Source organism: Muricoccus roseus (assembly GCF_900141905.1).
Classification (GTDB): Bacteria; Pseudomonadota; Alphaproteobacteria; order Acetobacterales; family Acetobacteraceae; genus Roseomonas; species Roseomonas rosea.
Genome location: NZ_FQZF01000002.1, coordinates 1 through 55037 on the forward strand (window position 1 = coordinate 1; position 55037 = coordinate 55037).

Here is a 55037-nt window from a genome sequence, read left to right on the forward strand (position 1 = left end):
GCGACCGAGGACGTGGTCTGGCTGTTCCACCGCATGGGGGTGGAAACCGGGATCGACTGGAAGGGGCTGCTCGAGGCCGCGGACCTCGCGGCGGCCGTGCCGGGTGGCACGCCGGGCGGGCGGCTGCGCGGCGTGCCGGCGGTGCGGCAGGCGGCCTGATCCGGGGCTGATGGTCTGTCCCGGGGAGAGGAAGAAGGAATTCTTCCTCTCCCCGGACCCCTCACCTTCTTCTTTTTCTTCGAGTTGGAGTCATTCGGCTGACGGTGCGCCTCGGGTCATGGACCCGAGGCGACTGCAACGGCAGGAAACGCACCCTGCAACCCGAGACCCCTTCGATCCGGGGCATCCACGGCAGTCAAACGGGGTTCCAAGGGCCTCAGGCCCTTGGCGGGTTGAGGGCAGAGCCCTCACCGGCACCACCCAAGGCCCGGCACTCGCATATTTCTACACCGGAACGGCGTTACCGGGCTGCATCACCCACCCATCCGAATGTCCTTGCTGCTGCCGAACGGCTTGGGGGGATGGCCGAGCTGGGACAGCATGCCTCCCCTGATTCCGCGAGGATGCCCCGGCATGTCTTTCTTCCCCAGTTGGCCGCTCGCGCGCGGCCCTGTTGTGCCTCCGGACGAGCGCCTGCCCTGGGGCACCACGGGGGTGCTGGGCATCCAGCACCTCGTCGCCATGTCCGGCTCCACCATCCTCGGCCCGCTGCTGATGGGGTTCGATCCGAACCTGGCCATCCTGTTCTCCGGCATCGGCACGCTCATCTTCTTCCTGCTCGTGGGCGGGCGGGTGCCGAGCTATCTTGGTTCGTCCTTCTCCTTCATCGCCGTGGTCATCGCCGTCACCGGCTATGCCGGTACGGGGCCGAACCCGAATATCGGCCCGGCGCTGGGCGGCATCATCGCCTGCGGCGCGCTCTATGCGGCCATTGGCGTGCTGGTGATGTTCACTGGCTCCAACTGGATCGAGCGGCTGATGCCCCCGGCCGTGACTGGCGCGGTGGGCGCCGCCATCGGGCTCAACCTCGCCCCCGTGGCGGTGAAGGGGATCGAGGGCACGGGTCCGCATGTGATCGTCGCGCTGGCGACGCTGATCGCCACGGCCTGCATTGCCGTCTATGCGCCGCTCGCCATCCGCCGCATCTCGATCCTGGCCGGAATCGCCTGCGGCTACGTGCTCTACCTCGTCATGGGCAACATCCTCGGCCTGCTGCCGCCCATCTCCTTCGCGGAGCTCTCCACGGCCCCCTGGATCGGCATGCCCAGCTTCCGCAGCCCGACCTTCGAGGCCGGCGCGATGCTCCTGATCGCGCCGGTCGCCTTCATCCTGGTCGCGGAGAATCTCGGGCACATCAAGGCGATCGGCGCGATGACCGGCCGTAACCTTGACCCCTATATCGGCCGCGGCTTCCTCGGCGACGGCATCGCCACCATGGTCTCCGGCGCCGGCGGCGGCACGGGCGTGACCACCTATGTCGAGAACATGGGCGTGATGGCCGTCACGCGCGTCTATTCCACCCTCATCTTCGTGGTGGCGGCCCTGGCCGCGATCGCGCTCGGCTTCTCGCCCAAGTTCGGCGCCTTGCTCCGCACCATTCCCGGCCCGGTGCTGGGCGGGCTGGCGGTGGTGGTCTTCGGGCTGATCGCCGCGGCGATGATCCGGCTTTGGGTGGATAACCGGGTGGACTTTTCCGACCCCCGCAACCTGCTGACGGTAGGGGCCTCCCTCGTCCTCGGCGCGGGCAACTTCACCGTGGCGATCGGCGGCTTCTCCATCGCTGGCATCGGCACGGCCACCATCGCGGCCATCGGCCTCTACCAGCTCCTCGGCATCGGCCGGCGGGATCCGGTGGAGGTGGTGCATGGCCTCGGCGAGGGCGGCGGGGAACGTCCGCTGCACTGAGCGGGGTCTTCCGCCGGCCGGTCCCATCCCGGGGCCGGCCGGTTCCGCATGCAGCCCTCAGGATTCAGCCATCAGGCGGCGGTCGGGCCGGAGACCTTGTCGCGGTAGTTGCACCATTCCCGCGCGACGCAGCGCCAGCATTCCGGCCGGCGCGCCTTGCAGACATAGCGCCCGTGCAGGATCAGCCAGTGATGCGCGTCCCTCAGCAGCTCCGGCGGGCAGCGCTTCACCAGCGCGTCCTCCACCTCTCGCGGCGTGTCGCCGGGTGCAAGGCCTGTCCGGTTGCCCAGGCGGAAGATATGCGTGTCCACCGCCATGGTGTTCTCGCCGAAGGCCACGTTGAGCACGACATTGGCCGTCTTCCGGCCGACGCCGGGCAGAGCCTCCAGCGCCTCGCGGTCTCGCGGAACCTGGCCGCCATGCCGCTCCAGCAGCATCTGCGCGAGGGCGGCGACATTCTTCGCCTTGGCCTGCCAGAGCCCGATCCGCCGGATGTGCGGGGCGATGCCCTCCGCTCCCAGCGCGGCCATGGCCGCCGCATCCGGCGCCGCGGGGAACAGGGTTTCCGTCGCCTTGTTCACCGCCGCGTCCGTCGTCTGGGCGGAGAGCACGACGGCCACCAGCAGGGTGAAGGGGTTGCTGTAGTTCAGTTCGGGCTTCGGCTCCGGATTCGCCTCCGCCAGGGCCTGAATGAAGGAGGCGGCCTGGGCTGCCGACATGCGCCGGGCCCGCCGCGGCTCGCGCGCGGTGCCATGAAGGGCGGGGGGGGCTTTGCGGGGCAGGCGGCTCACGGCATCGTCCATAGCGCGGCTCCGCTTTTTCCGCGAAATCTCACCGCCCCGCCCTATCTTCCCCAGTGATGAGCACGGCGCCCGACACTCCCCTTTTCGAGGCCCTGACCACGCCGCACCAGTCCGGCAGCCAGGCCGGGCTGCGCATCATCGCCGGCCTGGTCACGGCGGGCTCGGCGGGGCTCACCGCGCTGTTCTGGTCGCTGGGGGCCTGGCCGGTGGCGGGGTTCATGGGCGGGGAGGTGGTGCTGGTGATCGGGCTGCTGCGGGCCCACCGTCGCTGGTCCGCCCGGATCGCGGAGCGCATCACCCTGGCTGGTGGCCGGGTTCACGTGGCCCGCACGGACCGCCGCGGCCGCCGGGAGAGCATCGACCTGGACGCCTATTGGGCCCGCATCGCCCTCACGCCCCGTCCGGGGCGGGTGAGTGAGCTCCGGCTGGCCGCGCGGGGCCGCTCGGTGGAGATCGGCCGGTTCCTGGCGGAAGAGGAGAAGGCGGACCTCGCCGAAGCCCTGGGCGAGGCGCTGCGTCGTTATCGGAACCCGATTTTCGATAATCCCCAGACCAGGGAGGCCTGACCTCTACTCCGCCGGGGCCAGGCTCTTGATCAGGTCGAAGACCCGCTTGCGCACCGCCGGCTCCGTGATGCGGTAATAGGCCCGCACCAGCTCCAGCGTCTCGCGCTTGTGAAGCGTGTCGTCCTCAAAGCCTTCCTGCGACTCGGCGAAGCCGGCGAGGCGCGAGCGGAAGCCGGAGGCGATCCCGCCCATGCTGTCCGGCATGTCGTCGAAGAAGAAGCCGATCGGCACGTCGAGCACGCGGGCGAGATCAAAAAGCCGGCTCGCACCGATTCGATTCACCCCGCGCTCGTATTTCTGGACCTGCTGGAAGGTGAGGCCGAGGGCCTCTCCCAGCTTCTCCTGGCTCATGCCCAGGAGAGTGCGACGCAGGCGCACGCGGCTACCCACATGCACATCGATGGGGCTGGGCCGGTGCTCGCCGGGGCTGGGCCGGGGCTCGCCGCGTTCGGTCCGCTCAAGCGCCTCCTCGCTCGACATTTGGCGCCACTCCTTCGTCTCGATAAGGCAGGGGAGCGGCGCACGTCCTGCACACCATGAGCACGTGGCAAACCACATGCATCACAGATCCCTGCAACGGTGTTGCTAACTTGGTGGTACGCTAACGTATTGTCAACTCTTTCGAAGATTCTAATTAAATGGACATAACAACTTCGTTAGGTTGTGACCGGGAAAGATTTACCCGCCCCTCATACCGCGCCGCGATGTGCCCGCCCATCCCCCAAGCAAGGCGAGTGCCGCGAGAACGGCGGGTATGACGGGCCCCAGCCGCGCGAAAGGCGTCGGCGACCCCGCGGCGGGGAGAGGGGACAGGGCGATTCCGGTCTCGCCCAGCGGCAGGCGGGCGATCTCCCGGCCCCGCGAATCGAAGCTGGCGGAAATGCCGGTCTGCGCGGCCCGCGCCAGTGGGAGGCCCTCCTCCACAGCCCGCAGCCGCGCCGCCGCCAGGTGCTGGTGCGGCCCGGCCGAGATGCCGAACCAGGCGTCGTTGGTGATGTTGAGCAGCCAGCCCGGCCGCTCCGCCCCCACCACCGCGCCGGGGAAGATCACCTCGTAGCAGATCAGCGGCCCTGCCGGAGGCAGGCCGGGCAGGGGCAGGGCCACCGGGCCGGGGCCTGCGCCGAAATCCACCCCACCCCGGATCACCCGGATCGGCAGCAGGCCGGAGAGCGGCATGTACTCGCCGAAGGGCACGAGATGCGCCTTGTCATAGACCGCCGCCACCTGCGCATCCGGCCCCATGGCGACCAGGCTGTTGAACAGCTTCGTCGGCCGGCGGTCCGGGCCCCATTCGGCGCGCACCGTCCCGGCCAGCAGCAGCCCGTCCAGCGGGAGGGCAGAGGCGGCGATCCGCCGCGCCTCCGGGTCATCAGCGAGCAGGAAGGGGCTGGCCGTCTCCGGCCAGATGACCACGGGGCGGGTCCCCGGCGCCTCCTGCGCCGCGGCCTCCACCCCCTGGCGGCTCAGCTCGAGGTAGCGGCGGAAGATCGGCCAGCGCTGTTCCTCCCGCCACTTGGCCTCCTGCGCGACATTGCCCTGGACGAGGATGAGGGTGACGGGCAGGGGGGCCGGCTCGGCCGGCCACAACCGCGCCACGCCGAGGCCTGCGAAGACGACGACCGCCGCGAGGCCGCCGGCCATGGCGCGCCGCCCGAGCAGCGGGGTGCAGGCCAGCAGCACCGTGACCAGGGAAAGCCCCTGCGCCCCGATCCAGGCCGCGCTCTGCACGGGAAGCGCCGCGAAGGCCCAGACGGAGCCCAGCAGGTTCCAGGGAAAGCCCGTGAAGGCCCAGCCGCGCACGAATTCGGCCAGCACCCAGCCGCCGGCCAGCACCAGCACCCGCGGCCAGCCCGGCCGCGCCTTCCAGGCCAGGACGGCGGGGATGACGTGATAGATGCCCATCCAGAGGGCAAGCAGCGGCACGGCCAGAGGCACCAGCCACCAGAGGCGCTCCGCCTCGGTCAGGATGGAATAGGTGATCCAGTAGAGGCCGACGACATGGTGGCCCCAGCCGAAGGCCCAGCCGAGCAGGGCCGCCCGTTTCCAACTGCCCGCACGGCCGAGCAGCACCAGCAGCCCGGGCAGGGCCACGAGCAGGAGCGGAATGGCGAAGAGGGGCGGCATGGCCAGGGCCGCCAGCCCCCCCAGGCCGAAGGCGGTGACGAGCGCGCGCCAGCCGGCGCGCGATTCCAGGTGCCGGATCAGGCGCTGCACGGGACCTCTTTCTACTCCGCGGCCTGGGAGGCGGCAGTCGCGCCGGCATGGCCGGGTCCGGGCAGCTCGACCGCCGGGGAGGCCGGCGCGGGGCGCCGCACTCGAACCCGCCGGATGCGCCGGGGATCGCTCTCCAGCACCCGGAACTCCAGCCCGGAGGAATGGGACACCAGCTCCCCCCGCGCCGGCACGCGGCCGGCCAGGGTGAAGACGAGGCCGCCCACCGTGTCGATGTCCTGGTGCCGTTCCTCGGTGGTCAGCACCTCGCCCATCCGCGCCTCGAAATCCTCGATCTTCATCCGGGCGTCCAGGTCCAGGCTGCCATCGGGGCGCTCGGTGAGCTGGGGCGCCGCCTCCTCGTCATGCTCGTCCGAGATGTCGCCGACGATCGTCTCCACCAAGTCCTCGATCGTCACCAGCCCGTCGATCCCGCCATACTCGTCCACGACCAGGGCCATGTGGGTGCGGCCCTCGCGCATCTGCAGCAGCAGGTCCAGCACCGGCACCTGGGGCACCACGAAGAGCAGGGGGCGCAGCACGGCTTCCAGCGAGAAGGGCTCCGCCTCCCGCCCCACCGCCGCGAAGACGTCCTTGATGTGCACCATGCCCCGGATGTCATCCAGGTTCTCCCGGTAGACGGGGAAGCGGCTGTGGCCCTCGCGCTGGATGAGCTGGATGGACTCCTGCAGGGTCAGGTCACAGGGCATGGCGATGATGTCGGCGCGGGGGATCATGACATCCACCGCGGTCTTGTTCCGGAGCTTCAGGACGTTGCCGAGGATGACGCGCTCATTGGCATCCAGCGCGTCCGCCTCCGGCTCCGCGCCCTCCTCGCCCTCGCCCTCGACCAGCGCCTCCACCTGGTCGCGGACGCTTTCGGCCTCGCGCCGGCGCAGCAGGCCCTGGAATTTCCAGAGAAGGCTGTTGCGGTCTTGTCCGTGGCGCTCGCTCACGCGACCCCCCTCCAGGGATTGGGCAGGGCGAGCCGGCGCATGATCCGGGCCTCCGCCCGCTCCATCCGCCGCGCCTCGCCGGCGCGCAGATGGTCATGGCCGAGCAGGTGCAGCACCCCATGGGCCACGAGATGCGAGAGATGCGCCATCACGCTTCGGCCAGCGGCCCGCGCCTCGCGCCGGACCACGCCCAGCGCCACCGCCACGTCGCCGGGCAGGCCGGGATGGAGCGGCGGGAAGGAGAGGACGTTGGTGGGCTTCACCTTGCCGCGGTGGTCGCCGTTCAGGCGCTTCACCTGGAGGTCCCCGGTCAGCAGCACCGTGACGGCCCCGCCGGTCTCGGCTTCGGCGAAGGCGGCGGCCGCGGCGCGGCGCACGACCTCCTCCACCCGTGGCACGGCGGACCGCCAGGCCGGGTCCTCCAGCACCACTTCGATGTCGCATTCCCACCCGTCGAAATCGCCGGGTGGTTCATGGTTCAGCCCGGCGGCCCCGCCGCCGGTGCTGCGATGTGAAGGCCCGGTGAGGTGATCACCGGGCGGGCGACTGCCCACCTCTTGCCTACTCCCTGATCTTCCCGCGCATGGGGCGCCCATCGGACTGGCCCCCGGCCGCGGCTTCCGCCCGGCCATAAGCCTGGACGATCCGCCCGACCAGGGGATGCCTTACCACATCCGCCTCGGCGAAGCGCGTGATCCCGATCCCGTCCACCCCATCGAGGATGGAGAGCGCCTCCACCAGGCCGGATTTCTGCCCGGGGGGCAGGTCCACCTGGGTGGGGTCGCCCGTGATCACCATCCGCGCGCCCTCGCCCATGCGGGTGAGGAACATCTTCATCTGGGCGGGCGTGGTGTTCTGCGCCTCGTCCAGGATGGCGTAGGAATGGGCCAGGGTGCGGCCGCGCATGAAGGCCAGCGGCGCGATCTCGATCTCGCCGGAGACGATGCGGCGGGCCACCTGGTCGGCCGGCATCATGTCGTGCAGCGCGTCGTAGAGCGGGCGGAGATAGGGATCGACCTTCTCCTTCATGTCGCCGGGCAGGAAGCCCAGGCGCTCGCCGGCCTCCACCGCGGGGCGGGAGAGGATGATCCGGTCCACCCGGCCCGCCATCAGCAGGGCCACGCCCTGGGCGACCGCGAGATAGGTCTTGCCCGTGCCCGCCGGGCCGACGCCGAAGACCATTTCCTGCTGCTGCAGCATGTCCATGTAGGACGCCTGCGTGCGGCTGCGGGGCGCGATCGCTCCCTTGCGGGTGCGGATGGCCGGCATGTCGGCCAGCGGCAGGCGCGGGTCCTCCGCCGGGCCGTCGGCCATGCGCAGCGCGGCTTCAACCTCCGCCATGCCTGTCGCGTCTCCTCTCTCCAGCCGTTGCCACAGCGCGCGCAGCACCGATTCGGCCAGGCCGGTTGCCTCGGCGCCGCCGCTGATCGTCGCGCGGTTCCCGCGCGAGCTGATCCGAACCCCCAATCGCTGCTCGATCCGCGACAGGTGCCGGTCGTGCTCCCCATAGAGCATCGGCAACAGGGCGTTGTCGTCGAAGCTCAGGGTCACACTTCGCTGGGCATCCGGCTGGAAGCCGGAACGCACCACCGAACGGGGATCGGGCCGGAGGGCGATACCTCCGGCGGGGGCGGCGATCTGGGTCAAGCGGCGGCGGACTCCTCATGCGCCATGGTTGCGGAGAGAGAATTGGGGAGCGCGGCCCGCAATTGCATCGAGACCACGGCGCCCACCGGGGCTGCGCCGGTCGCATGGACCGGCTGGAGCCACGGGCTGCGGCCCGCCACCTGCCCGGGATGCCGCCCCGTGCCGGTGACGAGCACATCCACCACGCGCCCCACGCAGGCGCGGTTGAAGTCGTCCTGCTGCCTCCGCAGCACGGCCTGGAGGGCCTGGAGGCGGACATCCTTCTCCGCCTCGGCCACCGGCCCGGGCTGGGAGGCGGCCGGCGTGCCGGGCCGGGCCGAATACTTGAAGGAATAGGCGCCGGCGAAGCCGATCCGCTCGACCAGCCGCATGGTCGCCTCGAAATCCGCCGAGGTCTCGCCCGGATGGCCCACGATGAAGTCGGAGGTGAGGGCGAGGTCGGGCCGGGCCTCCCGCAGCCGGTCGGCGAGGCGGATGTACAGCTCCGCCTTGTGCCCCCGGTTCATCGCCGCCAGCACCTTGTCCGAGCCGCTCTGCACCGGAAGGTGCAGGTAGGGCATGAGGGAGGGGATCTCCCCATGGGCCGAGATGAGGTCGTCATCCATGTCGCGCGGGTGGCTCGTCGTGTAGCGCAGACGGGCAACGCCGGGGATCTCGGCCAGTTCCCGCAGCAGCCGCGCCAGGCGCCATGTGTGGCCGTCCGGTGACGCGCCGGCCCAGGCATTCACGTTCTGGCCGAGCAGCGCGATTTCCCGCGCGCCGTTGGCGGCGAGCTGCCGCGCCTCCGCGAGGATGGCTGCGGCCGGGCGGGAGAACTCGGCACCGCGCGTATAGGGCACCACGCAGAAGGAGCAGAACTTGTCGCAGCCCTCCTGGATGGTCAGGAAGGCGACCGGCCCCTGCGGGGCGCGGGCCTCGGGCAGGTGGTCGAACTTGTCCTCCGCGGGGAAGTCCGTCTCGATCACGGCGCCGGCCGCGCGGCTGGCGCGGGCCACCATCTCCGGCAGGCGGTGATAGGTCTGCGGGCCGAGCACGATGTCCACCCAGGGCGCACGGGCCGTGATCTCGGCGCCCTCGGCCTGGGCGACGCAGCCGGCCACGGCGATCACGGTCTGCCGCCCCTCGGCGGCGCGGGCCTTCTTCGTCTCGCGCAGGCGGCCGAGGTCGGAGAAGACCTTCTCGCTCGCCTTTTCCCGGATGTGGCAGGTGTTGAGGATGACCATGTCGGCCTCCTCCGCGCTCTCGGTCGGCGCATAGCCCAGCGGAGCGAGGATGTCGGCCATCCGCCCGCTGTCATAGACATTCATCTGGCAGCCCCAGGTGCGGATCAGGAGCTTGCGCGCGGGCTTGGGTGCGACCCCTTCGGCGGGGGCCGGACCGGCCGGATAGGGGCCGGTGGAGCTGCTCATGCGGAGAAAGACCCTCTCGTTCCGGGGCCCCGCCGCCTTCTGCGGGGGGACACGGGCGGGGGGGATGTGCGGCGCGGGGCCTTCGAGGTCAAGAAAAGCCCGGCCGCGGGAGGGGCGGCGCATCCATGAGGGGAGCGTCGCGGAGGCAGGCGATTCCCGTCAAGCCGCGCGTCATGCCGGCAGCGCGGCCTGGCCCGGGATCAGCACAGGCAGGGGCTTGGGCTCCCGGTTCTGGCGCAGGGTCGCGGCGCCCTCGGCCACCGTCGCCTCCGCGGCCGCCGAGAGGGCCTTGCGGTTGGGAATGGCGGTGGGCGCCACCGGATCATGCAGGAGGATGGTGGCGCGCAGCCCGGCATGGCGGCACAGGCGCCAGGCATGGGGCCCGATCGACATGTCGCCGTACCAGGCGAAGATCGGCCGGTCCCGCCGGCAGGCCGGCAGGCCGCCCAGGCGGTCATAGGCGACCGAGACGGGCTGGATCACCTCCGCCGCATCGGCCACCGCCAGGAAGGAGGAGCGGAAGGGCAGGACCCGCGTGCCGTCGGAGCTGGTGCCCTCGGGGAAGAGGATGAGGCTGTCGCCCGTGGCCAGGCGGTCCCGCATCTCCTTGGCCTCGTTGCCCGTGCGCCCCCGCGAGCGGGAGACGAAGACGGTGCGGCCGAGCTTCGCGACCGTGCCGATCAGCGGCCACTGGCCGACCTCCGCCTTCGAGACGAAGGCCGCTTCCAGCGTCCCGCCCAGCACCATGATGTCGAGCCAGGAGGAGTGGTTGGCGAGGTAGAGGGTGCGGGGTGCCGGCCGGCGGTTGCCCACCACCCGGATCCGCATGCCGATGATGAAGCACATCACCCGCCAGTAGATCCGGGCGAAGGCGATCTTTCCCCGGCCGGGGAGCAGCAGCAGCACCGCCTGGACCGGAATGGCGAAGAGGGTCCAGAGGCTGGCGAAGAACAGGCGCCGCACCGCCCGGAAGCGGCCCCCGAAGGGGCGGTCCCCCATGACGTCGAACGCGCGCCCGCCGGGCACGACGCGGCGGAAGCGCAACGGCTTGCGCCGGCGCAGGCGGCTCGGAGGGGCCAGGGCCTCGGCGGGGTCGCGGATGGCGGCGTCCATGGGCCGGGGTTAGCCCGGCAACGAAGACTCGTCCATGGCGCGGTGGTGACACCGGCGTGACGCCCCCTCGACCCCCGGGGCCGGGCGGTCCTAGTCTCCCGCCATCCAAAGGGACCGGTGACATGACCCAGCGACGCGACCTCCTCGGCCTGGCCCTGGCTTCGGGGGCCGCCTGGGCGGCGCCCGGATGGCTGGCGGGCGCGCGGGCGCAGAGGCCGGGCGGGACGCTCCGCATCGGCATGGCCGCGCCGAACACCACGCTGGACCCGCATCTGCTGAGCAACACGCCCAACAACGCCGTGTCCGGCCATATCTTCGACAGCCTGATCGTCAATGACGAACGGTCCCGCTCCACCCCGGGGCTGGCGGAATCCTGGACGCGCCGCGACGACACGCATTGGGTGTTCCGCCTGCGGGATACACGCTTCCACGACGGCACGCCCTTCACGGCGGAGGACGCGATCGTCTCCCTCCAGCGCGCGACGGACCTGCCGAGCGCGGCCTCCTTCCGCACCTATACGCGCAGCATCAAGTCCATGTCCGCACCCGAGCCGCTGACCCTGGTGGTGGAGACGCGCGCGCCGGACCCGCTGCTGCTGAACTCGCTCAGCCGGGTGCGGATCATCAGCGCCAAGTTCAAGGACACGCCGAGCGCGGAGTACAATGCCGGCCGCGCCGCCATCGGCACAGGGCCCTACAAGCTGCAGGAATACATCCCCGGCAACCGCGTGGTGCTGGCCCGGAACGACGCCTGGTGGGGGCCGCGCACGCCTTGGGACACGGTGGTGCTGCGGGCCGTCACCGATGACGCGGCGCGGCTGGCCGGGCTGCTGGCGGGCGACCTCGACATCGTGGAGGCGGTGATCCAGGGCGGGGACCGGGTGAGGGCCGATGCGCGCTTCCACCTCATCCGCGGCGTCTCGTCCCGCTTCGTCTATCTGGGCACGGACCAGGTGAACGATGTCTCGCCCTTCATCACGGGGAATGACGGTCGCCCGCTGGACCGCAATCCGCTGAAGGACCTGCGCGTGCGCCAGGCGCTCTCCCTCGCGATCAACCGGCAGGCCATGGTCGAGCGGGTGATGGAGGGCGATGCGCTCATCGCCTCGCAGTTCCTGCCCAAGGGCAGCCCCGGCACCTCACCGAACCTCGAGCCGCCGCCCTTCGACCCGAACCGGGCCCGCGCCCTGCTGGCCGAGGCCGGCTACCCCCGCGGCTTTCGGCTGACCGTGCATGGGCCGAACGACCGCTACATCAACGACGCGAAGATCGTGCAGGCCGTGGCGCAGATGTTCACCCGGGTCGGCGTCGAGACGAAGGCGGAGGTGATGCCCTGGTCCACCTATGCCGGGAAGAACAGCCAGCGCACGGAGCATTCGGTGTTCCTGGGCGCCTGGGGCGTGAACACGGGCGAGACCTCGAACCCCATGTCGGCCCTCGTCGCCACCCGCGACGCGCAGGCGGGGCTGGGCGTCAGCAATGGCGGGCGCTACGCCAACCCCGAGGTGGACCGGCGCCTGAAGGAGGCGCTGCGGACCATGGAAGACGATGCGCGCAACACCCTGCTGGGCGAGGCGAGCGAGATCCTGTTCCGGGACGTGGCGCTGATTCCGCTGCATCACGAGGTCTCGGTCTGGGCGGCTCGCCGTGGCGTGAACTATGTGGCGCGGGCCGACCAGGCGACGCTGGCGGTCGGCGTGAAGCAGGAGGACTGAGACCTTGCCCGACACCCCCGTTCCCGCCCCGGGCGTGGAAGCGAAGCTGCGCGCCACCTATGATGTCGGCAAGACCGCGATCTATTCCGCCAAGGTCGATCCGCGTTTCCAGTACTGCCTCTACGTGCCGCCCCAGATTGGGCCGGAGACGGAGCTGGTGGTCTGCGTTCACGGCACGTCCCGCACCTCCTTTCTCGATTTCCGGGACGGCTTCGCCGAGTTCGGGCGCTGGAACGACTGCGTGATCCTCTGCCCGATCTTTCCCATCGGGCCGCTCGGGGATGGGGCGCGCAGCGGCTACAAGTACATGCAGGAAGGCGACATCCGGTACGACCGGGTGCTGCTGGGCATGGTGGAGGAGGTGGCGGCGAAATATGGCCGCGCCTGGGAGAGGTTCGCCCTGTTCGGCTTCTCCGGCGGCGGGCACTTCACGCACCGCTTCGCCATCCTCCATCCGCGCAGGCTCTGGGCGGCCTGCATCGGCGCCTCCGGCTCCGTCACCCTGCTCGACACGAAGCGCGACTGGTGGGTGGGCATCCGGAACCTGGAGGAGGTCTTCGGCATCGCCTTCGACCGCGAGGGGCTGGCCGAGGTACCGGTGCAGATGCTGGTGGGCGATGCCGATCTCGAGACCTGGGAGATCACCCACCGGCCCGGCGGTACCTACTGGATGGAGGGCGCGAACGATGCCGGTAGCACGCGGCCGGAGCGGCTGCGGGCCCTGCAGAAGTCCTTCGAGGAGGCGGGCGTGACGGTGCGCTTCGACCTGGTGCCGGGCGTGGCGCATAGCCGCATGCAGGTGATCGACCGGGTGCAGGACTTCCTGGCCTGCCTGCTGAAGAAGAAGCGCGCCTGACATGCCCGGAATGATCGTGGCCCCGCAGCCGGAGGCGGTGGAGGCCGGTGCGCGCGTGCTGGAGCGCGGCGGCAACGCGGTGGATGCCGCCATCGCCTGCGGGCTGGTGCAGGGGGTGGTGGACCCGCAGATGGTCGGCATCGGCGGCTTCGGCTCCATGCAGGTCTTCATGCCGAAGCGTGGCGTGCACAAGGTGCTGGAGTTCTTCTCCCGCGCGCCGCTCGCCGCGACGCCGGACATGTGGGCGGACAAGCTCCTGGGCCAGTCGCGCGACGGCTTCGCCTTCCTGCTGGAAGGCGGGATCAGCGAGGCGGGGCATCTGGCCGTCTGTACGCCCGGCAACGTGGCGGGCTATGCCGAGGCGCTGAGCCGCTGGGGCACGATGGAGTGGCGGGACGTGTTCCAGCCGGCCATCGCCCAGGCCCGCCAGGGCTGGATGGTGCGGCCGCATGTGCACTGGTTCTGGAGCCAGGACCAGTCCGCCAGCGGACAGGTGAACACCATCGACAAGCTGCGGATGACCGCGACCGGGCGCCGCGTCTATTTCCGCGAGGATGGCAGCCTCAAGCGGCTGGGCGATATCATCCACAACCCCGACATGGCGCGCGGCCTGGAGCGGCTGGCCGAAGCGGGGCCGGAGCTGTTTTACACCGGCGAGATGGCCGAGGAGATCGCGGCCGACTTCAAGGCCCATGGCGGGCTGATCGGGATGGAGGACCTGCGGAGCTACAAGCCCAGCCTCGCCGATCCGATCTGGGGCGAGTACCGGGGCCATCGCATCGCCACCAACCCGCCGCCGAGCAGCGGCTTCGCCATGCTCCAGGTGCTGCACATCCTCGAGCATTTCGACATGGGGTCGCTCCTCCATGGCGGGGTGGAGCATGTCCGCATCCTGGCCGAGGCCATGAAGCGCATGACCATCGACAAGGACCGCAACATGTCCGACCCGGCCTTCGTGCCGGTGCCGACGGAACAGCTCCTCTCCCGCGACTACACGGCGGGCGTGGCGGACGGCATTCGCCGCGGCGAGAGGCTGCGCGTGACGCGGCTGGAGCGGAAGACCGAGCGCGACACCACCCATGTCTCCGTGGTGGACGGGGAGGGGAACTGCGTGACGATGACGCATACCCTCGGCAGCCCCTCCGGCGCGATCACCGAGGGGCTGGGCTTCATGTACAACGGCTCCATGAGCCGCTTCGACCCGCGCCCGGGCCATGCCGGCTCCATCGCCCCGGGCAAGCGCCGCGCCTCCTCCTCCGCGCCCACCATCGTCTTCCAGGGCGACGCGCCCCGGATCGTCATCGGCGCGCCGGGTGGCAGCTACATCGCGCCGGCTGTCGCGCAGGGCATCAGCAACGTGCTGGATTTCGGCATGTCCATGTCCGATGCCGTGGCGGCCCCGCGTGTCGTGGCGGTGTCGGATTCCATCGACGTATCCAACCGCATCCGCCGGGACGTGACGGATGCGCTGGCGGGCATGGGCTATGACATCAAGCGGAGCTGGATGAGCTACGCCTTCGCCGCCCTGCACGGCATCCAGGTGAAGGGCGAGGAGCTGGAGGGCGGGGCCGACCCCCAGCGGGACGGCATGGCGCTCCGGGTGGGCTGAAGGGAAGAGGGGCGGGCGGGCTACTCGCCCGTCCCGCCCAGCTTCCGCTCATAGTGCTTGTAGTACTTGGCAGTCACCTGGTCGGTCTTCACGACCACGCAGACATCGGTGGTGTTGAACTGCCGGTCCACTACGGCGCCATCGCCCACATAGCCGCCGAGGCGGAGATAGCCCTTCACCAGCGGTGGCAGGTCGGCCAGCACGCGCTTCGCATCCATGGCCGCCGGATCCATCCGGTTCATCGGTACATAGAGATCCGGCAGGGCGCGGGGCCGCAGCTCCGGCGGTGCCAGATGGCTGGTGTAGAGATAGGTCAGCGGCTCGGCGAGCAACTCTGGATCGGTGCCTGGCAGGGAGGCGCAGCCGAACATCACCGCGATCCGGTGCTGGAACACATAGGCCGCAATACCCTGCCAAAGCAGCTGCAGCGTGCCGCGGGTGCGGTAGCCCTCATCCACGCAGGACCGCCCCAACTCCAGCAACCCGCCATCCAGCCTGAGCAGTGGGGTCAGGTCGTATTCGGAGGCCGAGTAGAACCCTCCCACCCGATCCGCCGCGGGGCGGCGAATCAGCCGGTATGTGCCGACCACGGCCTTCGCGCCCTCGCCCCTGTCATGGTCGAGGACGAGCAGATGGTCCGCGACGGGGTCATAGGCATCGGCATCGCGCCGCGCGGCGGCGGTGGCGGCATCGGGATGCGCGCCCATCTCCTCATAGAAGACGCGCCAGCGGAGTGCCTGGGCCGCATCCACTTCCGCCGCGCTTTCCGCGATCCGGACGCCGAGGCTACCGCTGCGAATTTCCGCGAAGCCGGGAGGCAGCTCGATCATCCGCCGTCCTTCTTCGTGGCCGTCCCGGGCCGGCGCTTCGCCTCCGGCGCAGGGGCTGGGGCGGGGGCCTTCTTCCCGAACAGCTCCAGCCGCTGCTGCACCAGGGTGAAGCCATAGCGGGCCGCGATCGACTGGACGAGGCGCTCATGCTCCTCATCCTCGAACTCGATCACCGTGCCGGTGTCGACATCGATCAGGTGATGGTGGTGGCCGCGATCGGCCGGGTCGTAGCGGGAGCGGCCGCCCCCGAAGTCGCGCCGCTCGAGGATGCCCTTCTCCTCCAGCAGCCGGACCGTGCGGTAGACGGTGGCGATGGAGACCTTGCTGTCGAGCGCGATGGCGCGCCGGTACAGCTCCTCTACGTCCGGATGGTCCTCCGCCTCGGAGAGGACGCGGGCGATCAGGCGGCGTTGCCCGGTCATCTTCAGGCCCCGCTCGATGCAGAGCCGCTCGATCCGGGTGGGGTCGGCCCCTTGTGGGCCCTTGCCCTGCGGCGCCTTGGCGTGTGTGTGAGTGGCGTGGTCCATGATGATCCCGTTCGGGCGCAGACTACCCCGCCCCAGCCTTGGCGCCAAACGGCCCCGCGCGGGACCGCCCTTCTGCCGGCTCCACCGGGCTTGGCCGGGACCCGGCCCGGAGGCCGCCGTCCCGCGCCGTGCCCGGCGGCGATCAGTCCTTCGCGCCCCGCCCGCGCCGCGTGGGCCGCGGCCGGGTGCCGAGGCCGATCTTCTTCGCGAGCGAGGAGCGATGCTCCGCATAGGCCGGCGCGACCATCGGGTAGTCCGGCGGCAGTCCCCAGCGCTCCCGATACTGCTCCGGCGTCATGTTATAGGCGGTCTTGAGGTGGCGCTTCAGCATCTTCAGCTTCTTGCCGTCCTCGAGGCACACCAGATACTCGGGCGTGATGCTCTTCTTCACCGCCACGGCCGGCTCCGGCCGGGTGGGCGGAACCACCTCGGCGGGGCGGCCCAGCCCGGCCAGGGTCCGGTGCACATTCTCGATCAGCGCTGCCAGCTCGCCGGGCGGCACGGGGTTGTTCGAGACATGGGCGGCCACGATCTGTGCCGTCAGGCCCAGCACATTGCCCTCGGTACTCTCCCGCACCGTTGTTGTGCTATCCGCCATTCCGAACCCCCTCGATCCGTGCAGATGCCCGCAGATTCCACTGCATGGAAGACATTCGCATGAATCGTGCACTTGTTGCGACGCGATTCGCAGCTGATCTACAGCATCTGCCCTATCAATAACAGCGAAGATTGAAAGGCCACCCGGATGCACAAAGAAATCGCCGTTCCGGGAAATCCCGGTATGCCGGGCGAGACTTGCAGCCTGGATATCACCCGCGACACCTGCCCGATGACCTTCGTGCGCACGCGCCTCGCCCTCGACCGCATGGCGCCGGGCGAGGTCCTGCTCGTCAGCCTCCGGGGGGAGGAGCCCCGCAGCAACGTCCCGCGCACGGCCGCCGAGCAGGGACACGTCGTGCTCGGCACCAGGGATGAGGCGGACGGAACCACCCGCCTCTGGATCCGAAAGGGCGGCTAGAAAGGAAGTATTACGCCGGCCGGTGAAGTAACGTGTCTTCTCCCTGGCGGATCGCCAGCACCAGCGCGTCGCTCCCATCCGCATAGTAGCGGCGCCGGCGGCCGATCTCCGTCGCGGATGCGCGGGCGTAAAGCGCCCGGGCGGGGGCATTCGCCTCCGACACCTCCAGGAACAGGGTTTCCGCCCCTCGCCGGGCCGATTCCGCCAGCGCGGCGGCCAGAAGCCGTCCGCCGAGGCCCTGCCGGCGCTGCGAAGGGTCCACGGCCAGGGTCAGCACCTCCGCCTCCCCCGCCACCGCGCGGGCCAGAATGAAGCCACCGCACCCCCCTCCGGCCACGTCCGCCGCCAGGCCGAAGGCGCCTTCCATGGCCAGCATCGCCCGAATCGCCACCGCGCCCCAGCGTTCGGCCGGCGGAAAGGCTCGTCCGTGGAGCGCCGCGAGGGCCTCGATCTCGTCGGGCCGCACGGGGCGGATGGTGGCCGCGCTCACGCCCCGGCCGGGTCCCGCAGCGCCAGTGGCTCGGCATAGAGCGGCGCCGCCGTGCGGGGGGGCTCCCCGGCGGCCAGCTTTCGCGCGGCCGCGGCCGCGACCGCCCCCCCCTGGGGCAGCCGCGCGTCGGAGAGGAGCACATCCGCCCCGCGCGCCCGCAACCGGGCGGCCGCCGGCGCCGCGGCATCCCCCACCAGCACCACCGGGCCCGTGGGTGCGGGAAGGGAGGTCTCCTCCAGCATCACCGGCACGGATCCCGGCCGCTCGAGCACCAGCCCGCCCCGGCCAGCGGTAGTGACGGACCATACCTCCCGTCCGGCCGCCTGGCCGGGGGGCAGGGCCGCGGTGAAGGCCTCGCCGGTGGTCACCCCGACCAGCGGCACGCCCCAGCCATCCGCCAGGCCGCGGCCCAGGGCGATTGCGGCGCGCAGCCCGGTGAAACCGCCCGGCCCCACCGTCACGGCTACGGCGTCCGGAGCGCCGGCCAAGTCCCGAAGCACCGAATCCACCAGGGCGGGCAGCGCGGCGGGCTGGCCCCGCGCGCCATCCTGCCGGGCCTCCGCGCGCACGGCCCCTTCCTCCCAGAGGGCGGCCGAGGCGCGTGCCAGCGCCGCATCCAGTCCGAGCAGCCGCATCGGATTTCCTTCCACCCGGCCGAACCCCGCGGCCCGCCCCGCTTCAACCCCGAATTGCCCCCGCCACCCGGAGGCGACTAGTCTCTGCCGCAGTGCAGCAAATGAGAGGCAGCATGCCGCGACGGATCACCGACCGGATCGACGACCTGTTGGACATGGTGCTGACCCTCAAGCGCGAACTGGCAGAGAGCGGCCATCGCGTCGAGGGTATGTCCCCCAATTTCGTCGAGCACATCCTGGCCAACCCCGATGCGCTGGGCCAGCAGCCTCTCAGCCAGCCCTATGAGGAGATCGCGCCCGGCCTCACCATTGGCTTCCGCAAGGGGGCCAAGCCGGACCTGCATCTCCGGCCCGGCGCCGACGGCACGCTGGACATCGCCCTGCAGCAGCGCACCAGCAGCGGCTGGGTCACGCTCGAGATGGACTGGGACTACGCGACCTTCCGCGAGAAGCGCCGCGCGTCCCTTCTCCTTCGCGGCAGCTCGCCCGATCGCCTGCCCCTCACCACCGTGCTTCGCCGCACGGGGCCGGAGGGCGGCAGCGTCGATATCCCGGGCCGGCCGATCGAGCTGACCGCGGAGCCCGCCTTCCATGTGGTCGAGTTCAACGACCCCGGCGACGAGCCCCAGGGGGCGCAGGCCTGCCGGGTCATCGTCTTCTGCCCCGTCCATCCCTTCGCCATGTCGCTCTCGGAGCTCAGCCTTCGGTAAGCGGGCGGGCTCAACGCTTCCGCGCGAAGAAGTTCCGCAGCAGCGCCCCGGCCTCGGTCTCGCGCACGCCGCCCACCACCTCCGGCGCATGATGGCAGGATGGGGCGGCGAAAATCCGCGCCCCATGCTCCACCCCGCCGCCCTTCGGGTCATAGGCCCCGAAGACCACCCGCCGCAGCCGGAAGAAGGAGGCGGCCTGGGCGCACATGGGGCAGGGCTCCAGCGTGACCCACAGGGTGCAGTCGGGCAGCCATTTCTCGCCGCGCGCGGCGGCGGCGGCGCGGAGGGCCAGGATTTCCGCATGGGCGGAGGGATCCCGGCGCGCCTCCACCTCGTTCCCGGCGCAGGAGAGAACCCGGCCGGCGGCATCCGTCACCACCGCCCCCACCGGCACCTCGTCCCTGGCCGCCGCCGCACGCGCCTCCTCCAGCGCGAGCGCCATTGGGGCCCCCTCCGCCCTCATCCCATCACCGCCATGCCCATCCGCCGCTTGTGGCCGCGCCCATGCAGGCTCTACCAACCGATTCATGACCGCACGACCCCTCATCGGCCTGACGCTCGACGCGGAGCAGCCCGGTGGCTACTCCAAGCTCCCCTGGTACGCCCTGCGCCAGAACTACTTCGACGCCATCACGGCCGCCGGGGGGCTTCCCATCGCCCTCCCGCATGATGCCGCCCTGGCCGATGACTACCTCGACCGGCTGGACGGCCTCCTCGTCACCGGCGGCGCCTTCGACGTGGACCCGACCCTCTACGGCGGCGGGCCGCGCCACGAGACGGTGGTGCTGAAGGAGGGGCGAACGGCCTTCGAGATCGCCATCCTCCGGGGCGCGCTGCGCCGCGACATTCCGGTTCTCGGCATCTGCGGAGGCGAGCAGCTGCTGGCCGTGGCGCTGGGCGGCACCCTGATCCAGCACATCCCGGACAGCGTGCCGGACGCCCTGGCGCATGAGCAGCCCAACCCGCGGACCGAGCCCGGCCATGAGGTCGCGCTCACCCCCGGCACCCTTCTCTCCCGCATCGTCGGCGCGCCCGCCATGGCCGTGAACTCCGCCCATCACCAGGCGGTGGACCGCCCGGGCGAGGGCGCCATCGTCAATGCCCGCGCGCCGGATGGCGTCGTGGAGGGGCTGGAGCATCCGGGCTACCGCTTCTGCCTCGGGGTGCAGTGGCACCCGGAATACACGGTCGATCCGCGCGATCAGGCCATTCTCGACGCCTTCGTCGAGGCCGCCCGCCAGACGGGCCAGGGCCGGGCCGCCGCCGCATGAGCGAGGACGACACCCAGAACCCCGAGCGCGGCGAGCGCATCGCCAAGTGGCTGGCCCGCGCCGGCGTGGCCAGCCGCCGGGACGCCGAGGCGCTGATCGCCGACCGCCTCGTGACCCTGAACGGCAAGACGGTGGAAACCCCCGCCACCTTCGTCGCCGAGGGCGATGCCGTGCTGGTCCGCGGCCAGAAGGTGGGGACCGCCGAACCCACCCGCCTGTTCCGCTATCACAAGCCGGACGGGCTGGTGACCACGCACAAGGACCCGCAGGGCCGCCCGACCGTCTTCGAGAAGCTGCCGGCTGGCCTGCCCCGCCTCGTCTCCGTCGGCCGGCTGGATCTGACCAGCGAAGGTCTTCTCCTCCTCACGAATGACGGGGCCCTGGCCCGGCGCCTGGAGCTTCCCAGCAATGGCTGGCTGCGCCGCTACCGCGTGCGCGTGCATGGCCGGGTGAACGAGGGGGCGCTGGCCTGGCTGGCGCGCGGCATCACGGTGGATGGCGTGAAATACGGCCCCATCCAGGCCGGGCTGGACAGCCGCCAGGGCACGAATGCCTGGCTGACGGTCTCCCTGCAGGAGGGGAAGAACCGGGAGATCCGCCGCGTGATGCAGCATCTGGAACTGCATGTGACGCGCCTGATCCGCGTCGCCTACGGTCCCTTCCAGCTCGGCACCCTGCCGCCGGGCGCGGTGGAGGAGGTGAACGCCCGGACCATGCGCGAGCAGCTCGGCATCCGTTCCGCCGCGCCGCGGATCCAGCGCGGCACCGAGCGGACTGAGCTGCCCCCGGAGCCCGAGGCGCCGCCCCGGGCACGCGCCCCGCGCGCGCGCCGCGCCGGCGACCCGCACCGGACGCCCTGGGGGGCGAAGCCGCGCACCGAATGACGGTGGCGCCGAGCGGCCAGTGCCGGCCATGAGGATCGTCGCCGGCCGCTGGCGCGGCCGCACCCTCCAGGCGCCACCCGGCGCCACCACGCGCCCCACGGCGGACCGCGTGCGCCAGGCTCTGTTCGATTCCCTTTGGCACGCCCCCTGGGGCGGCCGCGCCGTGATGGAGGGCGCGCATGTCCTCGACGCCTTCGCGGGGACCGGAGGCCTCGGGCTCGAAGCCCTTTCCCGCGGGGCCGCCCAGGCGACCTTCATGGAACAGGACCGCGCCGCCCTGGCCGCCCTCCGCGCCAATATCGCGGCACTCAGGGCCGAGGCGCTGACGCGCGTCATCCCCGGGAACGTCCTTCGCCCGCCGCGTGCCCCGGCACCCTGCGCCCTCCTCTTCCTCGACCCCCCCTATGCGAAGGACCTCGGGCCGCAGGCCCTGGGAGCGCTGAAGGCGGCGGGATGGGTGGCGCCCGGCGCCCTGGCCTGCCTGGAACTGGGCCGTGAGGAGCCGGCCCCTTCGCTGCCGGATTGGGAAGGCCTCGCCGAACGAGAGATGGGAGCCGCGCGCGTTCTGGTGCTTCGCGCGCTGGGATGATGCCGGCCGGATGTCTGCTCTTGGGCTGACGGTATGTCCCGGGGAGAGGAAGAAGGAATTCTTCCTCTCCCCCGACCCCTCTCCATCATCTTCTTCTTCGAGTTTGGATTCGCTCGGCTGACGGTGCGCCTCGGGGCCACGACCCGAGGCGACTGCAAAGGCAGGAAACGGCGCCCGCCAACCCGAGACCCCGCCGATCAACGGTATCCACGGCAGTCAGACGGGGTTCCAAGGGCCTCAGGCCCTTGGCGGGCGAGGGCGGAGCCCTCAAAGCCGATCAGCCTGCTTTCAGCAGCGCCCGCGCCTCGGCCGCATCCGCCGCAATCGCGGCCTTCAGCTCATCCAGCCCGTTGAACACCGCGTCCTCCCGCAGGAAGCGCACCAGCCGCACCCCGATCTCCTGGTCGTAGAGGTCGCCCTGCCAGTCGAAGAGATGCGTCTCCAGCCGCGTCTCCGGATCCCCGCCCAGGGTCGGCCGTCGCCCGACATTCGCCACTCCCGGCACAACGCTCCCGTCCGGCAGCACGGCCCGCACGGCGTAAACCCCGCGCGCGGGCTCCAGGTGACGCCCCAGCCAGATATTGGCGGTGGGCCAGCCCAGCTCCCGCCCGAGCCGGTCGCCGTGGAACACCGTGCCGCGCACCTCCCAATCCCGCCCCAGCAGGGCGGCGGCGCGCTCGGGATACCCGTCCTGCAGCGCGCGGCGGACCCGGGTGCTGCTCACCGGCCCCGCCGCGTCCGCCACGGGCGGCACCACGGAAAGCCCGATGCCGCGCCGCTCCGCCCAGCGCCCGAGGAAGGTCACGTCGCCCCCGCGCCGGTGCCCGAAGGCGAAATCCGCCCCGCAGGCCAGGTGTCGCGCCCCCAGGCCCTCCAGCAGCACGCGGTCGAGGAACTCCTCTGCCTCCATCGCCGCCAGCGCCTGGTCGAAGGGCACGGCGTGCACATGGGCGCAGCCCGCATCGGCCAGGGCGGCCGCCTTGGCGGGCAGCAGGGTCAGTCGGAAGGGCGGGTCCTGCGGGCGGAAATGTTCGCGGGGATGGGGTTCGAAGGTCAGGGCGGCCAGCTGGAGGTCCGGCCGGGCGCCATGCGCGGCGGCCAGCACGGCCCGGTGCCCCCGATGCACGCCATCGAGGTTGCCGAGCGCGACCGTCCCGCCCCGCGCGACCGCCGGGAGGGCGTGCCAGTCGGTCCAGACATGACAAGCCATGGCCGGCCGCGTCAGGCCTGCGCCACGCGCTCGATCCAGCGCGTCACCTCGGGCGGACGATAGGCGGCGAGCATGTCCAGCGCCTGGGCCGGGTTCTCGGCCGTGAGGGAGAGGAGCCGGTGTTCCGCGCGGACGAAGCCGGCGGTCACCATGCCGTCCATCATGGCGTTCAGCGTGGACCAGTAGCCCTTCACGTCCAGGAAGACCGTGCCCTTCCGGTGCAGGCCGAGCTGGGACCAGGTCAGGACCTCGAAAGCCTCCTCCAGCGTGCCGAAGCCGCCGGGCAGCACCACGAAGCCGTCCGACAGCTTCGCCATCAGCGCCTTCCGCTCATGCATGGAGGAGACGACATGGAGCCGGGTGACGGAGCCATGGCCCAGCTCCCGCTGCATCAGGTGCTCGGGGATCACCCCGTCCACCTCGGCGCCGGCCTCCAGCGCGGCATCTGCCACCACGCCCATCAGCCCCACCTTGCCGCCGCCATAGACCAGGCCCAGGCCCCGCTCCGCGATCGCATGGCCCAGCGAACGGGCCCCGGCGGCGAAGGCAGGGTCGGTGCCGGAATTCGCGCCGCAGAAGACGCAGACCTTCTTCATCTCGATGCTCATGCGGTGAATGTGGCACCGCAGCAGGCCTCTATCCAGCCGGGGGGGCTGACGGAGTCGGGATCATGACGACCGCCTCCCCCTCGAGGACCAGCACCCCGGCGGCGCTGCAGGTGGTGCGCAGCGTCGCCCGGCGCCGTTCGGCGTCCAGCGCGATCACCTCCGCCTCCGCCGCTACCGTCTGCCCGATCCGCACCGGCGCCCGGAACCGCAGGCTCTGGGAGACATAGACGGCGCCCGGCCCCGGCAGCTTCGTGCCCAGCAGCCCGGAGATGAGGGAGGCGGTCAGCATCCCGTGCGCGACCCTTTCTCCGAAGAAGGAGGCGGCGGCGGCCTCGGCATCCAGATGCACCGGGTTGTTGTCCCCCGAGACGGCGGAGAAGAGGAGGATATCCGCCTCCGTGATCGTCTTCGCGAAGCGGGCCGACTGCCCCAGCGACAGATCCTCGAAGCGCATGCCGTCCATGTGGCTCTCCCGATTCCCGGGGCGGAGCATGGACAAGTCCCGACCCCGGCGCGAGAACCCCCGCATCACGGAAAAGGACCGTCGCCCCATGCCCCAGACCCGGATCGGCACCAGCGAAGCCCTGCTGGAGGAGCTGCGCGGCTGGGTGCTGCATGAGACGCCTACCACCGACCCCCAGGCGGTGAACGGGCTGATGGACAAGGTGGAGGCCGAGCTGCGCGCGGCCGGCGCCGAGGTGACCCGCATCCCCGGCCGCGATGGCTATGGCGACAACCTCATCGCCCGCACCCCCGCCAACCCCGCCACCGGCAACCGCCCGCCCGTGGTCATCGCCGGCCATCTCGACACGGTGTGGGACAACGGGACGCTGGCCAGCTCCATGCCCTGGAAGGTGGAGGGCGAGAAGGCCTTCGGCCCCGGCATCTACGACATGAAGGCGGGCTCCTTCCTCGCCTTCCACGCGCTGCGCGAAATCCTGCGCCAGGGCGTGCAGACCCGCAGCCCGATCACCCTTCTGCTCACGCCCGACGAGGAGGTGGGCAGCCCGACCTCCCGGGAGTTCATCGAGCAGGAGGCGCGCGGCGCCAGCGCCGTGCTGATCCCCGAGCCCGCGGGCAATCCGGGCGGCGCCTGCGTCACCGCGCGCAAGGGCGTCGGGCGCTTCGTGGTGGACATCCAGGGCGTCTCGGCCCATGCCGGCGGCAACTGGTCCGAGGGGCGCAGCGCCGTGGTGGCGCTGGCGCGGCTGATCGAGAAGGTCCACGCCATGGTGGACCTGGCGGGCGGCACCACCACCAACGTCGCCCCGGTCTGGGGCGGCACGCGCCCCAATGTCATTCCCCCCGAGGCGGGCTGCGAGATCGACCTGCGCGTGGCGACGATGGCCGATGGCGAGCGGATGGAGAAGGAGATCCTGGCCCTGGCCGGCTCCGAGGATGGCATCACCATCACGGTCACCGGCGGGATGAACCGGCCCTCCTTCGCCGAGAACCCGGATATCCTGAACCTGTACGAGCGGGCACGGACCCTGGCGCGCGAGGCGGGCTACGAACTGCCGAAGCAGCATCGCGGCGGCGGCTCGGACGGCAACTTCACGGCCGCCATGGGCATCCCCACCCTGGACGGGCTGGGCTGCACCGGGGCCGGCGCCCATGCGCCGAACGAGCACATCCTGTGGCGCGACCTGGCGCCGCGGGGGCAGGTGATCGTCGGGCTGCTCGAGACGCTCTGACCGGGGCGGAGTGGTCACACTCTCTGCCAGGGCATCCCGGAAAGGGCTCCGCCCTCTCCGGACCTCACCCGCCAAGGGCCTGAGGCCCTTGGAACCCCGTCTGACTGCCGTGGATACCCCGGATCAGTGGGATCTTTGGTTCAGGGGATTGATACTGCCTTTGCAATCGCCTCGGGTCGATGACCCGAGGCGCACCGTCAGCCGAATGACTCCAACTCGAAGAAAAAGAAGAAGGTGAGGGGTCCGGGGAGAGGAAGAATTCCTTCTTCCTCTCCCCGGGACAGACCGACACCCCAGAACGAAGCCCCCGCCCGGATCAGAACCGGAAGCGCGTGCCGACGAGCACCGTCCGGCCGGGGATGACGAAGCCGTTGGCGGGTTCGAAGTCGCTATCCGTCAGGTTGCGCCCCTCGACGAACACCGCCACCGGTTCCGTCACCTGCCATGTGGCGGTGAGATTGAAGATGGTGCCGGCCTTGTTGTCGCGCGCCACGGTGTAGGCGCTGCCGTCGTTGCGGTAGGAGGCGAAGGCGCCTTCGCGCGAGCGGCCGAAGACGATCAGCTCCGGCGCGATGGTCACGTTCTCCACCGGGCGGAAGCTCGCGTTCAGGGCCAGCTGCTGCTCCGGGCGGCGCGCGAGGCGCTCGTCGGTGCGGGCGTCGCGCGCGTCGGTGATGGTGTAGGCGAGGGAGGCCGTCAGCCAGCGCGCGGGGCGCAGGGTGGCGGTGAACTCGGCGCCCTTGATCCGCGCGCGGTCGATATTCTCGAGCGAGGTGAAGAAGGCGTCGTAGTTGATCAGGTCACGGATGCGGTTGTCGAAATAGGTCGCGCCCAGCGTCGCGAAGTCGCGCTGCGCGCCGAGCGGCAGGTCGAACTCGATGCCGGCCTCCCAGCCCTCGGAGATTTCCGGACGGAGATTCGGATTGCCCTCGAAGAAGCCGGTGATGCGGCCGTAGCGCTGGTAGAGGGACGGCGCCTTGAAGGCGGTGCCATAGGCCGTGCGGATCCGCGCCGAGATCTCGGGCACGGCGAGCAGGGCGCCGAGGCGCCAGCTCGTATGGGTGCCGTAGTCCTCGGCCGCGTCGTTGCGGATGCCGGCGGAGAGGTCGAGCCGGCGGAACAGCCGGACCTGGTAGCCCATGTGCCCCGCGGTGGAGCTCGCATCGGCGTCGGTGGTGGTGCGGAAGAAGGTGCTGCCGGAGGCCTGGCGCACATCCTCGCGCTCATGCGTCACGCCGAAGGAGACCTGGCTCTGGTCGAGGAAGCCGGCATCGGGCAGGCGGATCTGGTTGCCCCAGTCGAAAACCGTGCGCTCGCCGCGATAGAGGTCGTCCGTGGTGGAGGGGTCGAAGCCGTCGGCCAGGTTGCGGTACTTCCGGCGGTCCACAGTCTGGGCGATGCGGAAGCCGGTCGTCCAGGCCTCGAAGGGCTTGCCCTCGGCACGGATCTGACCGGTGTAGCGGCGGTCCTCGAAGGAGTAGTTCGGGTCGTCATTCGGCACGTTGTCGAGGCCGCCATGGTTCTCGCGCCAGTTGGCGAGGCCCTCGAGGCGGAAGCGCGCGCTGGGCGTCCAGCCCAGGCGCACGGTCGCGCCCGCGCTGCGGAAGCCGTCGCGCTCGCCCGTGTCGGAGGTGAAGCGGGAGGGGGTGGCATCGGTGCCGCGGGTCGAGAGGCTGCGGAGCGAGAGGAGATAATCGAACTCCCCGACCGTGCCCGTGATGCCGCCATTCGCCCGCAGCGTGCGGTTGCTGCCGCCCGCCACTTCGCCGAAGGGGGCGATGGCGCGGTCGCGCGGGGCGCGGCGGGTGACGATGTTCACCACGCCGCCGATCGCGCCGGAACCGTAGAGGGAGGAGGCGGGGCCGCGCAGCACCTCGATGCGCTCCACATCCATCCCCAGCAGGTCGTTGCCGAAGTTGAAGGCGCCGTTCGGCTCCGAGGCGTCGTTGATCGGCACGCCGTCGAGCAGGACGAGGGCATGGCGGGAGGCGGTGCCGCGGATGAAGGCGCTGGCGGGCTGGCCGAGGCCGCCGGACTGGATCAGCGCGAAGCCGGGCACGGTGACGAGCGCCTCGGCCAGGGTCTGGTAGCCACGCTCCTCGATGGTCTGGCGGTCGATCACGGTGACCGCGCCGGGCACGCGCTCGATCGGCGTGGGCACGCGGGTGGCGGTGACCACCGTCTCGGCGATGGCGGCGCTGGGCTCGGTGACGGGCGGCGTGCCCGGGTTCACCCCTTGGGCCAGGGCCGGAAGGGAAAGGGCGGTGAAGGAGAGAAGGAGAAGGCGTCGCATCGGGGATCCCCAGCCGAGCGGTCACGATCTGCCGCGCGCCCCCGGAGGAGGGCACGCGACGGTGGACGCGGTTCTCGCCAGCGGAAGGGGCGTGTCCGCCCCCTGTCCAAAGGTCCGTTGCGCCGGTGCACCTCGCCCGGCACGCGCGAGACAGCTCTGCGCCGGCCGGTCTCCTGGCTCGCGGCCGTCCTCTCGCGAGGTTCGGCCCCCGCCTTCTCGTCGCCCATGGGCGGCAATGGCGTTGGGGGCCGGATCGGCCGCCTACAGTTGCGAGGGCAGCTGCGGATGGGTGCCTCGGCTCAGAGAGAGCCAGGGCGCGTCGCGCATTCCCGTTTCAGCCCTTTCGGGCCACCGGCGCATGAGGCGGCGTGTAACGCGGCGGGATACGCGCCGCGAGGGGCCGGGAAGGGGCGGGTGTTGCTTGGATGCCCGGTGTGTTCGTCAGAACACGAAGGCCCCCCTGTTCGTCAGAACACGAAGCCCAGCGCCTCGATGCCGAGCCAGCAGAGGGCGGCCAGCACGACGGTGGCGAAAACGCAGCCCAGGACCGTCAGGACGATGCCCCAGCCCATGGTCCGGCTGTCATGCTCCACCAGGCCCAGCGCCATGACGATGTTGCCGAAGGCGGGCGGACCGTTGGTGCCGGGCCCGGGCAGGATGAGCATGATGGCGACATACACCGTCAGCCAGCCGAAGAGCCGGTCCCCGAAGGGGGTGGTGAAGGCGCCGGAGCGCGGGCGGACATAGCATTCGATCCGCCGCAGCCATTTGGAGGAGGCGCCGGCGAGGCGCAGCAGGTCCGTGCGCTTGATGGACTGCCGCGCCATGAAGGCCGGCAGCTTCGGCACGCTGCGCCCGAGCCCCATCTGGACGCCCAGCAGCAGCATGGGCAGGCCGAAGACGCTGGCCATGCCCGGCAGCAGGGAGGGGAGGAGGAGAAGGAGGATCAGCAGCCCGAAGGCGCGGTCCCCGAAGGCCTCGGCCATCTCGCCGAGGGTGATTCGCTCCCCCGGGAAGGTGGCCGCCACCTCGGCGACGATCCGGGAGATCGGCGCGGCCTCATGCGCCGGGGACTCGCCCATTTGCGGGAGGGGCGAGTTCATCGTGCCGTCCATCGGTACTGCGGCTCCTCCGCTGGGCGCATGTTGTCAGGAACGGAGGGAACAACCCGTCCCGGCAGCCTGCCCGCGATCAGGCCGGCTCGCACGGCCGGAAGAGGGAGGTCCCCATCCCTGGCCGAGAGCGACCGAAAGATGTCCCCGCGCGCGGGTGGGTTCAAGGCGCGACCGGCTGTGAGGGCCGGGCAGGGCCAGGAAAGCCCTTCAGCCAAGGAGGGGGCGGCCTTCCCGGATCAGTCGGAGGAACTCCTGTTCCTGGCGGAGGTCGCGCGGCTTGCCCCAGTCCTCGCAGGCCCGGGTGATGAGGGCGGGGAGGTCGGCCGGGCCGAAGCGGACCATGCCCACCGCGGCCTGCATGTTCGTCAGGTTCACCAGCTCGTCCAGCCGGGCCTGGGGGGAGAAGCGGTCCGGATCCGCGTTGCTGTAGGTCTTGCCGAGGGAGCGGAGGCTGGCCGCCGTGGGCGGGAAGCGGGAGGTCAGGTCGCGCCGGCATTCCGCCCGCAGCTGGGGGGAATTGGCGTTGCGCTGCTCCTGCGCGCGCAGATAGCCTTCCGCCTCGGCGGCCAGCTGGTCGTAGCGGCGGCGGGGCTCGGGATGGGCGCAGGCGGCATCCACCAGCGGCCGCGCGCCCGAGCGGTCGGCCTCGGCCAGCATGCGGGCGAAGCTGGAGAGTTCGGAGGCAGCGAGCCAGCCGGTGCGGTCCGTGGGCGGTAGGGGGCAGGCGACCTGCCCCCGGCGAGCCGCGTCCAGCACCGCGCCTCGCGCCGGCCCGTCGAAGGCCCGGAGGGCGCGGCTGAACTCGGGGCGCAGGCCGCCCTTGAGATAGAGCCGCACGGCCCGCTCGTCGCCATTGGCCAGGGCCATGTTCAGGGCATAGTCGGACCAGGGCAGGTTGAGCCGAGCGGCCTCGACACGCGGGTCCTCGCTGCGGCCGTCGCGGATGTCCTCCAGCAGGGCGATGATGCGCTGCTGTCCCTGGGCCAGCCCCTCGAAGCTGCCGGCGAGGGTGCCGCCCTCATGCTGCCCGGCGGACCAGCCGGCGATGAGGCAGGCCGCGCCAGCGGCGCCGCCCACGCGCACAAAGGGCTTGAGCAGGAGCTTTCCCTGGGCGGGGCGCCACATTCGGTGGAACAGGCGGTTGCCCCAGCTCTGGCTTTCGAGGGAGCGACCCTCCAGGGCCTGCCAGGCGGCATCCAGCGGCGCGCGGCGCGCGGCCCCGAAGGCGAGCCCGGCCAGCACCGTCGCGATGAGGCCCGTTCCTGCCCAGCGGAGCGCGGCATCGCCGCCGATCGGCGTCAGCAGGTCGAAGCCCGCGATGACCGTGCCCAGGCTGATGGCCTTGAGAATGAGCTCGGACCAGTTCGTGGCGTGGCCGGAACCCTCGATGATGGCCTGGGTCAGGGAGGGCGACGCCCCCTGCGGCCCCTCCGCCTTGTGGCTCGCGCCCCGTCCCGGCGTTCCGTCCGCCATGCCCGCCCCCCATCCATCTTGCCCCTGGCTCTATCACCAGAACGTGAGGTCCGGTGCAAGCTGCGGAACGGGCCCGGCCGATCTGCGCGGGCTCTTCTCCCCGGGGTGCGAGCCCACCACCTCTGCGGGATGCGGGACGTGGACATCGCGCTATGCCTGGCGGTGGACGCCTCCTCCTCCGTCGATCATGACGAGTTCGGGCTGATGATGGGGGGGCTGGCCGAGGCCTTCCGGGACCCGGCGGTGGCCGGCGCTGCCGCGGGCGGGGCGCGCGGCGCGGCGGCGGTCGCGGTTCTCCTTTGGTCGGGGCCCGGGGCGCAGGCCGTGGTCGTGCCCTGGATGCTGGTCGCCGATGCCGAGGGCGCGGCGGCGCTGGCGGAAGCCGTGGATGCCGCCCCGCGCCTGGTGCCCCCCGGCGCCACGGCCCTGGGCGAGGGCCTGACCGCCGCGCTGCGCCTGCTCGCGGAGTTCTCGGCGGATGCGGCGCGGGAGGTGGTGGATGTCTCGGGCGATGGCGCCGGGAATGCGGGCATCCCCTCGGCTCCCGTGCGGGACGCGGCAGTGGCGGCGGGGGTGGTGATCAATGCCCTGGCGGTCGTGAACGAGGAGCCGGACCTGGCGGCCCATTACGCGGCCCAGGTGATCGGGGGGCCAGGAGCCTTCGTGATGGAATGCCGGGACTACGCGGATTTCGTGGAGGCGATCCGGCGCAAGCTCGTGCGGGAGCTGCGGGGCGCGCTGACGGCGTGACCCGCCTGACCTGCCTCAGGCGGCGGCGTGCGCGCCCTGGGTCAGCACCGCCCGCGCGAGGGAGGCCTCGATCTCGCAGGTCATCCCGGCCGGCTCCCAGGCCGTGCGCACGGCGGCGCCGAGTTGGTCGCGCAGGCTGGCCTCGATCACGCGCGTGCCGAAGCCACGGCGGGTCGGCGGCCCGGGCACCGGCGGCCCCCCGGTTTCGGCCCAGCGTAGGTGGAGCCGGCCGGCAGCGTCGTCGACGGACCAGGTGAGGTCAACCCGCCCCCCGGGAGCGGAAAGGGCGCCGTACTTCGTCGCGTTGGTCGCCAGCTCGTGCAGCACGAGGGACAGGGCCTGGGTGGCGCCAGGGGTCAGGGTCACGGAAGGGCCCTGCAACATGGCCCGGGGCGCATCCGGCGCGCCCGGCTGGAAGGCGCTCAGCTCGGCTTCCGCCAGGGCGCGGAGGTCGGCCCCGTTCCAGTTCCCGTTCGCCAGCAGCGTATGGGCGCGGGCGAGGGCGGTGACGCGCGCCTCCACGGAGCGGGCATAGGTCGCGGGGTCGTTCTTGGGCGTCAGGCGCAGGACGGCCTGCACCACGGCCAGCACGTTCTTCGCGCGGTGGTCCACTTCCCGGGCCAGCAGTCCGCGCGCCTCCTCAGCCCGCTTCCGGGCGGTGATGTCCTGCAGGATGGTGACGGCGCGCAGCGGCTTGCCCCCGCGATCGAGGGCGGAGGGGGCGGTGCTGGACTGCACCCAGACGACCGACCCGTCCGGTCGCAGGATGCGGCTTTCCGTATCGTCGGCCGCCGGCATCGCTTCGGCCGGTTGATCCTGCGGATGCAGGATGTCCTTCGGGCCGAGGCGGCCGACCAGCATCTCCTCCGGCCGGCCGGTGATCTCGCAGAAGGTGCGGTTGACACGAAGATAGCGGCCGGTCCTCGTATCCGTCTCGGCCACGCCGGCCGCGGCGGTCTCGAACATCGCGCGGAACTCGGCCTCCCGCGCCGCGACTGCGGCCTCGGCCCTTTCACTGGCACGGCGAAGCAGCTCGAATTCGGCGACGCCCGCCGGGGGCACGGCGGGGAGGGACGGGTGTGCATCCCCGGCAGCGACGGCTTCCGCCCGGCGGGCGAGGGCCTCCACCGGGCGCAGCACGCGGCGGGCGAGCCAGGCGGCAAGGCCGAGGCCGAGGGCAAGGGCGGCGGCGGCGCCGACCAGCAGGGCGGCGAGGGGTGCGAGCCAACTCATGCGGTACTGGGTGTAGGGCTCGGCCACGGCGATGCTCCAGCCCGGCGCGGTCTGCAGTTTCTGGGCGAAGAACAGGCCAGGATCGCCATAGACGGTCGGGCTGCGGAACAGGCCGCGTTCCCGCTCGGTTGCGGGAACGCCACGGCTGGGCGGGATGGTGCCGACGAAGCGGTCATGGTCCTGCGAGCGGGCGACAATGCGGCTGCTCGCATCAGCGACCGAGACGAAGGCGCTGCCGGAGGGGCGGCGCGCGCGCAGACGCTCGGAGAGCAGGGCAGGGTTCATCGCGAGCACGACCACGCGCGCCACTCGCCCGTCCCGCAGGGCTGGCGCAGCGGCCACCACGACGGGCCGGCCTGTCGGATGGCTACGGAAGAGGTTGGAAACGGCTGGGCGGCCGGTTTCGACGACACGGCGGATCACATCCCAGGCGCCTTCGCCCGGCGCCAGGGGCGGGGGCAGCGCCGTGCCGGCGGGCAGTCCGGTGTTCAGTAGCTGGCGATGGCCGGGAGCGGCGTCGTTCACCACAATCCAGCCACCCGGGGCCTCCCCGATGCGCCGTGCCCAGTTGCCGAAGGGGTTGAGGTCATCGTCCTCCAGCAGGGGGGAGGAGGCGAGGGCGACCACCCTGGTCATCAGCGTGTCGAGTTCGCTCTCCACAAACAGGGCAAGGGCGCGAGTGGTATCCTGCAGCCGCGTCTCGAAGGCCTGGCGGTAGCTGCGGGCGAGGTGCCAGGCGGCGGCGCCGCTGATGACGAGGGCGGGGACGAGGACCGCGAGGATCAGCGCGAGGAGGTGGAGGCGAAGGCCGCGCAAGCGCCAGCCCGTGGCGGATGTGATGCGTGCCTCGGATATGGCGGCATCGGGGTCCGGCATTCTGTCGGCACATTCCCAGCAGGCATGGTCGTGGCGGATTGCCAGGCGAGGGCGCGCCCAACACGCCTTCGCTCCGGTTTAGTAGGCAGAACGGGAGCCGCGCAAGTTGCGGGCGGGCAACGGTGCTCGCGGATTTTGCGTTCCGCCGCCGCGAGGGCGCGGCCGGGTTGTGGCCGGGCGGAGATGGGTTGTCCGGCCCAGGCGGGGGGTGCAGTTTGGTTAGGCGCCCCCCAGCCAGGGCGCCAACCCAAAAATGCCGCAAGGTTCCCACCGATGTTGCTCCTCACCCCCGGCCCCGTTCAGACCCGCCCGGAGACGCGGGCGGCCATGGCGGTGGACATCGCTCCCTGGGACCCGGATTTTGGCCGGGAATACACGATGATCCGCGAACGGGTGCGCGACATCGCGGGCGGGATGGCCGGAGTGCATGCGACCTTGCCGCTGCAGGGGGCCGGGCATTTCGTGGTGGAAGCCGCGATCCGCACCTTCGTGCCGTCGGCGGGCCGTATCCTTGTCGTCAGCAACGGCGCCTATGGCGAGAGGATGACCCGGCTGGCGCGCGAGGCGGGGCGTGAGCCGGTGGTGCTGGCCGTGCCCGATACACGCGGCGTGCTGGCGGAGGAGGTCGCGGAGGCGCTCGCGGCCGACCCCGCCATCAGCCATGTGGGCATGGTCTATTCCGAGACGGGCAGCGGCGTGGTGAACGACCCGGCCGCGGTGGGGGCCGCGGTGCGCGCGGCGGGGCGGCGGCTGATCGTCGATGCCGTGTCCGCCTTCGGTGCGCTGCCCTTCGACCTGAAGGCGCAGCCGGAATGCGACGTGGTGCTGTTCACCTCCAACAAGTGCCTGGAAGGGCTGCCGGGCATCGGCTTCGCGGTGTGCCCGATGGAGCGGACGCGGGAGCGCGCGGGCCTGGCAGGCTCCTGGAGCTTCGACCTGGGTGACGTGCTGCGCCATGCGGAGCGCTCGGGCTGGGGTTCCTTCCGCTTCACGCCGCCGGTGCAGGCGCTGCACGCCTTCGGCGTGGCGATGGAAGCCTATCTGGCGGAGGGCGGGCAGCCGGCGCGGCTGGCGCGCTACACGGAGAACATGCGTGTGCTGCGCGCGGGGGCGGAGCGGCTGGGCCTGCGGCCCTATCTGGATGCCGCGCATCAGGGGCCGATCATCCTCACCCTGCACCAGCCGGAAGCGCCGGGCTTCACGCTGGCGGGCTTCGTCGAGGCGCTGAAGCGGCGTGGCGTGCTGATCAGCAACTTCTACACGACGCCGACGCCGACCATCCGGATCGGCTGCATCGGCGCGGTGACGCCGGACGACATGCGCTTCGCGCTGGGGGCGATGGCCGGGGTGCTGGACGAGCTGGGCGTGACGCGCCGCGCGGCCTGAGCGGGCAGGCCGTGGCGATCGGCCGGGCAGCCGGTTGATCGGGCGGGGTGGGGCGTGGCGCCGGGCGCCACCGCCCCATCCCTTTTTCCGGGGCGCCCGGTCTCCCTGGCGCCCCGCTGACATCCTGAGGTCCCGAACCGCTCAGAAGCGGTAGCGGACGCTCGCACCGACGATCCAGGGATCGAGATCCGCGCGGGCGCTGATGGCGCCGCTGTTCACCGCGACGCTCGGGTTCAGCCAGAGCTTCTTTGCATCGAAGTTCAGCAGCCAGCGCGGCGCCAGTTCCACGTCAACACCGAAGTTCACAGCGTAGCCGAAGTCGTTCTTCACATCGACCTTGGTCACCGGCGCGGTCCGCCCGCCGCCTTCACCATAGAAGAGGGTGTAGTTCAGGCCGGCGCCGATATACGGGCTGATGCGCGAGGCAGGGAACGGATGGAACTGGGCGGTCAGGGTGGGGGGCAGCGCCCAGACGCGACCGAGATCCACGTCACCGATGGCGGAGCCGCGCACATGGACATCATGCCGGGTGGTGGCGGCGATGAGGTTCAGGGAGAGCTGCGGCATGACGAAATAGGTGAGGTCGAGCTGCGCAGTGGCGGTATCGCTCGCCTCCGGCCGGCCGCCGATGGCGCTCACGCGGCCGCCGGACTGGGGCAGCACGCCGATGACGCCGGCGCCGAGCACGACATCGCCCGCCTGCTTGCCACGGACAGCCTGACCGAAGAGGTCCTGGGCCTGGGCGGGCGCCGAGAGGGGCACCAGCGCGGTGCAGGCCAGAAGGCTCGCGGCCAGTGCACCGATTCGAATGGACATGGGATTCCTCGCTTCCAGATGGCGGCGCGGGGGCCGTCATGGGAAGCGGACTAAGCCCGCCCCGCGGGGCGGGCTTTGATCTGCGTCAATGGGCGTAGCGTGCTAACCGGCCGTGATATTCGCGCTACGCACCACCTCCCGCCAGCGGGCGATTTCGGCCTCCTGGAAGCGACGATATTCCTCGGGCGTGGTGGGCACGACGTCGAAGCCGATCTGCTCCAGCCGTGGCTTCGTCTCCGCATGCAGCAGCGAATCGCGCAGAGAGGCCGCCACCCGGTCCCGCAGCGGGGTGGGCATGCCGGCCGGCCCCATGAAGGCCTGCCAGGAGGTGACGACGAAATCCTCCAGCCCCGCCTCCTTCGAGGTGGGCACGCCCGGCAGCACGGGATGCGGCTTGTCGCTCGTGACCATCAGCGCGCGCAGGCGGCCGCCGTTGATATGCGCGGCCACGGTGCCGAGATTCTGGAAGGAGAGGTCCACATTGCCGGCGATGAGGTCGGTGGCCGCCGCGGCGCCGCCGGAATAGGGCACATGGGTGATCTGGGTGCCGGTGCGGATCTTGAACAGCTCCGTCGTCATCTGGTCCGAGGAGCCGACGCCGGAGGTGGAGTAGGAGGCCCGGCCGTTGCGCTCCTTCAGCCAGGCGATGAGGGAGGGCATGTCGCGCGCCGGGTGGTCCCGGTTCACGACGAGCACGTTCGGCGTGGTGACGGCGAGGACCAGCGGCGCGAAGTCCTTCACCGGGTCGTAGCCGAGGGTCGGTCGGAGCGCGGCGTTGATGGCCCAGACGCCGATCGAGCCCACCATCAGCGTGTGGCCATCCGGCGCGGCACGCATCGCCACGCGGGCCGCGACCTCGCCATTGGCGCCCGGGCGGTTCTCGACCACCACGGGCTGGCCGATCAACTGGGCCATCCGGTTGGCGGCCGCGCGGGCGACGATGTCCGAAGGGCCACCGGCCACGAAGGGGACCAGGACGGTCACGGGACGGGCGGGCCAAGCATCCGGGGCCTGGGCGCCGGCGGGGCGAGAGCGGAGCAGGGCAGGGGCCGCGAGCAGGGCGGGGGCGGCGAGCAGGGCGCGGCGAGACAGGCCGCGGTCGTGGCGGGGCATGGGTTTCCTCCGGGATTTTCGTTGCCCGAAGCTTGGCATCCCGCGGGGCGGGCCGCCAAGCGGCATCGGCTTGCCGTGGGCGCGAGGCTGCCTTAACCCCCGGGAGGACCAGCCGCAGGGACCTTGGATGACGACGGATCTGGAGATCGCGCGGGCCGCCACGCTGCGGCCCATCACCGAGATCGCGGAGCGCGCCGGCATCCCGCTGGAGGCCCTGGAGCCGCATGGGCGGTACAAGGCCAAGATCGGCATGGATTTCGTCCGGGCGCAGGAGGGCCGGCCGGAAGGCGCCCTGGTGCTCGTCACCGGCATCAGCCCCACCGCCGCCGGCGAGGGCAAGACCACCACCACCATCGGCTTGGGCGATGCGCTGAACGCCCTGGGCACCCGGACCATGATCGCCCTGCGCGAACCCTCCCTCGGCCCCTGCTTCGGGGTGAAGGGCGGGGCCACCGGGGGCGGGCGGGCGCAGGTGGCGCCGATGGAGGAGATCAACCTCCATTTCACAGGCGACTTCCACGCGATCACCAGCGCCAACAACCTGCTGTCGGCGATGATCGACAATCACGTGTACTGGGGGAACGCGCTCGACCTCGATGTGCGGCGCATCGCCTGGAAGCGTGCCATCGACATGAACGATCGCGCGTTGCGGCTTTCGGCCGTGGGGCTGGGCGGGGTGGCGAACGGTTTCCCGCGCGAGGACGGGTTCGACATTACCGTCGCCTCCGAGGTGATGGCGATCTTCTGCCTTTCGAAGGACCTGGACGACCTGCGTGCGCGGCTGGGCCGCATCATCATCGGGCAGGCGCGGGACGGCCGGGCGGTGACGGCGCATGAGCTGAAGGCGGATGGCGCCATGGCGGCGCTGCTGCGCGACGCGCTGATGCCGAACCTGGTGCAGACGCTGGAGGGCAGCCCCGCCCTGGTGCATGGCGGACCCTTCGCGAATATCGCCCATGGCTGCAACAGCGTGATCGCGACGCGGCTCGGGCTGCGGCTGGCCGATGTGGTGGTGACTGAGGCTGGCTTCGGCGCCGATCTGGGCGCTGAGAAGTTCCTCGACATCAAGTGCCGCATGGCCGGGCTCGCGCCCTCCGCTTGCGTGGTGGTGGCGACCGTGCGCGCGCTGAAGATGCATGGCGGCGTGGCCAAGGCCGCGCTGGGGACGGAGGATGTGGCGGCGGTGCGGCGCGGCCTGTCCAACCTGGAGCGGCATGTCGCGAATATGGGCAAGTTCGGCCTGCCCGTGGTGGTGGCGCTGAATCGCTTCAACTCCGACACCGATGCCGAGATCGCGGCCGTGCAGGAGGCGATGGCGGCGCTGGGGACCCGCGCCATCCTCTGCACCCATTGGGGCGATGGCGCCGCGGGGGCGGCGGAGCTGGCCCGCGCCGTTCAGGGGCTGATTGCGGGCGGGACGGCTCGCTTCCAGCCGCTCTACCCCGACGAGATGGGGCTGGCGGACAAGATCGCGACCATCGCGCGGGAGGTGTACCACGCCGCCGACATCGCGTTGCCGCCCGCCCTGGCCACGCGGCTGAGGAAGTTTGAGGAGGCCGGGTTCCGCAAGGCCCCGGTCTGCATCGCGAAGACGCAATACTCCTTCTCCGCCAATCCGGCGCTGCTGGGCGCGCCCAGCGGGCACAGCCTGCCGGTGCGGGACGTCAGGCTTTCGGCGGGCGCGGGCTTCGTCGTGGCCATCTGCGGCGATGTGATGACCATGCCCGGGCTTCCCCGGCACCCCGCGGCGGAGGCCATCGGGCTGGATGCCGAGGGGCGGATCGAGGCGCTGTTCTAGGGATCCCTCCCGGGCGGTGGCGGCGGCTCGGATTTACATAAGTTAGGATTTGCCGAAACTGGCAGGTCCGTTCGGCGTTTGAACGGCAACACGGGACGGGCCGGAGCCAGTGGGGACACCTCCCCGCCGGCTCCGGCCCGTCCTTTGCCTCGGCCCCCGGGGCCAGAGGTGCCCCATGCCGATCCTGACCGTCCGACACGTCACCACCTACCACTATCGCCAGCCCGTCTCCTTCGGGGAGCATCGGATGATGCTTCGCCCCCGGGCTGGCCATGACCAGAGATTGCTCAAGGCGCGGATCGACATCACGCCCGAGCCCTCGCAGGTCTGGTGGGTCCATGACGTGTTCGGCAACAGCGTGGGCGTGGTGAACTTCACGACCCGCGCGCGGGAACTGCGCTTCGCGAGCCGGATCATCCTGGACCATCGGCCGCTGGAGGAGCTGGACTTCCGGCTGGAGGACCATGCGCGCAGCCTGCCCTTCTCCTACTCCGCCGAGGAGATGCCGGACCTCGCGCGCTCCATCGAGAGGCACCACCCCGACCCTTCGCGCGTGGTGGACCGCTGGGCCAGGGGCTTCCTGAGCAGGACCGGCCCCACCGGAACGCTGGAACTCCTGACGGCCATGGCGCATGCGGTGAGCCGCGACTTCACCTATGTCCCGCGTGCCATGCGCGGCATCCAGGAGCCGGTGCGCACCCTGGAGCTGGGCAGCGGGACCTGCCGCGACTTCGCGCTGCTGATGATGGAGGCAGTACGCTCGCTCGGCCTCGCGGCGCGATATGTCTCCGGCTACATCTACTCGCCGGGGTTCGACAGGGCGCTGCGCGAGGGGCGCGCGCATGTCGGCGGCGGTTCCACCCATGCCTGGGTGCGCGTCTACCTGCCCGGCGCGGGCTGGGTCGAGTTCGATCCCACCAACGGCATCGTCGGGAACCGAGACCTGATCCGCGTCGCGATCGCGCGCGATCCGGCGCAGGCCGTGCCGCTGCATGGCAGCTGGAAGGGCTTCCCGGACGACGCGCTGGACATGGACGTCTCCGTGACCGTCACGGCTGAGGACGAGCCGGTGCCTGCCCGCGGCCCCGCGCAGCAGAACGCATGAGGCGCCCGTTGCCCCACGCCAACCAAGAAACGCCGCACGCATCCCCCCGCACAGGAAGGCCCGCCTCATGAAGATCCATGCCGGCTACGACATCACCTATGAGTGCCCCGCGCCCACGCCGATGATACTGGCGCTGAGCGTGCATCCCTCGCGCATGCCGGATGTCATCGGGCCGCATCAGATCCGCTTCGACCCGCCGATCGGCGCGACGGAGTACCGGGACGGCTACGGCAACATCTGCCACCGGATCGTCGCGCCGGCTGGGCGGCTGACCATCTCCACGCGCTTCGACGTGCTCGACCCCGGCGTGCCGGACGTCCATGCGCCCGAGGCGCGGCAGCTGCCGGTGGAGGAACTGCCGGATGACGCGCTCGTCTTCCTCCTTGCCAGCCGCTACTGCGAGACCGACCGCCTCTCGGACCTCGCCTGGTCCCTCTTCGGCGGCACGGAGTCCGGCTGGGCGCGGGTGCAGGCGATCTGCGACTACGCGCATCAGCGGATCCAGTTCGGCTACGAGCACGCGGACGTCTTCCGCACCGCCTTCAGCGGCAACACGGACCGGGTGGGCGTCTGCCGGGATTACGCGCATCTTGCCGTCACGCTCTGCCGCTGCATGAACATCCCGGCGCGCTACTGCACCGGCTACCTTGGGGATATCGGCGTGCCCGCGTCGGATGCGGCCATGGACTTCTCGGCCTGGTTCGAGGTCTATCTCGGCGGGCACTGGTATACCTTCGACGCGCGGCACAACTTCCCGCGCATCGGGCGCATCCTGATGGCCCGCGGGCGGGATGCGGCGGATGTGGCCATCACCACCACCTTCGGTTCCTGCCAGCTGGCGGGGTTCAACGTGGTGACGGATGAGGTGAAGCTGGGGTGAGCGAGCCGGCACCGGTCACGCTGCTGAACGCGGAGGGGGCCTCGCCCTTCGTCCTGCTCTGCGAGCACGCCTCCAACCACATCCCGGCACGCCTTGGCGCGCTGGGGCTGCCGCCAGCGGAGCTGTCGCGGCACATCGCCTGGGATATCGGCGCGGCCGAGCTTGCGCGGCGGCTTTCGGCGCTGCTGGACGCGCCGCTCTTCCTCGCTGGCGTATCGCGGCTGGTGATCGACCTGAACCGCCCGCCCGGCGTGCCGACCAGCATTCCCGAGCGGAGCGAGGATACCGCGATCCCCGGCAATCTCGGCCTGGGGGTGGAGGAGCGGGCGGCGCGGGAGGGGGCGTGGTTCCATCCCTTTCACGTGGCGGTCGCGGCGCTGCTCGACCGGCGCCAGGCGGCGGGGGCACCAACCCTGGTGGTCGGCGTGCACAGCTTCACGCCGCGCTTCCAGGGCGTGGATCGTCCCTGGCATGCGGGGGTGCTGTTCGGAGAGGCGGAGGTGTTCGGCCGGGCGCTGGCCGCCGCCATCGGCGCCGATCCGTCGCTGGTGGTGGGGGAGAACGAGCCCTACCGGATCGAGCCGGGGGTGCATGACTACACCGTGCCAGTGCATGGGGATGCGCGGGGGCTGGACGCGGCGCTGATCGAGGTGCGGCAGGACCTGCTGGCGGACGCGGCGGAGATCGAGGCCTGGGCCCTGCGCCTGGCTTCCGCTCTTGGGGTGGCGGCCGGCCGGTCGCCGTGATCCCGCCCAGTCGCCTCGACCCGATCAGCCTGTGAAGCCGGAATAGGGTAGAAGGGCTGACTTAATGCTTTGCTGCACCGCAGCAGGGCGCTAGGCTGCTGCCGGGGCCCAGGCCTGCCCCGGAGAGGATGGTCGCCTTGACCCAGCTGTCCCGAGCCATTCCCCTGGCCGGCAACCGGTCGGAACGGGGGGTGCCGCTCCCCCTGTACCCGCACCGGCTCTATGAGGATGCCGCGGCCCTCGTGCTCGGCACCTTCATGGTGGGACTTGGCCTGGTTCTCTATGGCGAGGCGCGGATCGTGACGAGTGGCCTGGCGGGGCTGGCGCTGCTGCTCGGCTATGCCTCGCCGCTGGACCCGGGGACGCTGTTCTTCGCGCTTAACCTTCCCTTCCTCGCCTTCGGCTGGCGCCGGATGGGGTGGCGGGTGATGCTGCGGACGGTCATCGCCATCGGTGTGATCTCGCTCCTCACCCGCTTCTCGCCGCTGTGGCTCGGCATTGCGCATCTTTCCCCGGTCTATGCCGCCGTCATGGGGGGAATCCTCATGGGCATGGGCGCTTTGGCCCTGGTGCGGCACCGCACGGGGCTGGGCGGCATCAACCTCGTGGCCATGGACCTGCAGGAGCGGCGGGGCTGGCGGGCAGGCTATGTTCAGCTCGCCTTCGATGCCCTGGTCATGCTGGGTGCCTGCTTCGTGCTGGAAGGCCGCGAGCTCGTGCTCTCGATGCTCGGGGCGCTGGTGCTGAACATGATCCTGGCCATGAACCACAAGCCCGGGCGCTATCTCGGGGTCAGCTGAGCATCGCTTTCGGCCTTGCTTCCGCCGGGCCTCCCGGCGAGGGTTTCGCCTGCCGCGACGGGGCCCCTTCCAGGCCCCGCCCCGCAGGAGGCCCACCCCCATGCTGGATTCGTCGATCCCGCCCGAGAGCCTGGCCCTGCGCGCCTGCCGCCTGTTCGAGACCACCGATGCCGAGGACGCCCGGAGCCGCATCTCCCGGGTGATGCAGCCGCATGCGCTGCGCTTCCACGGGCGGGGCGGGGCCACCCGGCTGCACATGGACTTCCTCCGGCTCGGCGGGGTGGGGCTGGGCACGATCGCGCTGGGGGCCGCCTCGATCGAGGTGCCGCCGCTGGACGAGTACCACCTCGTCCTGCTCTGCCTTTCGGGCCACGCGGTGCTGCGAAGGGGTGGGGAGGAGTTCGGGGTAGGGCGGAACAGCGGGGCGATCTGCCTGTCTGGCCAGCCCTTCAGCGCGCGCTTCTCCGCCGATTGCGAGCAACTCATCGTCCGCATCGACCGCGCGCGGCTGGCGGCCTTCGAGGGAGACGCGGCCATTCGCCTCGCGCGCCGGCTGGATCTGGGCAGTGCGCGGCTGGCGCCCTTTCTCACGCTGCTGCGCGGCCTGGCGACGGAGGCCGCGACGGTCCGGATGGTCCGGCAGGATCGGGGGGTCGCGGCGGATTACGAGCAGCTCCTCCTGCGCCTGCTGCTGGCGGGCGCGGAGGCCGAGGCGCCGGCGCGCAATGCCGGGCATGCCCGGCCCGCCTCGCTGCGTCGCGCCAAGGCCTTCATGGAGGCGCAGGCGGGCGGGGTGATCACCCTGGCCGGGATCGCCGAGGCGGCGGGGGTGCCGGAGCGCACGCTGCATGACGCCTTCCGCCGCTTCGAGGGCACCACCCCCATGCGCTGGCTGCGCAACCTCCGGCTCGACCAGGCCCGTGCGCGGCTCCGCGCCGGGGCCGGAGAGGGCGGGGTGACGGCGGTGGCGCTGGGCGTGGGCTTCACCCATCTCAGCCGCTTCGCACAGGACTATGCCGAACGCTTCGGCGAGCGGCCCTCGGAGACGATGCGCCGCCGCTGATCAGGCGGGCGGGCGCAGCAGTGCCTCGAAGGGGCGCTCCGCCGCGGCAAGCCGCGCGGGCGAGATTCGGGGAGCGGGATCATCCGTGACCACGCCTCCGCCCTGCGTGGCATGGGCGGCGATGGCGGCGCGCTTCGCCGGCTGATGCGCGGCGATGCCGAGGCGCCATCCCTCCCTGGCCGCGCCCGGCGCGACGGCGCGGGCACCGGCATAGGCGATATGGCCGACGCCGCTGCCGGCCGCCACCTCGGAGGCGATGCGGTGGGCCGCCCGGCCGGCCGCGCCCTCCGGCCAGGGGGCGAGGATGAGGTTGCAGTCGCGCGCCCACATGACGAGGCGGACGGCGCGGATGATGGCCTCGAACACCGGCCCTTCTTCCGGCGTCGGCCCATCGAAGAGACCGGCCATCAGCAGGCGCTCCGGGCGGAGGCCGAGGCGGTGGACCGCCTCGCGCGTCTCCCTCTCGCGCAGGGCGGCGATGCGCTCGGGCGGGAAGGCGCGGGAGCCGGGATGGGAGGCGCTGCCGTCATGCAGCACCATCACGAAGGGCGGGCGGCCGCGCCGGCAGGCCTCGGCGATGAGCCCGCCGCAATCGAGGCTTTCATCGCCGGGCTGGAGGGCGAGGATGAGCAGGTTCTCCTCGCCGGTCACGGTGGCGAGGGCCGCCTCGGGCAGGGCGGCGAAGGGGTCCGGGGCGGTCATGCGGCGGCGCGTCGCGTCATGGGGCCCGATCTAAGAGCCGTTGCGGTGCGCTGAGGAAGGGGCGGGCGCAACGGTTCTGCGCGATGCGGATAGGCGCATGGAGCGTCTGCGGGTTGCGGATAGTGGCCCGCGACATGCTTCTGGGAGGATGAGGAGGGCCTCGGCCCTTTCAGGAGGACCAACCATGGACCAGCTTCCGCCGGGCGGCCCGCCCCTGGGTGCCCCCGCCTTCCCGCGTGCCGACGGGTCCCGCGTCCCCTACAGGATGTTCAGCGACCCGGAGATCTACGCGCTGGAGCAGGAGCGCATCTACCGCGGCCCCACATGGAACTTCCTGGGCCTGGAAGCCGAGATCCCGAAACCCGGCGACTACAAGAGCACCTTCATCGGCGACACGCCGGTCGTGATGACGCGCGCCGAGGACGGGGAGCTGGCCGCCTGGGTGAACCGCTGCGCGCATCGCGGCGCGGTGGTCTGCCGGCTGCCGCGGGGCAATGCGCTGTCCCATAGCTGCGTCTATCACCAGTGGAGCTTCGGCACGAAGGGCAACCTGCAGGGCGTGCCCTTCCGGCGCGGCCAGAAGGACGCCACGGGCATGCCGAAGGACTTCGACCCGAAGCAGCACAACCTGCGGCAGCTGCGGGTGGAGAGCTATCGCGGCCTCGTCTTCGCGACCTTCAGCGACACGGTGGAGCCGCTGGCCGACTATATCGGGCCGGAGATGCGGCCCTATCTGGACCGCGTGTTCCACAAGCCCGTCACTTATCTCGGCTGCACGCGGCAGTATTCCGACAGCAACTGGAAGCTCTACTACGAGAACGTGAAGGACCCCTATCACGCCAGTCTGCTGCACCTGTTCCACACCACCTTCAACATCTTCCGCGTGGGCATGAAGGCGCGCTGCGTGCCGGATGCGAAGCGCGGGATGCACAGCGTCATCTTTGTAATGAAGAACGAGGAGGACACCTCCTCGGGCGACTACAAGGCGCAGCAGATCCGTTCCTATGACGAGGGCTTCCGGCTGGAGGATGATTCGATCCTGGCGCTGGAGCCGGAATACGAGGAGATCGCGACCAACCAGATCCAGCCCATCTTCCCGCAGCTGGTGGTGCAGCAGATCCACAACACGCTCGTCTGCCGCCAGCTTCTGCCGAAGGGGCCGGACCATTTCGAGCTGGTGTTCCACTTCTTCGGCTATGAGGACGACACGCCGGAGATGCGGAAGCTCCGGATCAAGCAGGCCAATCTCGTGGGGCCCGCCGGCTACATCTCCATGGAGGACACAGAGGCGACGGAGCTGGTGCAGCGCGGCACCGTGCGGGATGGCGACAAGGCCTCGGTCATCGACATGTCGCGGGACGCGCCGGAGCGGCGGGACACGCTGATCTCCGAGCAGCTCATCCGCCATTTCTGGATGGGCTACCGCGACATCATGGGCCTCGGCGTGGAGCAGGCGGCGGAATGAGCGGGGTGGAGGACCTGATGACGCGGCTGGAGCTGCTTTCGCTCCAGGACCGGTACGTGGCCGCGATCGACAATGACCGCATCGAGGAATGGCCCGGCTTCTTCACCGAGGACTGCCTCTACGAGATCGTCTCTCGCGAGAACGAGGAGGCGGGGCTGCCGGCACCGGTGATCCACTGCGACAACGGGCGGATGCTGCGGGACCGGGTGGTCGCGCTGCGCCATGCCAATATCTATGAGAAGCCGGCCTATCGTCACATGCTCTCCGGGATGGAATGGCGGGAGGAGGCGGATGGAAGCTATGCCATTTCCACCAGCTATGTGGTGGTGAACACGTCGCAGGAGGGCGAGAGCCGCATCTACCAGGCCGGCCGGTACCTGGACCGCGTGGTGCGGACGGAGGCGGGTCTGCGCTTCCGGGAGAAGCGCTGCATCTATGACACGCTGCGCGTGCAAACGCTGCTGGCCTTTCCGATCTGACACGCTCCGGGGGACGAGACGTGACGCAATGGTATGACGCGGCCGCATCCGATGCGGTGACCGAGGATGCGGTGCTGGGCTGCGCAGTGAACGGCGTTCCGGTGGCGATCTTCCGGGTAGAGGGCGAGGTTTTCGCTCTCTACGACCTCTGCTCCCACGGGCACGCGCGGTTGTCGGACGGCTATGTGGAGGATGACTGCGTGGAGTGCCCCCTGCACCAGGGGCTGGTGGATATCCGCACGGGCAAGCCGCGCAGCGCGCCGATCAGCGAGCCCGTGCGCAGCATTCCCGCGCGGGAGGTCGAGGGGCGGATCGAGGTGGAGCTCTGACCGCCATGGATCCGGTCTGGGAATACATGACAGGCCAGGCGCGGCCCGGCCACCCGGCGCTGATCTCGGCCTTCGAGCAGGAAGGGGAGGAGTCCCTTGTGCTGGGGCCGGCATTGGACCTGCCCTATGGCGCCCATGCGCGGGAGCGGTTCGACTTCTATGCCGCGCCAGGACCCTGGCGCGGCACGCTCGCCTATTTCCATGCAGGCTACTGGCAATTCCGCGACAAGGCGCAGTTCCGATTCCTTGCGCCGCTTTTCCTGGCGCGGGGCCTCGACGTGGCCATGGTGAACTATCCGCTGTGCCCGGATGTCAGCCTTCCCGTTCTGCTGGAATCCGCGCGCCGCGCCGTGCCGGCGGTGCTCGCGCATGCGGCGTCGCTCGGGCGTGGCGGGCAGGCGCTGGTGGCCGCCGGGCATTCGGCGGGTGGGCAGATCGTGGCGGAGCTGGCGCTTTCGGACTGGGGCGCTGCGAAGCCCATCGCGGCCATCGCCGCGCTGAGCGGCGTCTTCGACCTGGAACCGTTGCTGGCGACGCCGCTGAACGACAGGCTGCGGCTGGACCAAGCGACGGCGCGGGCCATGTCCTCCGTGCTGCGCGTCAGGGCTGGCCTGCCGCCGGCCCTTTTCGCCGTCGGGCGGGCGGAGACGCCGGCCTTCCTCGAGCAGAACGACCGGATGTGCCGTGCCTGGGCCGCGGCGGGCAATTCGTCTTCCGCCTATGTCTCCCCGAGCTCGGACCATTTCAGCCTGCTGCGCGACCCCGTGCTGATCGACCGGGTCGCGTCTCTCTTCGGCTAATCGCCGAACATGTAGCCCTGCACGAAGAGGATGTGCTCGCGCATCACGCGGCGCGCCTCCGCGCGGTCGCGCTGGCGCACCGCTTCCACCATCGCATGGTGCTGCGCCTGCAAGGTCGCGCGCCGCTCGGCCGTGTTGCCGCGAGCCTTGAGCTGGCCCCAATCCGTGCGTTCCCGCACCCGCGCCAGGGAGCGGCACATGGCGATGACGGCGCCGTTATGGGTGCCGAGCGCGAAGGCGTCGTGCAGGGCGGCGTCCCAGTGTTCGAAGGCGGCGAGATCGGGGGCTTCGTCGGTGCCGCGCAGGCATTCGGCCATGCGCGCGATATCGGCCTGCGTCGCGCGCGCGACGGCCAGGGAGATCATCTCCGGCTCGAGGATCAGGCGGCATTCGACCACGTCCGATGGGCTGAGGGATTCATCCCCCGCCCGGGCTTCGGCAGGCGGCGCGCTGCGGAAGGTGCCGCGGCCGACATGGCGGACGATCAGCCCCTGGCTCTCCAGCGCATCCAGCGCGCGGCGGACGGTGTTGCGCGCGACGCCGTAGCGCAGGCCCAGCTCCCGTTCGGTGGGCAGCTTTTCGCCCAAGGCCCAACGCTCGGCGCGGAGGTCACGCTCCAGGGCGGCCTGCAGCCCGGCCGCGCCGGCGCGGTCGGGGCTGTCGACTGCGTGCTTGACTGGTCCAACCATTAGGAGAACCATACAGCCAGATTGGTTCAGTTCAAGTGCTGATTGGTATAGGAACCCGCTGATGAAGCTTGCCATGGTCCAGAGCGGCGGCGCGCCGCGCCTCGTGCGGGTGGATGCCGCCGGCCAGCGCTTCTGGCCGGTGGAAAGCCTGGCGCCGAACCTGCCGGGCGAGATGACGGCGCTGATCGCGGCGCTGGCGGATGGCGCCGTGCTGCCGGAACCCTCGGGCGAGGGAGAGGCGCTGGACCAGGCCATGCTGCTCGCGCCGCTCCCCAACCCGCCGCGCAACATCTTCTGCGTGGGCAAGAACTACCACGCCCATGCGCGGGAATTCGCCGGCAGCGGCTACGATTCCTCCTCGACCAGCGCGGCGGATGCCATCCCCAAGGCGCCGATCATCTTCACCAAGCCCTTCACCTCCGTCTCCGGTCCCTGGGACGACATCCCCCTGGTCCCGGGGCTGGATGCCGAGGTGGATTACGAGGCGGAGCTGGCCGTGGTGATCGGTCGCGGCGGCCGCGCCATCCCGAAGGCGGAGGCGATGGCGCATGTCTTCGGCTACACCGTGGTGAACGACGTCACGGCGCGTGACCTGCAGGGCAAGCACAAGCAATGGCTGCTGGGGAAGGGCATCGACGGCTTCTGCCCGATGGGCCCCTGGATCGTGACGGCGGATGAGCTGGATCCGCGGGCCATGCGGGTCTCCTGCACCGTGAACGGCGAGAAGCGGCAGGACGCGGTCACCGCTGACCTGATCTTCGATATCCCGACGCTGATCGAGACCATCTCGCTCAGCATGGCGCTGCTGCCGGGCGACGTGATCGCGACCGGCACGCCGGAAGGCGTGGGCATCGGCTTCAAGCCGCCTCGCTTCCTCCGGGATGGCGACGTGGTGGAATGCGCGATCGAGGGCATCGGGCGCATCCGCAACAGGCTGCGGAAGGTGGACGTCGCCGCACTGCGCGGCGCTGCTTGATCCGCCGCGCTGCGCGGCGCGGGGTGACGCGCCGGGCCATGCGCCCGGCCGGATGAGGAAACGGGAGGAAGGGGCGGCGCCAGATCGCCCTGTCTCCCCAGGGTTCAGGAAGAGCGGGTGGCGAGGCTACCCGCGGGAGGATGGTCGTGCTGCATCGTCGTGACGTGCTGACCGCTCTGGGTGCCGCCGGGCTGCTTCCGACTGCCGCCTGGGGACAGGCTGCCTGGCCGAGCCGGGCGGTCCAGATGATCGTGGCCTTTCCCCCCGGCGGTCAGGCGGATGTCACCGCCCGGCCCGCAGCGGCGGCGCTGGAAAGGGTGTTCGGCCAGGCCGTGCCCGTGGTGAACCGTGCGGGGGCCGGCGGCATCGTCGGCAGCGCGAGCGTCGCCCGGGCGGCACCGGATGGCTACACGGCGTTGATGGCGCTGTCCTCGTTGGGTGTGCTGCCGGAGAGCGAGCGGATCATGGGCCGCACGCCGGCCTATACCGTGGACCAGTTCGCGCCGATCGCCCGCATCACCGCGGATCCCACGGTGATGCTCGTTCCCGCGAAGTCGCCCTGGCGCTCGGTGCAGGACTTCGTGGCCGATGCGAAGAAGCGGCCAGGCGCCATCACCTTCGGCTCGGCAGGGAACTACTCCACCCTCCATGTGGCCATGGCGATGTTCACGGGGGCCGCGGGGATCGACCTGCTGCACGTGCCCTTCCAGGGCGGCGGCCCGGCGCTGACCGCGCTTCTGTCGGGCACGCTGGACTCGCTCGCCTCCGGTCCCGGCCCCGCCCTGGCCCATGTGAAGGAGGGACGCCTCCGGGCACTGGCAAGCTGGGGGCGCGAGCGCATCCCGGGCTTCGAGGACGTGCCCACCTTCATCGAGCTGGGGCACCCCGAGGTGGAGTTCTACATCTGGACCGGCGTGTTCCTGCCGCTCGCGACGCCGGCCCCCGTGCAGGCGCGCTGGCGCGACGCGCTGCGCCAGATCTGCGAGCGCGACGAGGGGCTGAAGCGGGCGCTGGAGGCGGCGGGCAGCCCGATCGCCTACCAGGAGGGCGAGACCTTCGAGCGCTTCTTCCGGGATGACACCGCGCGGCTCGTTCGCGCGGTCCAGCGGATCGGCAAGGTCGAGTAACGGCCGGACAAAGGCGGGAGGAACGAGCATGGCGGCATGGATCACGCGGCGTGGATTAGGCGTGCTGGCGGCAGGGGGCCTCGCCGCGCCCGCCCTGGCGCAGGAGGCCTGGCCGAACCGTCCGGTGCGGATCGTCGTGCCCTTCGGCGCCGGCGGCTCCGCGGACATCGCCGCCCGTAATCTGGCCGAGGCGCTCTCATCCAGCCTCGGCCAACCCTTCATGGTGGAGAACCGGCCCGGCGCGGGCGCGGTGATCGGCACGGATGCCGTCGTGAAGGCGACACCCGATGGCTACACGCTGCTGATGATGTCCAACACCCACACGGCGAACGAGACCCTACTGCCGAACCGGCCCTATGTGCTGATGCGGGACCTCGGCGCGGCGGCGGCGGTGAATGTCGCCCATCACGTGCTGGCCGTGCATCCCTCCCTCGGGGTGAACAGCGTGGCGGAGCTGATCGCCAAGGCGAAGGCCGAGCCGGGGCGGATCGACTACGCGTCCTCCGGCCCTGGCACGCCCTATCACATCGCGGGGGAGGTGTTCCGCGCGATGGCGGGTATCGAGATCCAGCATGTCCCCTACCGCTCCTCCGGCGAGGCGCGGACGGCGCTCATCTCCGGAACCGTGCCGATGATGTTCGACGCGATCCCCACCATGCAGCCGCATGTGGCGGGTGGCCGCGCGAAGGCGCTGGCGACGACGGGGCCGCAACGCGACCCGCTGTTGCCGGACCTTCCCACCGTCGCGGAATCCGGCCTGCCAGGCTACGAGGCCTCGATCTGGCTGGGGGTGATGGTGCCGGCCCAGGTGCCGCGGCCGATCGTGGAGCGGCTGAACGGCGCGGTGAATGCCTGGCTGTCCCGCCCGCAGACGCGTGAGGCCATGGCGAAGCAGGGCGCGCAGCCCATGCCGATGTCGGTGGCGGATTTCGACGGGTTCCTGCGGCGGGATGTGGAGACGCAGGGCCGCTACGTCCGCATGGCGAGGATCGAGGTGAACTAGATGGCGGTCGCCTTCACCCTGAACGGCGCACCGGCCGTGGTGGAGGCGCCGGAGGGCATGACCCTGCTACAGGCGCTGCGCGGGCCGCTCGGGCTCAGCGGTCCCCGCTTCGGCTGCGGGCAGGAGGCGTGTGGCTGCTGCTACGTCACGCTGGATGGCGAGCCGCGCCCCTCCTGCGCCCTGCCGGCGCAGGCGGCGGCGGGGCGCAGGGTGGTCACGGTGGAGGGGCTGGGCTCGCCCGAGCAGCCGCATCCGCTGCAGGCGGCCTTCCTGGCCGAGCAGGCAGGGCAATGCGGCTACTGTCTTTCGGGGATCCTGATCAGCGCGGCCGCCCTGCTCGCGCGGGAGCCGGATCCGGACGAGGTGGCCGTGCGGGCCGCGCTGGAGCCGCATCTTTGCCGCTGCGGGGCGCATAACCGGATGATCCGGGCCGTGCTGCGGGCCGCGCGGATGATGCGGGAGGAGGAGCGGGCGTGAACCTCGCTTTCGGCTTCCCCCTGGGGCAGGCCGGCAACGCGCCGCATCTGCCGGGAAGCCTGCGGGCGGAGCCGAGGCTGTCGCGCTGGTTGCGTTTCTCGGCCGAGGGCTATGTCGAGGTGACGCCTGGGAAGGTGGAGATCGGCCAGGGCATCGTGACGGCCCTCGCGCAGATCGCGGCGGATGAGCTGGACGTGACGCTGGCGCGCGTGCGCATCCGCGCGGCCTCCACGCCCGGCAGCCCGAATGAGGGGGTGACCTCCGGCAGCCTCTCGATCCAGGAGAGCGGCATCGCCATCCGCCATGCCTGCGCCGAGGCGCGGGCCCTGCATCTCGCCCTTGCGGCCCGGCGTGCGGGAGTGCCGGCGGATCGGCTTCAGGTGGAGGACGGAACCTTCCTGCGGCCGGACGGGGTGGCGGCCGGTTCTTACTGGGAGCAGGCCGAGGCCGTGCCGCTGGAGGTGGAGGCGCGCGGCGATGTGGCGCCCAAGGCGGCCGCCTCGCGCCGGCTCGCCGGTTCCTCGGCGCCACGCCTGGACCTGCCCGACAAGGTCTTCGGGCGACCGCGCTACCTGCATGACATGCGCCTGCCCGGGATGCTGCATGCCCGCGTGGTACGGCCGCCCGCGCGTGCCGCCGCGCTGCTGGAATGCCGGGATGGCCCGCTTCCGGGTGACGCGCGGGTGTTGCGGGATGGCCATTTCCTCGCGGTGGTGGCCTCAGAGGAGTGGGCGGCGGAGGCCGCGGCGGCGCGTGTCGCGGCCCGCGCGCGCTGGGACACGCGCGAGAGCCTTCCGGATGAGCGGGACCTCGCCGCCTGGCTGGACGCCACGCCGGCGCAGGGGAGCGAGGTGGCCCGGCACGAGGAGCCGGCGCCTGGGGCGGCTCACCTCGTCTCGGCCCGCTTCCTCCGGCCTTTCCTGGCGCATGGCTCGATCGGGCCGTCCTGCGCGGTGGCGCGGTGGCGGGATGGCGGGCTGGAGGTGTGGACGCACAGCCAGGGCATCTACAACCTGCGCGCCGACCTCGTGACGGTGCTGGGGCTCCAGGCGGAGCGGATCACGGTGCGCCATGTGGAGGGCGCGGGTTGCTACGGCCATAACGGTGCGGATGACGTGGCGCTGGATGCCGCGCTGGTGGCGCGCGCGTATCCCGGCCGCCCCGTGCGCGTGCTGTGGAGCCGGGCCGAGGAGCTGGCCTGGTCCCCCCATTCCCCGGCGGGGCTGATCGACATCGAGGCCGCTGTTGATGCGGGGGGCATGCTGTGCCGCTGGCGAGCCGTGCTGCGAGGGAATGGCCATTCCTCCCGCCCCGGGCGCGCCAAGGATCCCACGCTGCTGTCCGCCGCCCTTCTCGACCCGCCCTTTGCCTGGCCGGTGGCGATCGACGCGCCCATGGCGGGCGGCGGCGGTGGGCAGCGTAACGCCGTGCCGGGCTACCGCGTGCCGTCACTGGACGTTTCGATGCACCGCCTGCTGGAGATGCCGCTCCGCAGCTCCGCCCTGCGCGGGCTGGGTGCGCTGCTGAATGTCTGGGCCACGGAATCCGTGATGGACGAGCTGGCCGAAAGCTCCGGGCAGGACCCCGTCGCCTTCCGTTTGCGACACCTGGAGGAGGACCCGCGCGGGGCCGCGGTGCTGCGGGAGGCAGCCGCGATGTGCGGCTGGCCAGGGGCGGCCGGGGCAGATGGCGTGGGCACCGGCATCGCCATGGCGCGCTACAAGAACACGGGCGGGTGGTGTGCCGTGGCCGCGGAGGTGGAGGCGGCCGAGGTGGTGCGGTGCCGCCGCCTGTGGATCGCGGCCGATGTTGGCGAGGCCATCAACCCGGACGGCGTGATCAACCAGATCGAGGGCGGTGCCATCCAGGCCACCTCCATCGCGCTCAAGGAGGCGGTCCGCTTCGACCGCCTCAACGTGACCAGCGACAGCTGGGACACATACCCCGTGCTGCGCTTCTCCGAGGTTCCCGCGGTGGAGGTCCGGTTGATCGGCCCGCGCGACGCGCCCCCGCTGGGCGCCGGGGAGCCCTCGATGGGGCCGACCATCGCCGCCATCGCAGGTGGCATCCATGCCGCGCTGGGCATCCGCCCGCGCCAGCTGCCCTTCACGCCCGACCTTCTCGCCGCCGCCATGGAATGAGCGCCTTGCCCCAGACGATACCGCTGATACTCGCCTGCACCAGCTCCGACCGCACGCGGCCGATCATCGATGGACGCGTGGAGGTGCCGGGCGTCGCCCTCACCGTGCTGCCGGGGGAGCCGGAGGACATCTTTCGCCGCGCGCTGCGGGACCGCGCCTTCGACGTGACGGAACTCTCCATGGGGAGCCACATCGTCACCACCGCGCGGGGGGATGCGCCCTATATCGGCATCCCCGTCTTTCCCTCCCGCTCCTTCCGGCATGCCGCCATCTATGTGCGGACGGATCGCGGCATCCGAAGCGCGGCCGATCTTGCGGGGAAGCGGATCGGGCTGCCGGAATACCAGCAGACCGCGGCACTGTGGGTGCGGGGCATCCTGCGTGAATACTATGGCGTTGACACGCGGCGCATCGCCTGGCGCACGGGCGGCATGGAGGAAGCGGGGCTCGGCGAGCGCGTGGCGCTGAAGCTGCCGCCCGAACTGGATGTGCGGCCGATCGACGCCGGCGAAACCCTGAACGGCATGCTCGCGGCGGGCGAGATCGACGCCGTGGTGGGGCCACGCCCGCCTTCCTGCTTCCTGGCCCGCTCCGCGCCGGTGGACCGCCTCTACCCGGACTACCGCAGCGAGGAGGAGGCCTATTTCCGCGCCACGGGCTTCTTCCCGATCATGCACTGCCTCGCGCTGCGCAAGGAGCTGGCGGAGGCGCATCCCTGGCTGCCGCTGGAGCTCTTCCGCGCCTTTGCCAAGGCGCGGGCCATGGCGGTCGCGGACCTCTCCCTGGTGAACGTCCTCCGGGCCTCGCTCCCCTGGATCGCGGCGGAAGCCGAGGCGCAGACGCGGATCATGGGCGGCGACCCCTGGCCCTATGGCTTTCGCCGCAACCGGGACGAGCTGGCGGCGATGATCCGCTTCGCCCGGGCCGATGGCCTCGCGGCGCGGGAGATCGCGCCGGAGGAACTGTTCCACCCGAGTGTGCTGGACGCCGCGCCGTGACGCGCTCCAGCCCGGCCCGGGCCAAAGAACCCGCGACAGACGGGATGAACGGGAGTGAACGGACATGCAGAGCGGAATGGGGCGCCGCCGCCTGGCGCTGCTTGCGGCCGCCGGGCTGATCGCGCCGGGGCGGGGATGGGCGCAGCCGGCGGAGGCCTATCCGCCCCGCCCGGTGCGCATCGTGCTGCCGGTGGCGCCGGGCGGATCGACGGATACGATCGGGCGCGTGCTGGCGGATGAGCTGGTGAAGAAGGGACGGGGATCCTTCTTCGTCGAGAACCGCCCCGGGGCGGGCGGCAACTTGGCCTATCAGCTCGTGGCGCAATCGCCACCCGATGGGCTGAACCTGCTGGTGGCGGTGGATTCCCTCACCGTGAACCCCAGCCTCTTCCGCGATGCGGGCTATGACCCCGTGACCGCCTTCGCGCCGGTGGCGCTCATGGCGCGGATCCCTCACGTGCTGGTCACCCATCGCAACGGACCGGCCAAGAGCTTCGCCGAATTCATGGACATCGCGAAGCGCGAGCCGAACCGCCTCCAGGTCGCCATCTCCGGCTTCGGAAGCGGCGGGCATCTGTCCGGCGCGGTGATCCAGCATGAGACGGGCGCGCGCTGGTCCGTCATTCCTTATCGCGGCGGCTCCACGCCAATGAACGACCTGATGGCAGGCAATGTAGATGCGGCCTTCGTCACCCTGGGCGCGGTGATCGGGCTGATCCGCGGCGGGCAGGTGGTGCCGCTGGCGATCACGACCCCGCAGCGCTTCCCGCTGCTGCCCGATGTGCCCACCGTCGCCGAAGTGTCCCTGCCCGGATATGACGTGCCGAACTGGTACGGCCTCTTCGCGCCGGCCGGCACGCCCGCGCCCATCATCGCCCGGCTCAACGAATGGGCGAATGCCGCCCTGGCCGAGCCGCATGTACGCCAGACGCTGCTCGAGAACGGCTTCGAGATCGTCGGGGGGCCGCCGGAGCGGCTCGGCGCGCTGGTGCGCGAGAGCGTGCCGCGGTGGCGCAACCTCATCCGCGATGCCGGGCTGCGGCCCGAGTGACGCGGGAACCCACAGGAAAGGAAGCGGAATGGACACGCCCATGAGCGGCACGATCGAGGCGCAGGATTACTGGGCACAGAAGGGCGAGGTGCGCCTT

At 71.2% G+C, this 55037-nt stretch carries 56 protein-coding genes and 1 riboswitch (1 of these 57 running past the window's edge); of the genes, 31 read left to right on the top strand and 25 right to left on the bottom strand.

The genetic code is table 11. The annotated features are described in order from the left end of the window. The first annotated feature begins 573 nt into the window (after positions 1-573). A complete protein-coding gene (locus tag BUB97_RS00010; protein WP_073129911.1) occupies positions 574-1905 on the top strand; it encodes a solute carrier family 23 protein in 1332 nt (443 codons plus the stop codon). A gap of 71 nt (positions 1906-1976) precedes the next feature. Here BUB97_RS00010 and nth read toward each other — a convergent pair whose 3' ends face one another. Next, the gene (gene nth / locus BUB97_RS00015) at positions 1977-2624 is read right to left on the bottom strand and encodes an endonuclease III (RefSeq protein ID WP_086061806.1); all 648 of its coding nucleotides are present in this window, start codon (positions 2622-2624) and stop codon (positions 1977-1979) included. Between the two features lie 140 nt (positions 2625-2764). Between nth and BUB97_RS00020 the strand changes: the two genes are divergently transcribed. Continuing rightward, entirely contained in the window at positions 2765-3274 is a 510-nt protein-coding gene (locus tag BUB97_RS00020; RefSeq protein ID WP_073129914.1) for a DUF2244 domain-containing protein, read from the top strand. Positions 3275-3277: 3 nt separating this feature from the next. Here BUB97_RS00020 and BUB97_RS00025 read toward each other — a convergent pair whose 3' ends face one another. The 7 genes from BUB97_RS00025 to BUB97_RS00055 form a co-directional block, all read right to left on the bottom strand. After that, positions 3278-3754 (bottom strand): helix-turn-helix domain-containing protein, encoded by a 477-nt coding sequence (locus BUB97_RS00025; RefSeq protein ID WP_073129916.1) that lies wholly within the window; start codon positions 3752-3754, stop codon positions 3278-3280. Between the two features lie 198 nt (positions 3755-3952). Further along, a complete protein-coding gene (lnt, locus tag BUB97_RS00030) occupies positions 3953-5488 on the bottom strand; it encodes an apolipoprotein N-acyltransferase (protein WP_073129920.1) in 1536 nt (511 codons plus the stop codon). Positions 5489-5499: 11 nt separating this feature from the next. Beyond that, positions 5500-6441: a hemolysin family protein gene (locus BUB97_RS00035; RefSeq protein WP_245818097.1), complete on the bottom strand. Its 942-nt coding sequence runs from the start codon at positions 6439-6441 to the stop codon at positions 5500-5502. Further along, the gene (gene ybeY / locus BUB97_RS00040) at positions 6438-6995 is read right to left on the bottom strand and encodes an rRNA maturation RNase YbeY (protein ID WP_338141766.1); all 558 of its coding nucleotides are present in this window, start codon (positions 6993-6995) and stop codon (positions 6438-6440) included. The genes BUB97_RS00035 and ybeY overlap by 4 nt, the downstream gene beginning before the upstream one ends. Positions 6996-7002: 7 nt before the next feature. Then, positions 7003-7956 carry a PhoH family protein gene (locus tag BUB97_RS00045; RefSeq protein ID WP_408906122.1) on the bottom strand — a complete coding sequence of 318 codons (954 nt, stop codon included), beginning with the start codon at positions 7954-7956 and terminating at the stop codon, positions 7003-7005. 128 nt (positions 7957-8084) lie between these two features. Next, a complete protein-coding gene (gene miaB, locus BUB97_RS00050) occupies positions 8085-9497 on the bottom strand; it encodes a tRNA (N6-isopentenyl adenosine(37)-C2)-methylthiotransferase MiaB (RefSeq protein ID WP_073129925.1) in 1413 nt (470 codons plus the stop codon). Positions 9498-9668: 171 nt separating this feature from the next. Continuing rightward, positions 9669-10610, bottom strand: a complete 942-nt coding sequence (locus BUB97_RS00055) for a lysophospholipid acyltransferase family protein (protein ID WP_073129928.1) — start codon at positions 10608-10610, stop codon at positions 9669-9671. A gap of 122 nt (positions 10611-10732) precedes the next feature. Between BUB97_RS00055 and BUB97_RS00060 the strand changes: the two genes are divergently transcribed. From BUB97_RS00060 to ggt, 3 genes are read left to right on the top strand one after another with little or no spacing between them, the layout of a single operon-like run. Further along, positions 10733-12325: an ABC transporter substrate-binding protein gene (locus BUB97_RS00060; protein ID WP_073129931.1), complete on the top strand. Its 1593-nt coding sequence runs from the start codon at positions 10733-10735 to the stop codon at positions 12323-12325. A 4-nt stretch (positions 12326-12329) separates the two neighbouring features. Next, complete coding sequence (locus BUB97_RS00065; RefSeq protein ID WP_245818099.1) at positions 12330-13181, top strand: alpha/beta hydrolase; 852 nt, start codon at positions 12330-12332, stop codon at positions 13179-13181. 1 nt (position 13182) lies between these two features. Beyond that, a complete protein-coding gene (gene ggt, locus BUB97_RS00070; protein ID WP_073129934.1) occupies positions 13183-14790 on the top strand; it encodes a gamma-glutamyltransferase in 1608 nt (535 codons plus the stop codon). Between the two features lie 20 nt (positions 14791-14810). Here the strand turns inward: ggt and BUB97_RS00075 are convergent, their stop codons facing one another. The 3 genes from BUB97_RS00075 to BUB97_RS00085 form a co-directional block, all read right to left on the bottom strand. Further along, positions 14811-15620 (bottom strand): GNAT family N-acetyltransferase, encoded by an 810-nt coding sequence (locus tag BUB97_RS00075; RefSeq protein WP_073129938.1) that lies wholly within the window; start codon positions 15618-15620, stop codon positions 14811-14813. Continuing rightward, complete coding sequence (locus BUB97_RS00080) at positions 15617-16042, bottom strand: Fur family transcriptional regulator (RefSeq protein ID WP_408906123.1); 426 nt, start codon at positions 16040-16042, stop codon at positions 15617-15619. The genes BUB97_RS00075 and BUB97_RS00080 overlap by 4 nt, the downstream gene beginning before the upstream one ends. A 247-nt stretch (positions 16043-16289) precedes the next feature. Next, complete coding sequence (locus BUB97_RS00085; protein WP_073129943.1) at positions 16290-16745, bottom strand: Ros/MucR family transcriptional regulator; 456 nt, start codon at positions 16743-16745, stop codon at positions 16290-16292. Between the two features lie 183 nt (positions 16746-16928). On the opposite strand from BUB97_RS00085, the gene BUB97_RS00090 reads away from it, so the two are divergent. Next, positions 16929-17165, top strand: a complete 237-nt coding sequence (locus tag BUB97_RS00090; RefSeq protein ID WP_073129946.1) for a sulfurtransferase TusA family protein — start codon at positions 16929-16931, stop codon at positions 17163-17165. 10 nt (positions 17166-17175) lie between these two features. Here BUB97_RS00090 and BUB97_RS00095 read toward each other — a convergent pair whose 3' ends face one another. Beyond that, the gene (locus BUB97_RS00095; protein ID WP_073129950.1) at positions 17176-17655 is read right to left on the bottom strand and encodes a GNAT family N-acetyltransferase; all 480 of its coding nucleotides are present in this window, start codon (positions 17653-17655) and stop codon (positions 17176-17178) included. After that, entirely contained in the window at positions 17652-18290 is a 639-nt protein-coding gene (gene tsaB / locus BUB97_RS00100; RefSeq protein WP_073129953.1) for a tRNA (adenosine(37)-N6)-threonylcarbamoyltransferase complex dimerization subunit type 1 TsaB, read from the bottom strand. Before tsaB ends, BUB97_RS00095 begins: the two co-directional genes overlap by 4 nt. 113 nt (positions 18291-18403) lie before the next feature. Here tsaB and BUB97_RS00105 point away from each other — a divergent pair, with 113 nt between their 5' ends. After that, complete coding sequence (locus BUB97_RS00105) at positions 18404-19000, top strand: hypothetical protein (RefSeq protein ID WP_073129956.1); 597 nt, start codon at positions 18404-18406, stop codon at positions 18998-19000. Between the two features lie 10 nt (positions 19001-19010). Here the strand turns inward: BUB97_RS00105 and BUB97_RS00110 are convergent, their stop codons facing one another. Then, positions 19011-19442, bottom strand: coding sequence for a nucleoside deaminase (locus BUB97_RS00110; protein WP_073129959.1), 432 nt, complete (start codon positions 19440-19442; stop codon positions 19011-19013). A gap of 85 nt (positions 19443-19527) precedes the next feature. Between BUB97_RS00110 and BUB97_RS00115 the strand changes: the two genes are divergently transcribed. Genes BUB97_RS00115 through rsmD form a run of 3 tightly spaced genes read left to right on the top strand, consistent with a single transcriptional unit; the run spans position 19528 to position 21744 of the window. Then, entirely contained in the window at positions 19528-20271 is a 744-nt protein-coding gene (locus BUB97_RS00115) for a gamma-glutamyl-gamma-aminobutyrate hydrolase family protein (protein ID WP_073129962.1), read from the top strand. Next, positions 20268-21155 carry a pseudouridine synthase gene (locus tag BUB97_RS00120; protein ID WP_073129965.1) on the top strand — a complete coding sequence of 296 codons (888 nt, stop codon included), beginning with the start codon at positions 20268-20270 and terminating at the stop codon, positions 21153-21155. The genes BUB97_RS00115 and BUB97_RS00120 overlap by 4 nt, the downstream gene beginning before the upstream one ends. A gap of 19 nt (positions 21156-21174) precedes the next feature. After that, a complete protein-coding gene (gene rsmD, locus BUB97_RS00125) occupies positions 21175-21744 on the top strand; it encodes a 16S rRNA (guanine(966)-N(2))-methyltransferase RsmD (RefSeq protein WP_277614013.1) in 570 nt (189 codons plus the stop codon). A gap of 277 nt (positions 21745-22021) precedes the next feature. Here the strand turns inward: rsmD and BUB97_RS00130 are convergent, their stop codons facing one another. The 3 genes from BUB97_RS00130 to BUB97_RS00140 are packed head-to-tail and all read right to left on the bottom strand — an operon-like array spanning position 22022 to position 24025. Further along, the gene (locus tag BUB97_RS00130) at positions 22022-22954 is read right to left on the bottom strand and encodes a bifunctional riboflavin kinase/FAD synthetase (protein WP_073129970.1); all 933 of its coding nucleotides are present in this window, start codon (positions 22952-22954) and stop codon (positions 22022-22024) included. A gap of 11 nt (positions 22955-22965) precedes the next feature. Then, positions 22966-23562: an LOG family protein gene (locus tag BUB97_RS00135; RefSeq protein ID WP_245818101.1), complete on the bottom strand. Its 597-nt coding sequence runs from the start codon at positions 23560-23562 to the stop codon at positions 22966-22968. A gap of 28 nt (positions 23563-23590) precedes the next feature. After that, entirely contained in the window at positions 23591-24025 is a 435-nt protein-coding gene (locus BUB97_RS00140; RefSeq protein ID WP_073129973.1) for a MaoC family dehydratase, read from the bottom strand. A gap of 88 nt (positions 24026-24113) precedes the next feature. Here BUB97_RS00140 and BUB97_RS00145 point away from each other — a divergent pair, with 88 nt between their 5' ends. After that, positions 24114-25256, top strand: coding sequence for a M20 family metallopeptidase (locus BUB97_RS00145; protein ID WP_073129976.1), 1143 nt, complete (start codon positions 24114-24116; stop codon positions 25254-25256). 316 nt (positions 25257-25572) lie between these two features. Here the strand turns inward: BUB97_RS00145 and BUB97_RS00150 are convergent, their stop codons facing one another. The 3 genes from BUB97_RS00150 to BUB97_RS00160 form a co-directional block, all read right to left on the bottom strand. After that, a complete protein-coding gene (locus tag BUB97_RS00150) occupies positions 25573-27549 on the bottom strand; it encodes a TonB-dependent receptor plug domain-containing protein (RefSeq protein ID WP_073129979.1) in 1977 nt (658 codons plus the stop codon). A 147-nt stretch (positions 27550-27696) separates the two neighbouring features. Then, positions 27697-27920, bottom strand: a riboswitch (cobalamin riboswitch). A gap of 96 nt (positions 27921-28016) precedes the next feature. Then, positions 28017-28664, bottom strand: a complete 648-nt coding sequence (locus BUB97_RS00155) for an exopolysaccharide biosynthesis protein (RefSeq protein WP_073129982.1) — start codon at positions 28662-28664, stop codon at positions 28017-28019. A 207-nt stretch (positions 28665-28871) separates the two neighbouring features. Next, on the bottom strand, positions 28872-30137 hold the full coding sequence (locus BUB97_RS00160; protein ID WP_073129985.1) for a hypothetical protein: 1266 nt from the start codon (positions 30135-30137) through the stop codon (positions 28872-28874). A gap of 129 nt (positions 30138-30266) precedes the next feature. Here BUB97_RS00160 and BUB97_RS00165 point away from each other — a divergent pair, with 129 nt between their 5' ends. Further along, entirely contained in the window at positions 30267-30887 is a 621-nt protein-coding gene (locus BUB97_RS00165; protein WP_073129987.1) for a DUF1194 domain-containing protein, read from the top strand. A gap of 15 nt (positions 30888-30902) precedes the next feature. Here the strand turns inward: BUB97_RS00165 and BUB97_RS00170 are convergent, their stop codons facing one another. Further along, a complete protein-coding gene (locus BUB97_RS00170) occupies positions 30903-32996 on the bottom strand; it encodes an HWE histidine kinase domain-containing protein (protein WP_073129990.1) in 2094 nt (697 codons plus the stop codon). A 273-nt stretch (positions 32997-33269) separates the two neighbouring features. Between BUB97_RS00170 and BUB97_RS00175 the strand changes: the two genes are divergently transcribed. Continuing rightward, positions 33270-34382, top strand: coding sequence for a 2-aminoethylphosphonate--pyruvate transaminase (locus tag BUB97_RS00175; RefSeq protein ID WP_073129993.1), 1113 nt, complete (start codon positions 33270-33272; stop codon positions 34380-34382). Between the two features lie 141 nt (positions 34383-34523). Here BUB97_RS00175 and BUB97_RS00180 read toward each other — a convergent pair whose 3' ends face one another. Both BUB97_RS00180 and BUB97_RS00185 read right to left on the bottom strand, forming a co-directional pair. Further along, entirely contained in the window at positions 34524-35198 is a 675-nt protein-coding gene (locus tag BUB97_RS00180) for an OmpW/AlkL family protein (RefSeq protein WP_073129996.1), read from the bottom strand. Between the two features lie 102 nt (positions 35199-35300). Then, the gene (locus BUB97_RS00185) at positions 35301-36311 is read right to left on the bottom strand and encodes a Bug family tripartite tricarboxylate transporter substrate binding protein (RefSeq protein WP_073129999.1); all 1011 of its coding nucleotides are present in this window, start codon (positions 36309-36311) and stop codon (positions 35301-35303) included. Positions 36312-36438: 127 nt separating this feature from the next. Here BUB97_RS00185 and BUB97_RS00190 point away from each other — a divergent pair, with 127 nt between their 5' ends. The 6 genes from BUB97_RS00190 (at position 36439) to BUB97_RS00215 (ending at position 42703) form a co-directional block, all read left to right on the top strand. Continuing rightward, the gene (locus BUB97_RS00190; RefSeq protein WP_073130002.1) at positions 36439-38109 is read left to right on the top strand and encodes a formate--tetrahydrofolate ligase; all 1671 of its coding nucleotides are present in this window, start codon (positions 36439-36441) and stop codon (positions 38107-38109) included. A gap of 175 nt (positions 38110-38284) precedes the next feature. Continuing rightward, a complete protein-coding gene (locus BUB97_RS00195; RefSeq protein ID WP_073130004.1) occupies positions 38285-39214 on the top strand; it encodes a transglutaminase family protein in 930 nt (309 codons plus the stop codon). A gap of 67 nt (positions 39215-39281) precedes the next feature. Then, positions 39282-40094, top strand: a complete 813-nt coding sequence (locus BUB97_RS00200) for a transglutaminase domain-containing protein (RefSeq protein WP_073130006.1) — start codon at positions 39282-39284, stop codon at positions 40092-40094. Beyond that, a complete protein-coding gene (locus tag BUB97_RS00205; RefSeq protein WP_073130008.1) occupies positions 40091-40840 on the top strand; it encodes an N-formylglutamate amidohydrolase in 750 nt (249 codons plus the stop codon). Before BUB97_RS00200 ends, BUB97_RS00205 begins: the two co-directional genes overlap by 4 nt. A 137-nt stretch (positions 40841-40977) precedes the next feature. Beyond that, complete coding sequence (locus BUB97_RS00210) at positions 40978-41640, top strand: DUF6198 family protein (protein ID WP_245818103.1); 663 nt, start codon at positions 40978-40980, stop codon at positions 41638-41640. A gap of 100 nt (positions 41641-41740) precedes the next feature. Further along, a complete protein-coding gene (locus BUB97_RS00215; protein WP_073130010.1) occupies positions 41741-42703 on the top strand; it encodes an AraC family transcriptional regulator in 963 nt (320 codons plus the stop codon). Here the strand turns inward: BUB97_RS00215 and BUB97_RS00220 are convergent, their stop codons facing one another. Next, positions 42704-43405, bottom strand: coding sequence for a PIG-L deacetylase family protein (locus tag BUB97_RS00220; protein WP_073130013.1), 702 nt, complete (start codon positions 43403-43405; stop codon positions 42704-42706). A gap of 184 nt (positions 43406-43589) precedes the next feature. Here BUB97_RS00220 and andAc point away from each other — a divergent pair, with 184 nt between their 5' ends. The 4 genes from andAc to BUB97_RS00240 are packed head-to-tail and all read left to right on the top strand — an operon-like array spanning position 43590 to position 46478. Further along, positions 43590-44870 carry an anthranilate 1,2-dioxygenase large subunit AndAc gene (gene andAc / locus BUB97_RS00225; protein WP_073130017.1) on the top strand — a complete coding sequence of 427 codons (1281 nt, stop codon included), beginning with the start codon at positions 43590-43592 and terminating at the stop codon, positions 44868-44870. Further along, positions 44867-45349 carry an anthranilate 1,2-dioxygenase small subunit AndAd gene (andAd, locus tag BUB97_RS00230; protein WP_073130019.1) on the top strand — a complete coding sequence of 161 codons (483 nt, stop codon included), beginning with the start codon at positions 44867-44869 and terminating at the stop codon, positions 45347-45349. The genes andAc and andAd overlap by 4 nt, the downstream gene beginning before the upstream one ends. Before the next feature lie 20 nt (positions 45350-45369). After that, entirely contained in the window at positions 45370-45678 is a 309-nt protein-coding gene (gene andAb, locus BUB97_RS00235) for an anthranilate 1,2-dioxygenase ferredoxin subunit AndAb (RefSeq protein ID WP_073130022.1), read from the top strand. Between the two features lie 5 nt (positions 45679-45683). Beyond that, positions 45684-46478 (top strand): alpha/beta hydrolase, encoded by a 795-nt coding sequence (locus tag BUB97_RS00240; RefSeq protein WP_073130024.1) that lies wholly within the window; start codon positions 45684-45686, stop codon positions 46476-46478. Here the strand turns inward: BUB97_RS00240 and BUB97_RS00245 are convergent. Further along, positions 46475-47167 (bottom strand): FadR/GntR family transcriptional regulator, encoded by a 693-nt coding sequence (locus BUB97_RS00245; protein WP_245818104.1) that lies wholly within the window; start codon positions 47165-47167, stop codon positions 46475-46477. The genes BUB97_RS00240 and BUB97_RS00245 overlap by 4 nt on opposite strands. Positions 47168-47228: 61 nt before the next feature. Between BUB97_RS00245 and BUB97_RS00250 the strand changes: the two genes are divergently transcribed. From BUB97_RS00250 to BUB97_RS00285, 8 genes are all read left to right on the top strand, one after another. Continuing rightward, positions 47229-48143, top strand: a complete 915-nt coding sequence (locus tag BUB97_RS00250; RefSeq protein ID WP_073130029.1) for a fumarylacetoacetate hydrolase family protein — start codon at positions 47229-47231, stop codon at positions 48141-48143. Between the two features lie 140 nt (positions 48144-48283). Then, positions 48284-49270 carry a Bug family tripartite tricarboxylate transporter substrate binding protein gene (locus BUB97_RS00255; protein ID WP_086061755.1) on the top strand — a complete coding sequence of 329 codons (987 nt, stop codon included), beginning with the start codon at positions 48284-48286 and terminating at the stop codon, positions 49268-49270. 28 nt (positions 49271-49298) lie between these two features. After that, positions 49299-50273 carry a tripartite tricarboxylate transporter substrate binding protein gene (locus tag BUB97_RS00260; RefSeq protein ID WP_073130031.1) on the top strand — a complete coding sequence of 325 codons (975 nt, stop codon included), beginning with the start codon at positions 49299-49301 and terminating at the stop codon, positions 50271-50273. Beyond that, entirely contained in the window at positions 50274-50750 is a 477-nt protein-coding gene (locus BUB97_RS00265; protein WP_073130034.1) for a (2Fe-2S)-binding protein, read from the top strand. Continuing rightward, the gene (locus BUB97_RS00270) at positions 50747-52891 is read left to right on the top strand and encodes a molybdopterin cofactor-binding domain-containing protein (protein WP_217659534.1); all 2145 of its coding nucleotides are present in this window, start codon (positions 50747-50749) and stop codon (positions 52889-52891) included. Before BUB97_RS00265 ends, BUB97_RS00270 begins: the two co-directional genes overlap by 4 nt. 5 nt (positions 52892-52896) lie before the next feature. Further along, positions 52897-53889 (top strand): substrate-binding domain-containing protein, encoded by a 993-nt coding sequence (locus BUB97_RS00275; RefSeq protein WP_086061756.1) that lies wholly within the window; start codon positions 52897-52899, stop codon positions 53887-53889. Positions 53890-53953: 64 nt separating this feature from the next. After that, positions 53954-54940, top strand: a complete 987-nt coding sequence (locus BUB97_RS00280) for a Bug family tripartite tricarboxylate transporter substrate binding protein (protein WP_086061757.1) — start codon at positions 53954-53956, stop codon at positions 54938-54940. A 28-nt stretch (positions 54941-54968) separates the two neighbouring features. Beyond that, a protein-coding gene (locus BUB97_RS00285; protein ID WP_217659535.1) for an alpha/beta hydrolase crosses the window boundary here: on the top strand, positions 54969-55037 show its beginning. Its footprint extends 840 nt past the window's final position; 69 of the gene's 909 nt are visible here — the first part of the coding sequence; the start codon lies at positions 54969-54971; the stop codon falls past the right edge of the window.

Bases quoted from the DNA above. Each gene is read 5' to 3' on its own strand.
- BUB97_RS00175 (WP_073129993.1), top strand. From the start codon at position 33,270: ATGTTGCTCCTCACCCCCGGCCCCGTTCAGACCCGCCCGGAGACGCGG.
- BUB97_RS00045 (WP_408906122.1), bottom strand. From the start codon at position 7,956: ATGCTCTATGGGGAGCACGACCGGCACCTGTCGCGGATCGAGCAGCGA.
- BUB97_RS00055 (WP_073129928.1), bottom strand. From the start codon at position 10,610: ATGGACGCCGCCATCCGCGACCCCGCCGAGGCCCTGGCCCCTCCGAGC.
- BUB97_RS00120 (WP_073129965.1), top strand. From the start codon at position 20,268: ATGAGCGAGGACGACACCCAGAACCCCGAGCGCGGCGAGCGCATCGCC.
- BUB97_RS00010 (WP_073129911.1), top strand. From the start codon at position 574: ATGTCTTTCTTCCCCAGTTGGCCGCTCGCGCGCGGCCCTGTTGTGCCT.
- BUB97_RS00130 (WP_073129970.1), bottom strand. From the start codon at position 22,954: ATGGCTTGTCATGTCTGGACCGACTGGCACGCCCTCCCGGCGGTCGCG.
- BUB97_RS00160 (WP_073129985.1), bottom strand. From the start codon at position 30,137: ATGGCGGACGGAACGCCGGGACGGGGCGCGAGCCACAAGGCGGAGGGG.
- BUB97_RS00090 (WP_073129946.1), top strand. From the start codon at position 16,929: ATGCCGGGCGAGACTTGCAGCCTGGATATCACCCGCGACACCTGCCCG.
- BUB97_RS00245 (WP_245818104.1), bottom strand. From the start codon at position 47,167: ATGGTTGGACCAGTCAAGCACGCAGTCGACAGCCCCGACCGCGCCGGC.
- BUB97_RS00255 (WP_086061755.1), top strand. From the start codon at position 48,284: ATGGTCGTGCTGCATCGTCGTGACGTGCTGACCGCTCTGGGTGCCGCC.
- BUB97_RS00025 (WP_073129916.1), bottom strand. From the start codon at position 3,754: ATGTCGAGCGAGGAGGCGCTTGAGCGGACCGAACGCGGCGAGCCCCGG.
- BUB97_RS00280 (WP_086061757.1), top strand. From the start codon at position 53,954: ATGCAGAGCGGAATGGGGCGCCGCCGCCTGGCGCTGCTTGCGGCCGCC.
- BUB97_RS00220 (WP_073130013.1), bottom strand. From the start codon at position 43,405: ATGACCGCCCCGGACCCCTTCGCCGCCCTGCCCGAGGCGGCCCTCGCC.
- BUB97_RS00140 (WP_073129973.1), bottom strand. From the start codon at position 24,025: ATGGACGGCATGCGCTTCGAGGATCTGTCGCTGGGGCAGTCGGCCCGC.
- BUB97_RS00150 (WP_073129979.1), bottom strand. From the start codon at position 27,549: ATGCGACGCCTTCTCCTTCTCTCCTTCACCGCCCTTTCCCTTCCGGCC.
- BUB97_RS00200 (WP_073130006.1), top strand. From the start codon at position 39,282: ATGAAGATCCATGCCGGCTACGACATCACCTATGAGTGCCCCGCGCCC.
- BUB97_RS00250 (WP_073130029.1), top strand. From the start codon at position 47,229: ATGAAGCTTGCCATGGTCCAGAGCGGCGGCGCGCCGCGCCTCGTGCGG.
- BUB97_RS00185 (WP_073129999.1), bottom strand. From the start codon at position 36,311: ATGCCCCGCCACGACCGCGGCCTGTCTCGCCGCGCCCTGCTCGCCGCC.
- BUB97_RS00240 (WP_073130024.1), top strand. From the start codon at position 45,684: ATGGATCCGGTCTGGGAATACATGACAGGCCAGGCGCGGCCCGGCCAC.
- ggt (WP_073129934.1), top strand. From the start codon at position 13,183: ATGCCCGGAATGATCGTGGCCCCGCAGCCGGAGGCGGTGGAGGCCGGT.
- tsaB (WP_073129953.1), bottom strand. From the start codon at position 18,290: ATGCGGCTGCTCGGACTGGATGCGGCGCTGGCACGCGCCTCGGCCGCC.
- BUB97_RS00060 (WP_073129931.1), top strand. From the start codon at position 10,733: ATGACCCAGCGACGCGACCTCCTCGGCCTGGCCCTGGCTTCGGGGGCC.
- BUB97_RS00110 (WP_073129959.1), bottom strand. From the start codon at position 19,442: ATGGCGCTCGCGCTGGAGGAGGCGCGTGCGGCGGCGGCCAGGGACGAG.
- miaB (WP_073129925.1), bottom strand. From the start codon at position 9,497: ATGAGCAGCTCCACCGGCCCCTATCCGGCCGGTCCGGCCCCCGCCGAA.
- BUB97_RS00180 (WP_073129996.1), bottom strand. From the start codon at position 35,198: ATGTCCATTCGAATCGGTGCACTGGCCGCGAGCCTTCTGGCCTGCACC.
- BUB97_RS00190 (WP_073130002.1), top strand. From the start codon at position 36,439: ATGACGACGGATCTGGAGATCGCGCGGGCCGCCACGCTGCGGCCCATC.
- BUB97_RS00165 (WP_073129987.1), top strand. From the start codon at position 30,267: ATGCGGGACGTGGACATCGCGCTATGCCTGGCGGTGGACGCCTCCTCC.
- BUB97_RS00145 (WP_073129976.1), top strand. From the start codon at position 24,114: ATGCCCCAGACCCGGATCGGCACCAGCGAAGCCCTGCTGGAGGAGCTG.
- nth (WP_086061806.1), bottom strand. From the start codon at position 2,624: ATGTCGGCAGCCCAGGCCGCCTCCTTCATTCAGGCCCTGGCGGAGGCG.
- BUB97_RS00020 (WP_073129914.1), top strand. From the start codon at position 2,765: ATGAGCACGGCGCCCGACACTCCCCTTTTCGAGGCCCTGACCACGCCG.
- BUB97_RS00105 (WP_073129956.1), top strand. From the start codon at position 18,404: ATGCCGCGACGGATCACCGACCGGATCGACGACCTGTTGGACATGGTG.
- BUB97_RS00155 (WP_073129982.1), bottom strand. From the start codon at position 28,664: ATGGACGGCACGATGAACTCGCCCCTCCCGCAAATGGGCGAGTCCCCG.
- BUB97_RS00195 (WP_073130004.1), top strand. From the start codon at position 38,285: ATGCCGATCCTGACCGTCCGACACGTCACCACCTACCACTATCGCCAG.
- BUB97_RS00075 (WP_073129938.1), bottom strand. From the start codon at position 15,620: ATGATCGAGCTGCCTCCCGGCTTCGCGGAAATTCGCAGCGGTAGCCTC.
- andAc (WP_073130017.1), top strand. From the start codon at position 43,590: ATGGACCAGCTTCCGCCGGGCGGCCCGCCCCTGGGTGCCCCCGCCTTC.
- BUB97_RS00115 (WP_073129962.1), top strand. From the start codon at position 19,528: ATGACCGCACGACCCCTCATCGGCCTGACGCTCGACGCGGAGCAGCCC.
- BUB97_RS00170 (WP_073129990.1), bottom strand. From the start codon at position 32,996: ATGCCGGACCCCGATGCCGCCATATCCGAGGCACGCATCACATCCGCC.
- andAd (WP_073130019.1), top strand. From the start codon at position 44,867: ATGAGCGGGGTGGAGGACCTGATGACGCGGCTGGAGCTGCTTTCGCTC.
- BUB97_RS00260 (WP_073130031.1), top strand. From the start codon at position 49,299: ATGGCGGCATGGATCACGCGGCGTGGATTAGGCGTGCTGGCGGCAGGG.
- BUB97_RS00085 (WP_073129943.1), bottom strand. From the start codon at position 16,745: ATGGCGGATAGCACAACAACGGTGCGGGAGAGTACCGAGGGCAATGTG.
- BUB97_RS00215 (WP_073130010.1), top strand. From the start codon at position 41,741: ATGCTGGATTCGTCGATCCCGCCCGAGAGCCTGGCCCTGCGCGCCTGC.
- BUB97_RS00135 (WP_245818101.1), bottom strand. From the start codon at position 23,562: ATGAGCATCGAGATGAAGAAGGTCTGCGTCTTCTGCGGCGCGAATTCC.
- BUB97_RS00080 (WP_408906123.1), bottom strand. From the start codon at position 16,042: ATGACCGGGCAACGCCGCCTGATCGCCCGCGTCCTCTCCGAGGCGGAG.
- BUB97_RS00265 (WP_073130034.1), top strand. From the start codon at position 50,274: ATGGCGGTCGCCTTCACCCTGAACGGCGCACCGGCCGTGGTGGAGGCG.